General features: G+C 38.5%; 42 protein-coding genes, 1 tRNA gene and 1 pseudogene (1 of these 44 running past the window's edge). 26 read left to right on the forward strand and 18 right to left on the reverse strand.

The features are described from left to right. Positions 1-278, forward strand: a pseudogene (locus C1A06_RS04835) (MFS transporter); the annotation flags it as partial. A gap of 370 nt (positions 279-648) precedes the next feature. Next, positions 649-1,626, forward strand: coding sequence for a DUF4062 domain-containing protein (locus C1A06_RS04840; protein WP_101689117.1), 978 nt, complete (start codon positions 649-651; stop codon positions 1,624-1,626). 114 nt (positions 1,627-1,740) lie between these two features. Here C1A06_RS04840 and C1A06_RS04845 read toward each other — a convergent pair. From C1A06_RS04845 to tsaD, 3 genes are all read right to left on the reverse strand, one after another. After that, a tRNA-Cys gene (locus tag C1A06_RS04845) sits at positions 1,741-1,811 on the reverse strand. Between the two features lie 140 nt (positions 1,812-1,951). Continuing rightward, positions 1,952-3,172, reverse strand: a complete 1,221-nt coding sequence (locus tag C1A06_RS04850; RefSeq protein WP_306346013.1) for a M48 family metallopeptidase — start codon at positions 3,170-3,172, stop codon at positions 1,952-1,954. A gap of 9 nt (positions 3,173-3,181) precedes the next feature. Then, entirely contained in the window at positions 3,182-4,198 is a 1,017-nt protein-coding gene (gene tsaD, locus C1A06_RS04855; protein ID WP_101689119.1) for a tRNA (adenosine(37)-N6)-threonylcarbamoyltransferase complex transferase subunit TsaD, read from the reverse strand. A 207-nt stretch (positions 4,199-4,405) separates the two neighbouring features. Between tsaD and C1A06_RS04860 the strand changes: the two genes are divergently transcribed. Beyond that, positions 4,406-5,380 (forward strand): gliding motility protein GldB-related protein, encoded by a 975-nt coding sequence (locus tag C1A06_RS04860; RefSeq protein WP_101689120.1) that lies wholly within the window; start codon positions 4,406-4,408, stop codon positions 5,378-5,380. A 104-nt stretch (positions 5,381-5,484) separates the two neighbouring features. Beyond that, the gene (gene dnaB / locus C1A06_RS04865) at positions 5,485-7,011 is read left to right on the forward strand and encodes a replicative DNA helicase (RefSeq protein WP_101689121.1); all 1,527 of its coding nucleotides are present in this window, start codon (positions 5,485-5,487) and stop codon (positions 7,009-7,011) included. A gap of 168 nt (positions 7,012-7,179) precedes the next feature. Here dnaB and C1A06_RS04870 read toward each other — a convergent pair whose 3' ends face one another. Next, positions 7,180-8,676 carry a S41 family peptidase gene (locus C1A06_RS04870; RefSeq protein ID WP_101689122.1) on the reverse strand — a complete coding sequence of 499 codons (1,497 nt, stop codon included), beginning with the start codon at positions 8,674-8,676 and terminating at the stop codon, positions 7,180-7,182. Between the two features lie 210 nt (positions 8,677-8,886). On the opposite strand from C1A06_RS04870, the gene C1A06_RS04875 reads away from it, so the two are divergent. Further along, complete coding sequence (locus C1A06_RS04875; RefSeq protein ID WP_101689123.1) at positions 8,887-9,924, forward strand: AAA family ATPase; 1,038 nt, start codon at positions 8,887-8,889, stop codon at positions 9,922-9,924. 74 nt (positions 9,925-9,998) lie between these two features. On the opposite strand, the gene C1A06_RS04880 is transcribed toward C1A06_RS04875, so the two are convergent. From C1A06_RS04880 to C1A06_RS04895, 4 genes are all read right to left on the reverse strand, one after another. After that, positions 9,999-10,805: a hypothetical protein gene (locus C1A06_RS04880; RefSeq protein WP_145996340.1), complete on the reverse strand. Its 807-nt coding sequence runs from the start codon at positions 10,803-10,805 to the stop codon at positions 9,999-10,001. 155 nt (positions 10,806-10,960) lie between these two features. After that, positions 10,961-11,359 carry a hypothetical protein gene (locus tag C1A06_RS04885; protein ID WP_101689125.1) on the reverse strand — a complete coding sequence of 133 codons (399 nt, stop codon included), beginning with the start codon at positions 11,357-11,359 and terminating at the stop codon, positions 10,961-10,963. Positions 11,360-11,404: 45 nt separating this feature from the next. Beyond that, the gene (locus tag C1A06_RS04890; protein ID WP_101689126.1) at positions 11,405-12,259 is read right to left on the reverse strand and encodes a hypothetical protein; all 855 of its coding nucleotides are present in this window, start codon (positions 12,257-12,259) and stop codon (positions 11,405-11,407) included. A 198-nt stretch (positions 12,260-12,457) separates the two neighbouring features. Continuing rightward, positions 12,458-13,264, reverse strand: coding sequence for a hypothetical protein (locus C1A06_RS04895; RefSeq protein WP_101689127.1), 807 nt, complete (start codon positions 13,262-13,264; stop codon positions 12,458-12,460). 324 nt (positions 13,265-13,588) lie between these two features. Here C1A06_RS04895 and pnp point away from each other — a divergent pair, with 324 nt between their 5' ends. Then, complete coding sequence (gene pnp / locus C1A06_RS04900; protein WP_101689350.1) at positions 13,589-15,751, forward strand: polyribonucleotide nucleotidyltransferase; 2,163 nt, start codon at positions 13,589-13,591, stop codon at positions 15,749-15,751. Positions 15,752-15,844: 93 nt separating this feature from the next. Here the strand turns inward: pnp and C1A06_RS04905 are convergent, their stop codons facing one another. From C1A06_RS04905 to C1A06_RS04925, 5 genes are all read right to left on the reverse strand, one after another. Beyond that, positions 15,845-16,780 carry a hypothetical protein gene (locus tag C1A06_RS04905; protein ID WP_145996341.1) on the reverse strand — a complete coding sequence of 312 codons (936 nt, stop codon included), beginning with the start codon at positions 16,778-16,780 and terminating at the stop codon, positions 15,845-15,847. A gap of 189 nt (positions 16,781-16,969) precedes the next feature. Further along, the gene (locus C1A06_RS04910) at positions 16,970-17,404 is read right to left on the reverse strand and encodes a hypothetical protein (protein WP_101689129.1); all 435 of its coding nucleotides are present in this window, start codon (positions 17,402-17,404) and stop codon (positions 16,970-16,972) included. 45 nt (positions 17,405-17,449) lie between these two features. After that, positions 17,450-18,910 carry a hypothetical protein gene (locus C1A06_RS04915; protein WP_145996342.1) on the reverse strand — a complete coding sequence of 487 codons (1,461 nt, stop codon included), beginning with the start codon at positions 18,908-18,910 and terminating at the stop codon, positions 17,450-17,452. 215 nt (positions 18,911-19,125) lie between these two features. Continuing rightward, positions 19,126-20,871, reverse strand: coding sequence for a phospho-sugar mutase (locus C1A06_RS04920; RefSeq protein WP_101689131.1), 1,746 nt, complete (start codon positions 20,869-20,871; stop codon positions 19,126-19,128). An 82-nt stretch (positions 20,872-20,953) separates the two neighbouring features. Next, entirely contained in the window at positions 20,954-23,173 is a 2,220-nt protein-coding gene (locus C1A06_RS04925) for a tetratricopeptide repeat protein (protein ID WP_101689132.1), read from the reverse strand. 211 nt (positions 23,174-23,384) lie between these two features. Here C1A06_RS04925 and C1A06_RS04930 point away from each other — a divergent pair, with 211 nt between their 5' ends. The 5 genes from C1A06_RS04930 to msrC all read left to right on the forward strand — a co-directional run bounded on the left by C1A06_RS04930 (position 23,385) and on the right by msrC (position 29,257). Next, positions 23,385-24,536 carry an AAA family ATPase gene (locus C1A06_RS04930; RefSeq protein ID WP_101689133.1) on the forward strand — a complete coding sequence of 384 codons (1,152 nt, stop codon included), beginning with the start codon at positions 23,385-23,387 and terminating at the stop codon, positions 24,534-24,536. A 27-nt stretch (positions 24,537-24,563) separates the two neighbouring features. Next, a complete protein-coding gene (locus C1A06_RS04935; protein ID WP_101689134.1) occupies positions 24,564-25,286 on the forward strand; it encodes a DUF4276 family protein in 723 nt (240 codons plus the stop codon). Between the two features lie 12 nt (positions 25,287-25,298). After that, complete coding sequence (locus C1A06_RS04940; protein WP_101689135.1) at positions 25,299-28,262, forward strand: PEP/pyruvate-binding domain-containing protein; 2,964 nt, start codon at positions 25,299-25,301, stop codon at positions 28,260-28,262. Between the two features lie 96 nt (positions 28,263-28,358). Then, entirely contained in the window at positions 28,359-28,715 is a 357-nt protein-coding gene (locus tag C1A06_RS04945) for a hypothetical protein (protein ID WP_101689136.1), read from the forward strand. A gap of 68 nt (positions 28,716-28,783) precedes the next feature. Then, entirely contained in the window at positions 28,784-29,257 is a 474-nt protein-coding gene (gene msrC, locus C1A06_RS04950) for a free L-methionine (R)-S-oxide reductase MsrC (RefSeq protein WP_101689137.1), read from the forward strand. Positions 29,258-29,338: 81 nt separating this feature from the next. Here msrC and rbr read toward each other — a convergent pair whose 3' ends face one another. The 3 genes from rbr to C1A06_RS04965 all read right to left on the reverse strand — a co-directional run bounded on the left by rbr (position 29,339) and on the right by C1A06_RS04965 (position 33,050). Next, entirely contained in the window at positions 29,339-29,917 is a 579-nt protein-coding gene (gene rbr / locus C1A06_RS04955) for a rubrerythrin (RefSeq protein ID WP_101689138.1), read from the reverse strand. Positions 29,918-30,273: 356 nt separating this feature from the next. After that, positions 30,274-32,370: a M3 family metallopeptidase gene (locus tag C1A06_RS04960; RefSeq protein WP_185116814.1), complete on the reverse strand. Its 2,097-nt coding sequence runs from the start codon at positions 32,368-32,370 to the stop codon at positions 30,274-30,276. A 41-nt stretch (positions 32,371-32,411) separates the two neighbouring features. Continuing rightward, entirely contained in the window at positions 32,412-33,050 is a 639-nt protein-coding gene (locus C1A06_RS04965; protein ID WP_101689140.1) for a nitroreductase family protein, read from the reverse strand. 193 nt (positions 33,051-33,243) lie between these two features. Between C1A06_RS04965 and ruvA the strand changes: the two genes are divergently transcribed. From ruvA to gpmA, 12 genes are all read left to right on the forward strand, one after another. Beyond that, entirely contained in the window at positions 33,244-33,831 is a 588-nt protein-coding gene (ruvA, locus tag C1A06_RS04970; RefSeq protein ID WP_101689141.1) for a Holliday junction branch migration protein RuvA, read from the forward strand. Between the two features lie 27 nt (positions 33,832-33,858). Next, positions 33,859-41,484, forward strand: a complete 7,626-nt coding sequence (gene sov / locus C1A06_RS04975; RefSeq protein WP_245872004.1) for a T9SS outer membrane translocon Sov/SprA — start codon at positions 33,859-33,861, stop codon at positions 41,482-41,484. Positions 41,485-41,650: 166 nt separating this feature from the next. Further along, entirely contained in the window at positions 41,651-43,174 is a 1,524-nt protein-coding gene (locus tag C1A06_RS04980; RefSeq protein WP_101689142.1) for a sensor histidine kinase, read from the forward strand. Between the two features lie 28 nt (positions 43,175-43,202). Further along, on the forward strand, positions 43,203-43,913 hold the full coding sequence (gene rprY / locus C1A06_RS04985) for a response regulator transcription factor RprY (protein ID WP_101689143.1): 711 nt from the start codon (positions 43,203-43,205) through the stop codon (positions 43,911-43,913). Positions 43,914-44,024: 111 nt separating this feature from the next. Continuing rightward, complete coding sequence (locus C1A06_RS04990) at positions 44,025-44,819, forward strand: thymidylate synthase (RefSeq protein WP_101689144.1); 795 nt, start codon at positions 44,025-44,027, stop codon at positions 44,817-44,819. A 312-nt stretch (positions 44,820-45,131) separates the two neighbouring features. After that, a complete protein-coding gene (locus C1A06_RS04995) occupies positions 45,132-47,603 on the forward strand; it encodes a phage tail-like protein (protein WP_145996343.1) in 2,472 nt (823 codons plus the stop codon). 272 nt (positions 47,604-47,875) lie between these two features. After that, a complete protein-coding gene (gene rplM, locus C1A06_RS05000; RefSeq protein ID WP_101689146.1) occupies positions 47,876-48,331 on the forward strand; it encodes a 50S ribosomal protein L13 in 456 nt (151 codons plus the stop codon). A 9-nt stretch (positions 48,332-48,340) separates the two neighbouring features. Then, positions 48,341-48,727 carry a 30S ribosomal protein S9 gene (rpsI, locus tag C1A06_RS05005; RefSeq protein WP_101689147.1) on the forward strand — a complete coding sequence of 129 codons (387 nt, stop codon included), beginning with the start codon at positions 48,341-48,343 and terminating at the stop codon, positions 48,725-48,727. A 199-nt stretch (positions 48,728-48,926) separates the two neighbouring features. Beyond that, entirely contained in the window at positions 48,927-49,778 is an 852-nt protein-coding gene (rpsB, locus tag C1A06_RS05010; RefSeq protein WP_101689148.1) for a 30S ribosomal protein S2, read from the forward strand. Between the two features lie 114 nt (positions 49,779-49,892). Beyond that, a complete protein-coding gene (tsf, locus tag C1A06_RS05015) occupies positions 49,893-50,717 on the forward strand; it encodes a translation elongation factor Ts (protein ID WP_101689149.1) in 825 nt (274 codons plus the stop codon). 103 nt (positions 50,718-50,820) lie between these two features. Continuing rightward, positions 50,821-51,582, forward strand: a complete 762-nt coding sequence (gene yaaA / locus C1A06_RS05020) for a peroxide stress protein YaaA (protein ID WP_101689150.1) — start codon at positions 50,821-50,823, stop codon at positions 51,580-51,582. Positions 51,583-51,654: 72 nt separating this feature from the next. Then, entirely contained in the window at positions 51,655-52,401 is a 747-nt protein-coding gene (gene gpmA / locus C1A06_RS05025; RefSeq protein ID WP_101689151.1) for a 2,3-diphosphoglycerate-dependent phosphoglycerate mutase, read from the forward strand. Positions 52,402-52,469: 68 nt separating this feature from the next. Here the strand turns inward: gpmA and C1A06_RS05030 are convergent, their stop codons facing one another. Together C1A06_RS05030 and C1A06_RS05035 are read right to left on the reverse strand one after the other, a co-directional pair. Beyond that, positions 52,470-55,034 carry a heavy metal translocating P-type ATPase gene (locus C1A06_RS05030; RefSeq protein WP_101689152.1) on the reverse strand — a complete coding sequence of 855 codons (2,565 nt, stop codon included), beginning with the start codon at positions 55,032-55,034 and terminating at the stop codon, positions 52,470-52,472. Positions 55,035-55,183: 149 nt separating this feature from the next. Further along, positions 55,184-55,744, reverse strand: coding sequence for a helix-turn-helix domain-containing protein (locus C1A06_RS05035; RefSeq protein WP_101689153.1), 561 nt, complete (start codon positions 55,742-55,744; stop codon positions 55,184-55,186). Between the two features lie 220 nt (positions 55,745-55,964). Here C1A06_RS05035 and C1A06_RS05040 point away from each other — a divergent pair, with 220 nt between their 5' ends. The 3 genes from C1A06_RS05040 to C1A06_RS05050 all read left to right on the forward strand — a co-directional run. Next, the gene (locus C1A06_RS05040) at positions 55,965-56,537 is read left to right on the forward strand and encodes a YceD family protein (protein ID WP_101689154.1); all 573 of its coding nucleotides are present in this window, start codon (positions 55,965-55,967) and stop codon (positions 56,535-56,537) included. Positions 56,538-56,572: 35 nt separating this feature from the next. Next, a complete protein-coding gene (rpmF, locus tag C1A06_RS05045) occupies positions 56,573-56,758 on the forward strand; it encodes a 50S ribosomal protein L32 (RefSeq protein WP_101689155.1) in 186 nt (61 codons plus the stop codon). Between the two features lie 76 nt (positions 56,759-56,834). After that, positions 56,835-57,671, forward strand: partial view of a beta-ketoacyl-ACP synthase III gene (locus C1A06_RS05050; protein WP_101689156.1) — the 5' portion only. The gene runs 147 nt beyond the window's last position; the window shows 837 of its 984 coding nt (coding positions 1-837); it begins with the start codon at positions 56,835-56,837; its stop codon lies off the right edge, out of view.

A 57,671-nucleotide genomic window follows, 5' to 3' on the forward strand; every position in this document is an offset into this window, starting at 1 on the left:
TTGGAGTGCTTATCTGCTTTTTGGGAGGTTTGATGGCAACGGATATTGCACCTAAGAAGGCATCAGGAGCAGCCTTGGGTGTTGTCGGTATAGCCAGTTATATTGGAGCAGGTATTCAGGATATTCTTAGCGGTCATTTGATCGGGGACAGCAAGACGATAACCTCGGGTGTGGCAGCCTATGATTTTTCATCGATTCAATACTTCTGGATTGGTGCGGCAGCGCTATCAGTCTTATTTTGTGCGATGTTATGGACGGCAAAAAAAAATAAAGAGTAAGTTGAAAGTTTAATTTGTTGATTTGTAGTACTAAGACTTAATCTGACAATTATAGAAATTCTAGAACTGTCAGATTAAGTCTTAGCTATTACATGTTATATTAATAGCCCTATATCCTTTGGCTGAAAGATCCGCAATACTCCTAAATAAGAATAATAAAAAATCTTTGGGGCGAATTCCACTAATCTACTATCTTCCTTTTACGGCGATTTAGGAGCCTTGTATCGCGTGGAAGATGTTATTTTAAGAAAGTATAAGTTTGAAAATTTGAAGCTTGGAAAACGTCTTAGAATAATTGTAATGAAGTTTAGGCTGTTCGCTGGAATTGATTTGTTATTTTTGTAATACTATGAAATTAAAATAAAATATAATGAGCGGAGAAGATAAGAGATTTCAGGTTTTTATAAGTTCTACTTTTAATGATTTAATCGAAGAGCGTGCGGAAGTTACTCAGGCTATAATGGAGCTAAATCATATGCCCTATGGTATGGAAGCTTTCCCTGCTGCTAATGAAACTCAGTGGGAGTGGATAAAAAGAGCCATTAGAGAATCTGACTACTATATTGTAATTATTGGGGGAAAATATGGTAGTGTTAATCCTAAAACTGAAATAAGTTATACCGAAATGGAATACCGATATGCAGAGGAAGTGGGTGTTCCGACTATTGCCTTCCTTGTAGATAGTAGTGTTGATTTGCCTAAAAGTAAAATAGAAACTGACCCCATTAAAGCTGAAAAATTGCAAAAGTTTAAAGATTATATCGAAAATAATAAGCTTCGTAAGTCATATATATCTAAAGAGGATTTAAAATCTAAAGTTATCGTGAGCTTTATGCAGTTGATTAATAGTTGCCCTAGAACTGGTTGGATTCGTGCAAATTCCCTAAAGAACTATACTTCTAATGACGAAGTTATTCAGTTAATGAAAGAAAATGCGGAATTGAAAGCGAAGCTTGCTGAAAAGGGTGCTTATGGGATAGACATTAATTCAATGGCTAAAGGCAAGGATAAATATAAGTTGCAATATGAGACTTTTGACTATTCTTCGAATACTAAGAATGATTCTGAATTAGAGGTTACGTGGGACGAATTATTTCAAGCTATAGGAACAGATTTCTATATGGGAACGACTTCTAAAAAAACTAATGATATAAAATATATTATCTACTCTTATATTAAGTATACAAAAGAAAAGGATATATCTGAATTAAAAGATGAATGCTTAACTAAAGTATTAATACAATTCGAAACTTTAGGTTATTTGCAAAAAGATAAATTTGGATTTTGGAGTTTATCCAGTAAAGGCAAAGAATACTATCTTTCTTTAAATATAATAAAAAATAGATAAGATGCTCTTTTGTTGATAGTTGTAAAATATAGAACTTTCCGCCCCTATATGCGCCCCCTTAAAATAAAGAAGCTCCTAATTCGTTGATAATAAACGATTTCGGAGCTTTCTTTGAGGTTCCTGGCGGATTCGAACCGCCGTAAACGGTTTTGCAGACCGGCGCCTAGCCACTCGGCCAAGGAACCATTAGGCTTTTGCGATTGCAAAGATAAAACAAATTCTCAATTCTGCAAAGCTTTTGAGCCGATCTTGTCGATATTTTATTTCATTTTATCAGCATCTATCTTTAATACAAGAGATAGTTACACTGATAAACAAATACTTATTACTTGCTCATAGCCTCTATTCGTTGAAGAAGAGTAGGGTGCGAATAATAACAAAATACATTCAACGGATCAGGATTTAGATTACTGAGCGATTTTACCGACAATTTTTTGAGTCCGCCGATCAAGGCATCACCCAATCCGAACGAAGCAGCATAAGCATCCGCCTGATACTCGTTGCGCCGACTGAGCAGGTTCATCGTAATGCCCAATACCAACGAAATAGGAGTGAACAGCAGCGAGAAAACCATCAAGCCAATATGAAACGAAGGCTCGTCAGTTCCAAGCGCCATAGCAGCTTCCATATTTCCTAAGAATAAAGAAAGAAGGAACATCAGCACACCCGTATAGGCAATAGATATGAACATACTCATCAGCGTATGTCTATGTTTGTAATGACCTATTTCGTGAGCCAGAACGGCAACAATCTCGTCTGTCGAAAGATCATTGATCAAGGTATCGAACAGAACAATGCGTTTCTTCGAGCCGAATCCCGTGAAATAAGCATTCGCTTTCGACGATCGCTTCGAAGCATCCATCACGTAAATATTATTGATACCGAAGCCTGATTTTCGTCCGAAATCTTCGATCTTGTCACGCAATTCACCGGCTTCCAGCGGAGTCTGTTTGTTGAACAATGGTACAATCAGATTCGAGTAGAAAAGGCTCATAAACAACGTAAAGAATGTCATTATTCCCCATGCGCATAGCCAAGCCCATTCGCCCAAGCTATTATAGAACCAAGTGATGATAGTCAGAATAAGACCTCCCAAGATGATTGTAAGTAAGAGACCTTTCAGCTGATCGAGCCAAAATGTTTTCTTTGTCGATTTGTTGAAGCCGAATTTCTCTTCGATGACAAATGTCGCATAATAATCGAACGGCAACGAGATGATCGAAGATACTGCAAAAAGCACTCCGAAGAAATAGAGTGTCAACAACGTTTCGTTATCAGTATATTGACGCAAAACACCATCCAACCATCCGAATAAGCCACAAACCAGTGCAACAACAAGGAGAACAAAAGACAGAGCCGATGAATAGCGTCCGAAACGACTATTCGTTTTCTGATAAGCTTGCTGACGTGCATATTCTTCCTCGTTGTAGATGCCTTTAAGTTGAGACGGAATCTCGGACGACATCCGCTTGCGGTTGCGATACGATAAGTATTGCGACCAGCCGAAGTCAAGAACTACAATCAGCAGTATAATCGTTAAATACATAGGCATACTTTACACAACTACGCGCGAGAATGGAGCTGCATCCATCGGGCAGAACTCGCCATCCAGGTATTTGAAATACCCCGACATGGCAACCATCGCCGCATTGTCGGTCGTATAACCGAATTTAGGAATGTGAATTTTCCATCCGAAGCGTTTTGCATGATCTTCGAATGCTGCACGCAGACCCGAGTTTGCCGATACACCACCCGCAACAGCCACTTCGTTAATATTTAGGTCTTTTGCTGCTTTACGCAACTGAGCCATCAACACATCAACAACTGTTTTCTGTAGCGAAGCACACAAATCTTCTTTGTTCTTTTCTACAAAGTCAGGATCGTTTTTCAATTCGTCGCGAAGCAGATAAAGGAACGAAGTTTTCAATCCGCTGAAGCTGTAATCGTATCCTTGGATATGAGGTTTGTTGAATTTGAATCGGTCAGGATTTCCCAATTTAGCCAAGCGGTCAACAATCGGTCCGCCCGGATAACCCAATCCCATTACTTTGGCACATTTGTCGAAAGCTTCGCCCGCAGCATCGTCAATGGTTTGTCCTACGATCTGCATATCGTTGTGAGCCTTGATTAGGATTATCTGCGAGTTACCACCCGAAACCAAGAGGCATAGGAATGGATAATTCGGCTGATTCGTATCGTTTTCATCTTCTTTGATGAAGTGAGCCAATACGTGTGCCTGCAAGTGATTGACATCTACCATGGGTATATCGAGCGAAGTTGATAAACCTTTCGCAAACGAGGTTCCCACAAGTAACGAACCCATCAAACCCGGACCGCGTGTGAATGCGATAGCCGTTAGCTCGTCTTTGCTTACTCCGGCTTGTTTCAAAGCTTGATCTACCGTCGGAATAATATTTTGTTGATGCGCACGTGATGCAAGTTCGGGAACTACACCTCCATAGGCTTCGTGTACTTTTTGTGTCGAAATAACGTTCGACAATAGCACTCCGTCACGGATAACGGCTGCTGCTGTGTCATCGCACGATGACTCGATACCTAAAATGACTGTCATTTTATATTAAATATGTAAATTATCAAAAAAACGAAGCAAACATACATAAATCGCGACTAGCTCATACTGAGCTTATACTGTTTTAAAATAGACAAATTTCTTGCCAAGTTTTAAATATTATGATGTAAGTTTGTAATAAAGGAACAAAGTTAAGTAAAAAAAGTTTCTTTGAATCATCTTTTTTAATATCAACGGATTTAAGATTATATGAAATACATTATCCATCGGATTTTCCTGATTGTGCTGATTGCCTCCGCTTCCTCGGGAATAACTGCTCAAAATACGAATGTGCGAATAGCCCGTTTCGATAAAGATTTTTTTCAATATTTAGAGAAAGGCTCGAAGCAGGAAGAACAAAGTCTGAAAAAGAAGTACCCCGATCTGTTGCCTGCATTTTTTCAGATTGCGCAGAACAATAACAATCAGGCTGTCGATTTTGCGACCATGAAGCAATACTTTGCTCATCCCTTACTGAAAACTATTTATCGCGACGAGGTGCGTCTGCTGGCAGATCTAGCTGCGAGCGAAGAGTCGTTGACTGAAGCATCGAAATTGATATCAAGCTATTTTCCGACAAAGAAATTACCACGTTTGGCTATGCACGTATCGGGATTTAAAGAAAATATCATTTATCTGGATACGCTGATTTCTATCTCGGGCGACAAGTATTTGGGTAGCAACTACAAAAACTATCAGCAGTTTTTCTCGGCTAGGGAAAGATTCGGCATGGAGTCGAAAGCTATTGCTCGCGATTTGCTGAAAGCATGGATCATTGGTGGTCAGGTGGTGAAGAAAGATAAAGACGAAAATCTACTTTCGGCAATGATATATGAGGGGAAAATTCTGTTCCTGCTATCAAAATTATTGCCTCATTATAGCAGAGAAGATATCGGACTTTTCATGTCGGCTGATATCGAGCAGTTTGCGAATAACAAAAAACTGATTTGGGATAATATCGTTAAAAATCGTACACTATTCTCGACCGATCGCATGCTGATCTCGGAATTTATCGATGAAAATCCGCGATCGCTACCGATGGCTGGTAAAACTCCTCCGCAAACAGGTGCAATGATAGGGTGGGAGATCGTAGAGCAGTATGCAGCTCAGACGGGAATTACATTGCAGCAAGTTTTGAATGCCGATGCAACAACAATACTGAAAACAGTACGATACAATCCTTAAAAGATCGGATTTCGGCTAAAAGTTATTAACATCCTGTTCAAAACAAAAGTAGATTTTATGCGTTATTTCTTGTATCTTTGTTACCCCGAAACGAAATTTTGAAAATGGCAGACAATAATACCGGTAAAAGGAAATATAATTCGAAATCGAAAGAACAAAATGTCGCACTCAGCGAGATAGGTCGTATTCAGCCACAAGCACGTGAACTGGAATGTGCCGTATTGGGCGCATTGATGCTCGAAAAAGATGCATATTCGCAGATCAGCGATATCTTGAAACCCGAAAGTTTTTACGATCCCATTCATCAGACAATCTACACGGCAATCGTAAGTCTGGCACTACGTCAGGCTCCGATCGATATGTTGACGGTGGTTGAGGAGCTAAAGAAGAAAGGCGAATTGGAATCGGTGGGAGGTGCGGTTTATATTGCCGAACTGACCGAGAAAGTGGCTTCGGCAGCACATATCGATTTCCATGCACGTATCATTGCACAAAAATATCTGGCTCGCGAGCTGATTGGCTTTTCGTCAGATATCACCAATAAAGCTTTCGACGAAACTTCGGACGTTGACGACCTGATGCAGGAAGCCGAAAGTAAGTTGTTCGAGATTTCACAGCGAAACGTAAAGAAAGATGTAACGCAGATCAATCCGGTGATCAAAGAAGCATTGAACTTGCTGGAGATTGCAGCCAATCGTCCCGAAGGACTCAGCGGATTACAGACCGGATTTACCGATCTGGACAAGATCACATCAGGTTGGCAGAATTCCGACCTTATTATCATCGCGGCTCGTCCGGCGATGGGTAAGACAGCCTTCGTGCTTTCGATGGCCAAGAATATGGCTGTTACTTACAACTATCCCGTTGCATTGTTCTCGCTGGAGATGAGTAACGTGCAGTTGGTGAATCGTCTGATTGTGAATACTTGCGAGATACCAGGCGAAAAAATTAAAAATGGTCAGCTGGCATCCTACGAATGGGAACAGCTGGACTTCAAGATAAAAGAACTATACGATGCTCCGTTGTTTATCGACGATACGCCGAGTCTTTCGGTATTCGAACTCCGTACGAAAGCACGTCGTTTGGTTCGCGAACATGGTGTGAAGATGCTTATCATCGACTACCTTCAGCTGATGAATGCAAGCGGTATGCACTTCGGTAGCCGTGAGCAGGAGGTAAGTACCATCTCGCGATCGTTGAAAGGATTGGCCAAAGAATTGAACATTCCGATCATCGCACTGTCGCAGTTGAATCGTGGTGTAGAATCACGTACCGGAGCCGAGGGTAAACGACCTCAGTTGTCCGACCTCCGTGAGTCGGGAGCCATCGAGCAGGATGCCGATATGGTTTGCTTCATTCACCGACCTGAGTATTATAAAATATTCGAAGACGAAAAAGGAAACTCGCTGTTAGGTCTGGCCGAGATCATCATTGCAAAACACCGTAATGGTGCTACGGGCGATGTATTGCTTCGATTCAAAAACGAATTTGCACGTTTCCAGAACCGCGAAGACGACTTCGGTATGGAACGCAATTTCTCGTCGAGTATCAATAGCGCATCACAGCAACCGCAACCGAACGACAGTTTCAATATTGTTCCCGGTATGGATAGCAATGCAACACCATTCTAAAGAGAGAGTAGGGTAGACGCTTTCTTCCGAAAAATATCAGAGTGCGTAATTATTGCCGTGGGTGCGTAATTACGCATTTTTTTACGCACTAAAATAAAAATCGGTTTAATTCTAAGAAGATGAAATAAATAACCTTTGGCAACTGACACTCTTTGCTTCTAGATCCCGCTATTCGAGCAGTTCAAGATATTTTTGAACAAAATAAGCCCAGTCGTCCAGTCTATCATACAGCTGTTTGGCTGCAGGAAGTGGAATCCTGACATCCGGAGCTATACCGATATTGTCAATCGGATTTTTAGGTAAACGTCTGGATCTTGTCATTGGACACCATATTTCATATTTTCCCGAAGGAGTTTTTGTCGGAGTAACATTCGAATAGTCAAGTACTCCTGCTGTATTGTTTTTACCAAATAGTATTACTTTATCGCTTTGTTGTGCTGTCAGCAAGAACTGTTCGGCAGATGAGGCGTTCCCTTCATTTATGATAATTCCGATATTGCGAGGGTTAGGATAAATTGTATCTTTTTGAACTATCTCCTTTATTTTTTTGTGATTGGGATGAATGACATAATCTCCAATGTTTTCTTTCATTGCTTCGATTAAATCAGTAGTCCATTTCATCCATTCCTTCCCTTCTTTTATCTCTCCGTTTTTTATGGCATCTTCGAAATACTTTATGTTCCCTTCTGACGCAAGCCATTCAACTCCTTTAAAAATTATTGGCTTTGTATAGATTATTTTTGCCAGTTCTTGGTAATTAATATCTTGTCCACCTCCATTATTTCTTATATCAATAATTAAGTTAGGATGGTTTATTATCTGATTCCAATTTCTCAAAACAAACTGGTTGCTATAATCTGATCCGAAAGTTGGTATTCTGATATAAAACGTACTATCGCCTAGAGGTGCAGATACAAAATAGGTATTTGATCCATTGGGGTGTTCCGGAATATAGGTTGCTAAAGTAGCTCGATCCAAGATTGTGGAATCAGATGCTCTGACAAGTGCAAAATTGTTGTGTATTTCTAGTATTTTATTCTCTAAATGCAATGATGCTTTAGTTTTCTCCTTCTTCCGACCTTCGATATTCGTATGAATTATTACGTCAAATGTGGAGTCATTTATAGGCTGAAATTCGTACTTGACAAAGCCTTTTGCCATTTGGGCTCTGTTATCCCAGTCTTTGCCTTCGATGGCGACAGCTATAAATTTTTGCTCATCTCTGATAATTGCAAATTCAGCCAAAGCGCTTTCCCATAGACCTTCTAGCGCGGTAGAGTTTTCGAAATTTAACATGTCAGATGTCAATGATATATTTCTGCCATAGCTAGACGTATCTAATACCTTAGGCCTGTTTTGTCCTCGAGCCGATGTTGTGAATGATCTTCTTACATTTAGATGATAATCTTTGAAAAAATCAGTGTACTGTTTGAAATAATACACACAACTGTCGGGATGTTTCTCGATTTTATTTCTCAGTGTTTTTTCCAATTCCATCAACTTCGGAAGATTGTTTTTTGTTATCTTATCACTGTAGCCGGGATAATCTTCTCGAACCTTTTTTACGATATAGTCAAAATCAGTCAAACAGTCTGAACTATTGATTTGTGAAGATATGTGCACGAAAAATGTGGCAAAGAAGAAGATTGCGAATGCTTTTTTCATAGTTTTAAGACGTTTATAAATTCATAAGTACTTTGAGTCTATCTTTCCAATTATTAAGATTTAGGTCATTGAATGTTGTATGGTTTAAGTGGGTGCAATTTACGAAAAAATACAGTACTAAGTCCGATTGTGGAAGCGGATTTGCGACTGATGAAATAAACAGTTAATCTTTTTATTTTTCGTAGTCATCTTTATCAATAAGATAAAACGATGACCGAAACCACAAACACTGCTTTTCTGAAAGCAAAAGAACAACTTGAAAACGATTGCCTGATGGCACTGATGCAAGAACAATCGAAAGCTCTTGTGCAAACTTCTTCTTACGATATCGGTATGTTTCGCGTACGGACAGCCAATCAATGTCTGAGCGATGCCAATGATGCGCCCATTCCGCGCAATCTTTATCATTCACTGGTTTATGAAGGCGAAATAACGCTGATGTTTGCCGACACGGGAGTCGGAAAATCGCTTTTCGCCGTACAGATAGCCAACGAAATAAGCAAGACCGACAAGGTACTGTATATTGATCTGGAATTGTCGGAAAAACAATTCGAGAAACGCTATTCGCAGGAATATACGAATCATTTCCGTTTCAGCAACAATCTCTATCGTGTAGAATATCAACCTTATCTGAGTCTGGCTCTCGAAGCCATCGACTATGATAAGCTGTTCATTCTGTCGCTTCGTCAGATGATCGAAGAATTGGATATCAAGGTCATTATCATTGACAACATGACCAAGCTCATCACTTCGGATACCGACTCGGCAAAGTCGGCAAAGCCGATGATGGATAAGCTTTGCGAGCTGAAGTTCGAGTATGGGCTGACAATGCTCTTGCTGGAACATACACGCAAAAAAGAACTTTATACACCTCTGTCGATCAACGATCTGCAAGGATCGAAGATGAAGACCAATTTTGCCGATGCGGTCTTTTGCATCGGTCGCAGTGCCAAGGGTAAGAACCTGCGCTATGTGAAGCAGTTGAAATGCCGTAGTTCGGAGATTATTAACGACGAAGACAATGTAGCCGTTTTCGAGATTGTGAAAGACGGCTCATTCCTTCATTTCAATTATCTGGAAGACGGACGCGAGGCCGATCATCTCTTTGCGATGGATAGTGCCGAATCAGATCTGCACAATCAGCGTATTGCCGAACTGCGCGATAGGGGTATGTCTAATCGCGAGATAGCCCGACAGCTTGGTTGTTCGGAGGGTAAAGTTCGCCATCGGCTGAAGCGTATGGAGTAGGGGCTCGAAAAAGAAAAAGCCTGTTTGCTTAAGGATGAGCAGACAGGCTTCTTTTTTATTTTGGTTATATTTTATCATCTTTTGAATACTAAAATGTAAGATACATCTGTGATGTTTTCTGATGGATATTTCGTTTTATAAAATCCAGTCAGATCTTCTATGTATTTCTCATAAGGAGGAATTTCCATTATTGATGTTTTTGTTGTACTTCTTGTTTCGCGTATATGATTGTATCTGTGTTCGATATCGTTATATGTTAGATATAATGAAGTGATATTTTCTAAATGTTCGAAGCGAAAAGGTCCGCCGAAGCGTATATCTTCGCTGTCGGGAGTGCTACTAACAGCAAATAATCCTTTCCCTGATTCGGTATATTTCATTGTTATGAAATTGTTTGTGATAAGATTGGTTAGTTTGATGTCGGCCTCTATTTCTGCTTTTATCTCTTTGCTGACTTCATTGTTTATTATTAATTCGGATTCACTTATTTCATATTTATCAATAGCTGTATTGATAATGACATTTAGCTTAGCCATATTCCCTAATCCATCTGTAACAGTGATAACGCACTCACCTTCTTTTAGTACTATAAAATGCAGGTCTCGGTAATCGTACGATTCTATTGGCGAAACTTCTATTGATGAATCTTCAATTACTTCTTGATCGGATGAAGTAAACTTGTAATTGCCATTTCCACCTTTGATCGATACGAATAAGATTGATGTGCCAATTGATCTGGTATTTGTTGTAATCTCGTTTATCTTTTTAGGATCGAGATCAAATGTATAAAAACCAATAGAGTTGTTGTCGTCATTGTCGTCACAAGCTACGCCCACAAAAAGCATGGATAGGCAAAACAAGAATAATGTAAGATTTCTCATGAGTTTTAGATTTTGGTTATATAAGGTATGATGCTTGAAGTTCGAAGAATGTTGCATCGGCATGGTAATTTTTTTGAAAATTATATTCGATAAGCTTCAATGAAAAAAGCCTGCTATCCTTTAGAAGGGTAATAGGCTTTGATTTTATTCTGATGTTATTCACCAAATTTATATATTGTAACTTTCAATGTTGCTGTATTGCCTTCACTGTCAGATACGGTGATTGTTGTTTCACCTAATGCCAATGGTTTGAAGTAGAAAAAATAAGGATAATCAGGTGATTTAGTGGGTACTGCGCTTATTGATGAATTGTCTACAACACTCTGGTTGGATGATTTGAATGAAAATGTACCATCTCCGCCTTTAATGTATGCATAGGCTGTAAGATTACCAATGTCATAGTTGCCTATTGATACCTCAGTTGTCTGATCGGGATGTGCCGATATGCCTATTTCATAAAAAATAATTTTTTTCTTGTCATCATCATCGTTGCAAGCATTGAAGCTGATGAGTACAAATAGTATTGGAAGTAGAATTACTAAAATTTTTTTCATGATAAAAAAATGATAAGTTAAATTGTTTATCCGATAAAAGGAGCATCAGAAAAGACCTAAGGCGTAATATACTTCTGTGATGTTTTCAGCCGGATATTTTGCCTTGTAATGATCTGTCAGATCAATGCCATAATGTCTGCTGCTGATTTTCCAGTCCATGTTGCGTATTCTATCGTCGCAAAGGCTGTAAGAACGCGTTTGTCCGTCATAGATCAAACTCAGTGTTTCGAGGTAATCATATTCGTTCTTCTTTTCGAGAAATGTGCCTTTGAAGCGCAATGTAGATGGAGCATCATCTTCGATATAACCCTCGTTCATGATGTCAGAGCCGATATGTGCAACGAAATTACCCTCTAATTGGCCCGTATAGGTACGGCGCATCTGATTGTAAGGAGATAGATGATTTTCTGCTATGTCGGTTTCGATTTCCTTGCGAACCGATTGGCTGACTTCATCGTTCATTATTACTTTCGATTCTAAAATTACTGAGTTCGAGGTAGAAGTATTGACAGTCACTTGCAATTTTGCCGACAGACCTTTGCCATCCGTAACGGTTATGATTGTGCTCCCTTCTTTGAGTGGAGTGAAGAATATAAATTTGCGTTTGTCGGACTCGTAAAAGTCGACATAAATAGACGAATTATGAATGACTTCCTGATCAGAAGATTGGAACGTATAATTACCATCGCCACCTCTTATTTCGACAGAGGGCTTCTGTGTGTTGAAGTTACGACTGTATGCGATGAATCCGTTAGTCTCTCTAGGCTTTGGTTTGGTAAGTGGAGTGGTATCGTATTCGAGTGCCGTGTAGAAGCGAATAGTACCATCGTCTTTATCTTCGCATGAATTGAAACTAATGATAATGAGAAAAACAATAAGGGATACGAAATATTTTTTCATAGGTCTTGGATTTGATTGTATAAAATTATGATGCAATAGGGTCCGATATAGTTGCATCCATAGTGTTAAAAATATTAATTTCTAAAGTTATGAAAAAAGGAATAAACAGAAAACTATTTTTCTTATGAGTATGAATAAAAAAAGCCTACTATCCTTTAGAAGGGTAATAGGCTTTGATGTTTTGTAGGGATGCTAATTTTATTTTACAGAAGAAAGTAAAACACCGAAAGAAACTTCGGTAATATTTTCGGTCGGGTACTTTGCTTTGTAATATTCAGTCAGGTCTTCGCCAAACTGAAGTCCCGATGTACTAGTTGCTTTAGTGTCAGTTTCTTTTTTGTATGGCATCTTATATTTATGTGTCTGTCCGTTGTAGGTCAAAATCATTGTATGTCCGCTGGGACTTGCATCTTCGAGAAGAAATGTGCCATCGAAGCGTTTGTCTTTAGCTTCGGCGTTGTTGAATATTGCAAGATCGCCTTGACTTAGACCTCTATATGTAAGGTGTATGGAGTTGTTTGCTTGCAAATTATTCTCTTCCAGATCGGCTTCAATTTCAGATTTGATATCTTGGCTGACTTCGTCATTGATAATAAATTGAGTACTCAGTACGTTATATTTCTGCGAAAAAATGACGACTATAACTCTAAGAACAGCAGTGTTGCCAGCTTTGTCAGTAGCGGTAATTGTTGTTTCACCTTCGTTGAGTGCAGTGAAATAAATAATATTCTGCTTCGAAGGTTCGTATAGTTTCAATTCTATAGAAGCATCCTCAATCACTTCTTGATTCGAAGACTTGAACGTGTATTTTCCGTCACCTCCCTTGATATATGCCAGACCGAAACTCTGATCTATGTAACGGCTAGGTATACTGATCTCTGTGATCTTTGCTGGTTTTTCATCCAAAGAATAAAAATGGATAGACTTGTCGTCATCGTTGTCATCACATGCATTGAAGCAGGTAATTGCGATAAGGGATAACAATAATAATGTAAGTTTTCTCATAATAAGTAAAATGTTAATGTATTAGGTGTTTTGAATATTCGTTTCGTAAAAGTAAGACTATTCAGTAAATACTAGTTGTAAATTATGTTAACTATTTATTATATTAAGGTATTAGCTTAATAATTAATCTTTATTTGTAATCGTACGCCGTATACCCCAGTGCGTAAAAAATGCGTAATTACGCACTCACGACAATCGTTACGCAGTGGCAATAAGTTAATAAAATACTAATTTGCTAGCAGACCGAATATTAAGTGTGTTAAAACGATATGAAATAGTTTTTTTTGCCTACCTTTGTGCCCGAAATATAAGATGAAAAATAATATGATTAAACCGATTACAAAAAGTATCGATTTGGGTGATGGAAGGACTATTACCCTAGAGACGGGAAAATTGGCGAAACAAGCTGACGGATCAGTAATGTTACGCATGGGTAACACAATGATGTTGGCAACTGTTTGTGCCGCAAAAGATGCAAATCCCGGAGTTGATTTTATGCCACTACAAGTGGAATATAAAGAAAAATTTGCCGCTTACGGTCGTTTTCCGGGCGGATTCCAAAAACGTGAAGGTCGTGCTTCAGACTATGAAATCCTAATATGTCGTCTTGTTGACCGTGCATTGCGCCCGTTGTTCCCGGACGATTATCATGCTGAAGTATTCGTAAATATAATTCTATTCTCGGCAGATGGCGTTGATATGCCAGATGCATTGGCCGGATTGGCAGCATCAGCAGCATTGGCTGTTTCGGATATTCCTTTCCATGGCCCTATCTCGGAAGTACGTGTTGCACGTATCGACGGACAATTCGTTGTTAACCCAACATTCACACAGCTAGAACAAGCTGATATGGACATCATGGTTGGTGCTACAATGGACAACATCATGATGGTTGAAGGTGAAATGAAAGAAGTTTCGGAAGCAGAAATGCTTGAAGCTATCAAAGTGGCACACGAAGCTATCAAAGTTCAATGTCAGGCACAAATGGAATTGATGGAACTTTGCGGAACAACTAAAAAACGCGAATACTGCCACGAAACCAACGACGAAGAACTACGCAAAGATGTTTGGGCTAAATGTTACGACAAAGCATATGCTGTTGCAACATCTTGCAATACAAATAAACACGAACGTGGTGATAACTTCGCTGCTATCGTAGAAGAATATAAAGCAAATCTATCGGAAGAAGAACTTGCTGAAAAAGGCGCACTTATCAGCCGCTACTATCACGATGTAGAAAAAGAAGCAATGCGTCGTTCAATCCTTGACGAAGGTAAACGTCTTGATGGTCGTAAGACAACAGAAATCCGTCCTATCTGGTCTGAAGTTGACTACCTGCCTGGAGCTCACGGATCAGCAGTTTTCACACGTGGTGAAACACAATCATTGACTACAGTAACTTTAGGAACAAAACTTGACGAAAAAATCATCGACGATGTATTGAACAACGGTAAAGAACGTTTCCTACTTCACTATAACTTCCCTCCATTCTCGACAGGTGATGCTCGTCCACAACGTGGCGTAGGTCGTCGCGAAATTGGTCACGGAAACCTTGCACACCGCGCATTGAAACCAATGATTCCTGAAAATTATCCTTATGTTATCCGTGTGGTATCGGATATCCTTGAATCGAACGGATCGTCATCAATGGCTACAGTTTGTGCCGGAACATTGGCGCTAATGGATGCTGGGGTGAAAATCAAAAAACCGGTAACAGGTATCGCAATGGGATTGATCTCTGAGAACAAAGGACAGAACTATGCAGTTCTTTCGGATATCTTGGGAGACGAAGACCACTTGGGTGATATGGACTTCAAAGTGTGTGGAACACGTGACGGTATCACTGCAACTCAGATGGATATTAAAGTAGACGGATTGTCATACGAAATTCTTGAGACTGCTTTGAATCAAGCTCGTGCAGGACGCCTTCACATCATGGACAAAGTACAAGAAACATTGGCTGCTCCACGCGAAGACTTCAAAGATAACGCTCCACGTATCGAAGTTATTATCATTGCTAAAGACTTCATCGGTGCAGTTATCGGCCCTGGAGGTAAAATCATCCAAGGAATACAAGAAGAAACTGGTGCTACTATCACAATCGAAGAAATTGATGGTGCAGGTCGCGTAGAAATATCGGCTACAAACAAACAAGCTATCGACGCAGCTATGGCTCGTGTGAAAGGCATTGTTGCAGTTCCTGAAATCGGAGAAGTTTACCAAGCAAAAGTTCGCTCAATCATGCCTTATGGTGCGTTCTGCGAAATCATGCCAGGAAAAGATGGTTTGCTTCACATTTCTGAAATCTCATGGGAGCGTATCGACGATATAGCTAACGCAGGATTGAAAGAAGGAGATATCATCGAAGTGAAATTGGTTGATATCGATCAAAAGACTGGTAAATTGAAACTTTCTCGTAAAGTTCTTCTACCTCGTCCTCCACGTCCTGAAAGACCAACAAAGAAAGAAGAAGGTTCAGCTGAATAATTAGTTGTACTTATATAATAGAAAAGCCGATTCTCTGTAAAGAGAGTCGGCTTTTTCGTTCGTTTTAGGCAGAATGATATTTTATTAGACTGATTATTCCTCTGGTTCGTAGATAATAGTATGACTTATTAGAGGGTAGATTTGTGTCCAAATACCATCTACTTCAAATTGGTTACCTGTCCCATTATTCTCAACTGTCAAAGTATATTTGCAAATTCGTTTACAATAAGTAATTTCACCTTTCACACGTATTTCAGAATAGGGTTGTACCAATATGCTAATTCCTTTTTGAAGATCTTTAATATAAGGTGTTTTTACAGGGCTTTCACTATATAAAATACTGTTTCCCATCGAATGATTTTCGCCGTCAATTAGTATCGTAGGAGGAATTATGCTTATATTATCTCCTTCTGGGATCCAACTAAAAGCTCCGTAGTCATTGCTTTCGAAGTGCGAAAACTCGACAACATTTTTAAAAATATATCCCGTTGGTTTCGAAACAGGTTCTGATGTGTTATTTGTTAATATTATCTCAGAACAATCTTTGGCACTTGTATATATTTCTCTCTCTTCTTCTATTTCTTCAAATACACAATTAACTAGCCTATACTCAGAACCTCCCTTTTGAATAACGGTTATATAATCACGTTCCTTGTTGCTGTTTATACATATCATGACCCTACGTTCATTAATTGGATCGAAGTTTTCTTTTAAGCTCATTACGAACCCATCTTTACTATCGCGCTTCAGAGTTAGCCAACCTTCAGACGATGTAATTTCTCCATTTCCCTTTAAGGCAAGTGGGTTGTTGTTTTTGTCCAATACAGTTTCGCCAGATGGTAAATATTCTACCGATTCGATATTCCAATCATTGGCTAAAACGGGAATCTTGAGGTCGAATCCACTATAAAACTCGAGTGTTTTATAAGAAGAATCAATCAATTTAACATCATCGTTATTACATGATATAAATCCTAAAACACAAAGCGTCATTAGAGCTAGGTTGCTCAACAAAAGTCTAGTTTTCATGTATTATATTATTTTATTTTACCATGTTTGTATTTGAATATATCTGGTAATTGAGTCTTTATTAGTAATAAAGGTATTAAATATATTTGATATGATCCATATTATATTTTAAAATGCTTCGTCTTAATAGAAATAAAAAAAAAGACCGGGGAACTTGAATCCTCGATCTTCCTTTGTAATATGTTTGTATTACCAAGTTAAGAGTACATTGAAATATTCGGTATCGGGCGATTTCCAAGTATCGAAATCCGAATATGTAACTATGAATGTTACGTAACCTACTTCATATTCACAATCGTAGGTACTAGTCCAAAGCAACTCTTTGCCGCTAAATTCTTCTCCTTTATGAACAACGTAGGGGATTCCGACCTGAACACCATCGGCAGGCTCGATATATGCTAGTTTGATACCTTGCGACATTACATAAGGAGTCAATTCCGGAATAGCTACGGTCGCATAGTAATACGATCCCAATTGAAAAGGTTCTCCTTGTAATCTCCAGTCGGACTGATGGATAACAATTTGTCGTGTAACGATATTAGCTCCTACGCCATCTCTGCCATCTTCACCTTTACAGCTCACTAAGCCGATGATAAGTAATAAATAAAGTGCAATCTTTTTCATAATCCTTAAGTTTTTAGTTTCAATTATATTTTAGTTTGTGTTTGCTTATCTTCTGCTTGAACCTCTGGACGAACTTCTGCTCGATGAACTGGAGCTACTTGATGATGAACTGCTCGATGATGAAGAGCTGTTGTAACTAGAACTTGATGACGAACTCCTACTTGAGTTACGACTTTCGCTTTCCGCTCTTTCTCGTGCTTGGCGTTCTCTGCTTTCTCTTTCGGCTTGTTCTCTAGCTTCACGCTCTTGTCGTTCACGATTTTCTTGCTCAGCTCTTTCCCTAGCTCTGCGTTGTTCTCGTTCCTGAGCTTCACGTTCGGCTTGTTCTTTGGCTTCACGTTCTTGTCTTTCGCGACTTTCTTGTTCTGCTCGCTCCCTAGCTCTGCGTTGTTCTCGTTCCTGAGCTTCGCGTTCGGCTTGTTCTCTAGCTTCACGTTCTTGCCTTTCGCGACTTTCTTGTTCAGCTCTTTCTCTGGCTCTGCGCTGTTCTCGTTCCTGAGCTTCGCGTTCGGCTTTTTCTTTAGCTTCACGTTCGGCTTTTTCTTTAGCTTCACGTTCTTGTTTTTCGCGACTTTCTTGTTCTGCTCTCTCGCGTGCTCTGCGCTGTTCTCGTTCCTGAGCTTCACGTTCGGCTTGTTCTCTAGCTTCACGTTCTTGACGTTCACGACTTTCTTTCTCTGCTCTTTCCTGTGCTTCGCGTTGCTCTCTGTCTCTCAGATTGTTTGTTGTAGTTCTGTCGGTAGACGGAGTCCTATTGCTATCACGTACATTTTCTTTCTCTTCTCTCGAGCTTGTTCCGCGATCCGAAGTTCTGATATTAGAGCCAATACTAGGAGTTGTAGGTCTGGTTCCAGGATTAACTTCGCGATCTGATGTCCTTATATTATCATCGGGTTTACTTGGCCTGACAGTTGGCTTTTCAGGTCTGTTTGGCTCTTTAACCGGAGGTCTTACCGGTCTAGGTTTAGTCGTTCCATAATATGGATATTGAGGGTTATAATAGTAATAATCGTCGTAATATGAATAGTTGTCAAAATAATTATAGTAATAATTATCATAGAAATTGTCTAGATAATAGTTGTTGCTGTAAGGATATTCGGGATAGTGATAATTACTGTAATCGCCATTGTATCCGTCATATTCATAATACGTTTCGTTGTTATCGTAATTATAATCGTACTGATTTGTAATATTGCGATTATTTTCCAGATACTCTCTGTAGGTATCTACGCGATCCTGCGGAATATATTCATCAGTCGTTGCCGGTTCATAATCGTAATCAACAGCTTGATTCTGTTGTTGCGACTTTGAAGTTGTAATGGAAATTGAAGGATTTAGATTCTCAACTACTGTATCTTGCTGAATAATTGTTGCCAACGAGTCAGTAGGTTTGTGCTGTGCTTCAGTAGTCTTTTCTTCATTTGCTTTTGTTCCCTTTTTGTCAATGCAACTGTAGTTGAGTAACATTGCCAAAAATACGAATAGGGGTAGGATTTCTCTTCTCATGGCAATCTATGTGTTAAAGCGATATTGACTGAGTGAAGTTTCATTCGAGTCTTCTATGCCTGGTTAATATTCTCAGACTTTTACTACTCTCTTTGTAGTTCCTTTAGCCTTATGACTGCACCGAATTGAAAAGGTTTAATCGAGTTGAAACAAAAAAGATGACCGATATTTTCGATCATCTTTTACTATTCTGAATATGAAACTGATAAGACAGTTTAGATATTTAGTTCTTTTCTGATTTGCTCTATTTTTTGTTGAGCAGCTTTTTCAACAGCTTCGTATTGCTCGCGAGAAGCTAGTTTGCTGTGTACTTCCAAGTAGAATTTAATCTTAGGCTCAGTTCCCGATGGACGGATCGAAACCTTCGTATTATCTTCTGTAAAGTATTGAAGCACATTCGATGTAGTAGGCATCTTCAAAGTATAAGTCTCGTTGATAGCCAGATCTTTAGCTTCAAGTTTAGCGAAGTCTTTGATCAGCACAACTTTTGATCCTGCTATTTCCTTAACCGGATTTTCGCGGAAGTTTTTCATCATAGCTTCAATTTCTTCAGCACCGGTACGGCCTTCGCGAACTACTGAAATACCTTCTTCTTTCGAATATCCGTATTCAACATAGATGTCTATCAATAGATCGTATAGCGATTTACCTTGATCTTTAGCCCAAGCAGTCATTTCTCCGAACAACATTGCTGCAGATACCGAGTCTTTGTCGCGAACGAAATCTTCGGCCAAGAAGCCGTAGCTTTCTTCACCTCCACCAATGTATTGGCGTTTGCCTTCAAGTTGGCGCATTACAGATGCAATCCATTTGAATCCGGTATAGCATTCGAACATTTCAACTCCGTTTTTCTTCGAAATTGTTTCTGTCAATACACTCGAAACGATTGTACGAACTGTATAATCGGTTGGTTTAAGTATTCCAAGCTCTTTACGGCGAATTATCAGATAATAAATAAGCATCAGCATTATCTGGTTACCATTCAATAGGATAAGTTCTCCTTTGTCGTTGCGGATACCTGCACCGAAGCGGTCAGCATCCGGGTCGGTTGCAAATACCAATTCGGCATTTGTTTCCATACCTTTAGCAAGTGCCATTGCCATAGCTGCCGGCTCTTCAGGGTTTGGAGATTTGACAGTTGGGAAATCACCGCTGATAACAGCTTGTTCAGGAACCAGAATTACGTTTGTAAATCCAGTTACTTCCAAAGCTTTAGGTATGATTGTGATACCTGTTCCGTGAAGCGGAGTATAAACAATCGGAATATTGTGATGTCTCTTGATGCTGTCTTTCGACAATAGAACTGTTTGTAGTTGCTCGATGAATGCATTGTCAATTTCTTCGCCGATCGATTCAATCAACGATTTGTTTGCTTCGAATTTGATCTTGTCAACCGATACGCGATTTACTTCGGCAATGATATTTTTATCGTGCGGAGGAGTTACCTGCGCACCGTCTTCCCAATATACTTTATATCCGTTATATTTCGGAGGGTTGTGAGATGCTGTGATCATTACACCACTTTGACATCCTAATTTGCGGATTGCAAAAGAAATTTCAGGAGTAGGGCGTAGTGCTTCGAAAACATAAGCTTTGATGCCGTTTGCCGAGAAAATGCCAGCTACTATTTGAGAAAATTCTTGGCTGAAATGACGACAGTCGTAGCCAATAACAACTTTTATTTGATCCAGATGCGAAAATTCTTGCAGAAGATAATTTGCTAATCCTTGAGTTGCAGCTCCAACAGTATATTTGTTCATACGATTGCATCCTGCTCCCATCACACCTCTCAGACCACCAGTTCCGAATTCGAGGTCTTTGTAGAATGCGTCGATAAGTGGATTCTTATCTTCGTCGTTTAACAAGGCACGCACTGCATTTTGCGTTTCAGAATCGTATTGATCCGATAGCCAAGTGTTTGCTTTCTCTGTTACCTGAAGCAACAAATCTTTATTTTCCATGCTGTTATTTTTTACTTTTATATATGTGATTTATACTAGCAAATATAATAAAATATATCCTTTTATGTCCTACTGAAAGATATTAATTGCTTGTAAGAGCATATTGTATCTGATCGGGTAAGAATTTGAAGATCGATTCGTCGACTCCTAATTCTATCAAAGTGCCTTTGTCGGCCATTAGTATCTCGATAAACTGATCGAATTCAGTTTCTTCGTTTATCGCTTTTTTGTAGTATTCTACTGCTTGTTTTTTGTTACCGATGCATAGCTCGGTATGTCCGGCATTCAGATAATCGTGGATAGAAGGTTTGTCTGCCAGAATGATCTGATAGTATTTCTGCGATAGCTCGAATTTATGCTGCAATAAAGCTGTCCAGGCAATTGGTCGCCATGCTTTTTTTGCATTCTTACTGTCAGTTAGCTCTACTTTGAAATAGCTGTTCAGAGCTTTATCGTAATCTTTCAATTCCAGATAGCAGTGCCCGATATTAAGTTCGAGGCTCATATTGTCGGGTGTGATATTCAGTGCTTTCTGATAAAAATCGATCGCTTTCTGTGGTTGTTTCATCGTGCGATATATATTGGCTATACGACGGAGTATCCACGAATTGTTTGGTGTCAGAAGATCGGCATGCAGATAAGCTTCCAATGCTCCGTCCATATCTTCGAGCATTTGTTTACAATAACCTATCTTTTGCCAGATATTGTCTTCGCCAATATGTTTTATCTCTTCGAAAATAGATAGAGCTTCGGTCAAATAATTCTTGTCGAAACAATATAAAGCAATCTGTCTCAGACTTTCATAATCTGAAATAAGTGGTTTCAACGATTCTTTTTCGTGGAAATTAAGTTTCAACCCGAAAATATCCACAAAACTACTACGATAGCTATTCAGTTTGAAAAAACGGTACAAGTCCTGAATGTAAAGGTTGCTTGCAACTTCTTCGTTCAATTTAGCATTCAATTCGGCTGCTTCGCGTTGCAATTGTTTGAAATCTTCCGATTCGGCGTGCATTTTACCGAGCAGCGATTCGCGATGACTGGCCGGTACTTGTAACAGACTCAAACAGAATGAATATTTGTCCGAATTACACATCTGGTTCGAATCTACTATAGCTGTCTTAAGCAGCGATGCGTTTGCCGTATCGCCAAAGATAGGAGCTAGTTGCGAATACTGAGGATCGAATGGTAAGAACCAGTTCGCCATTTCGGAGAAGAAGGGAAAACTTTTCAGACTTGCGAATGTGGAGTGAAACACATCGGCTCCTTCGAGTTGTAGGTTCGAATATTCTTGCAGCTTGTTTGCCAGTCCCGATTCTTCGAGTTCTTTTTTCCATTCCGGATTTTTATCCGACAGATCGCCATCGCCCATCAACTCGTCCAGATTCAGTTTTTTTCCGGCCAAATTGTTGATCCGCATAATTTCGGGGATAATTTCTTCAGTCATCTTTCGGCTGATCTTTTCGGTTTCGCGCGATCTGATTAGCTGAAGGATGATTTTTAGTATATGTGTCTTGAAATCGGGATCTTCGGAAAGTATAGCTAATTGACTTTGCAATTCGGTATAAAATTGCCATCTGTTGTCATACATCTGCATAGTGATGACCAACCCAACCAACGCACGCGATTTGATCTGTATATTCTCAACACTGGCTGCATGCATCAGAAGCTGTACTTTGCGCGAGTCAAAACGATGTATCAGGCTGAGTGTCGCTGCTGATATTAACAAGCATTTCTCGCGAAGAGGAACATCTTCCGAGTCGATAAACTCTTTATATTCATTCAGTACACTTTCGCTGGTGCGTGGCGATATGAAGATAGTATTGAACATCTCGGTTGCTATACGCTCGCGTTTGATAGCTATTTCGTTTATTTTAGTCTGTTTGTTTTCGCCTTCTTCCAGCAGATCGACTAAAGCGCGTGATTCGCTCAGGTTTTTGAATTGTGCTTGAAAGTCGCTGATTGATATAGGAGTGCGTAATTCGCCTATGCGAACACGTTCGTAATATATATTCGATGATTCTTGTTTCAGCAACTCATCGCTTACATCGTCTGTGATTTCGTATAAAGAACGTAGCAGATTGCTATAAACCATATCGCGTTGGCTATCTTCAACACCTTCGAACATATAATGGAGCATCAGTTTGTAATTTGTCTCCAGTTCGTTTAGTGTTTCCAGAGTTTTCCAGTTTTGCAATGCTGTAGCCAACTTGTTCAGGTTTTTGAATGCCTCGCTTAGCTGCCTTTTTGACAGACAGAGCAATACTGTACGTTTCTTTGTGATTATATCTTTACTATTCATCAATTGTAATTCTTGGTACTTTGTTTATCTGATAGTGCATCAATAAATGTGCCAATCACATATTCCGATTGCAAATCGAGAATAAATGGTCTTTAACAAAGATATAATAATATATAAAAAAATGTACGATTATGATTATGTTTAGCAACCGATCTGTGTGAAAATTAGGTTAAATGCAGTATATTTGATAATAGAATAAAATGAAAACGATATGATACTAACCTCATTGAAATATAGCCGATTTGAAGGCGAACCACGCGAATGGCGGATTGTTGAGAATGGAAATCCAGAAAAAGCGGGACGTATGTTTAGCAATATCAACCTGTTGGTGGGCAAGAATGCTGCAGGGAAAAGCCGCACACTGTCGGCTATCCGCGATATTGCACGATTGCTGTCAGGGCGACTTCTTATAGAGGATACTATCTATCCGACCGAAAGGTACGAGATTACGTTTAAGAATACTAATATACAAGGGCGATACATTCTAGCTTACAAGAAACGCGTAATTACCGAAGAAATATATGAACTGAACGGCGAAGTAATGTTTTGCCGGTCGGAAGGTCATTTTTTCGACAAGGCAGCTCTGGAAGAACAGACCGGTCTGTTGGCAAGATATAAGGTCGATGATGGAGTCTATTTCAGTCAGGCCCTTATTGATTGGGCTGATAATCTGCGCGATTTCCAATTTACTAATCAACGTGAGAAAGATACTTTGGTCAAAGACTGCAATCATCTGGAGAGAGATGCAAAAAATCAGAATAGTCTGAACTCGATTATCTATTATTTCAATAGAGGCTTGGCTCAATTTGGAGACGCGTTTACCGAGGAAATTCTCAAATGCATGAAGCAGATTGGTTACTCGGTGACAGATATACAAATGAATCTGCACAAAAATGGATACGGACTGGATATCGAAGAATACGGCAAGTATAGAATCGATCAGCGCGAGATGTCGCAAGGTATGTTTCGTGCCTTGTCATACTTCATTCAGCTGGTATATGCTTGTATGGAAAATGATTCGATATGTGTTTTGCTTGACGATATAGGCGAAGGTTTGGATTCGGACCGTGCAAAAGATATGTTGGGAATTACAATGCATAAAATAAACGATACGAATATACAGTTCTTTGTGACGACGAATGATCGCGATATAATGAATAAAATTCCGTTGAAATTCTGGACAGTAATCGATCGCAATAATGGAAATGAGTCAATCGTATATAATTATTCGAACTCGAAAGATATATACGAAGATTTTAGATATACAGGATTATGCAACTTCGATTTCTTAGCTTCCGACTTCTATAAGAAGGGATTTTCGGAAGATATAGATGACGAGGAAGAAGACGAAGATTTTGTATAATAATATTCTTACTTATACTAACTATTTATGAGAAGAATAGCATTTTTTGTAGAAGGACAGACCGAGCAAATATTTCTGAATCGTTTGGTTCAGGAAGTACTGGGAGTCGATAATACAAATGTAATACTGAAGCAGTATCGCGGAGGAGCAAACGTTCCGAAACGGGAAATAAATATAACACGCTCGATATCGCTCGATCCTCGTTACGAGGTGCTTATATCGGATTGTGGGTCGGATAATCGTGTCAAATCGGAAATGATGGATCAAACACGATCTCTGAGATCCAGAGGTTATGAAATGCTGGTTGGCTTGCGAGACTTGTATCCCATGTCGCTTGATGAATTGCCACGCTTGGAAAAAGGATTGAAGTTTTTCCCGAAAACATACGAGAAAGATTCAGGGCATCTGGATATGATTGTAGCTATTCGCGAGATAGAAACTTGGTTCATAGCTGAATATACTCACTTCGAGAAAATGGATAAACGTTTGACAAATCAGTTGATACAACGTCGTTTGGGCTTCAATCCATCGACAATCAATCCTGAGATCATAGAGCATCCGGCAAAAACGTTGGATGACATCTACCGCTTGGTGGGTAAAACCTACATCAAAAGAAGATGGCAGGTACAGCGCATTGTACGGAAATTGGATGTCGATTTTTTAGAACGTGAAGTAACTCGTGACTCTAAGTCGTTGAATCGGCTGATAAGTATATTGGAGGACTTTAAAAATCCTGATAAACGTAAATAAGGAAAATAGCTGATGAAAGAAAAGAAAATTGATATATCAGACTTGCGATTCAAAGACACTTCGTTTGCCAGCCTGATGAATCGTCGTATCTATAATGTATTGCTGATTGCAACAAAATACGATTCGTTTATGCTGGAAGAAGACGGACGTATTGACGAACAGATATTTGATGAATATATGTCTCTCAATCTGCGATTTCCTCCACGATTTACGCAGGTGACATCCGAAGAAGAAGCTTTGAAAGAGCTAGCCGAAAATCATTATGGATTGATCATTCAGATGCCAAATATGGATGATGTAAATATATTCGGTTTGGCGAAAAAGACAAAAGCACTTTATCCCAATATCCCCTTTGTTGTACTTACTCCTTTCTCGCGTGAGGTGTCGAAACGCCTTGAGCATGAAGACTTGTCATCTGTAGATTATGTATTCAGTTGGTTGGGCAATTCCGAACTTTTATTGGCAATCATCAAGCTCATCGAAGATTCGATGAATATCGATCAGGATACCCAGAGCGTTGGTGTTCAGGTTATTCTGTTGATTGAAGATTCGGTGCGGTTTTATTCATCGGCATTGCCTACTTTGTATAAAATTGTATTGGAAGAATCGAAAGAATTCAGTAAAGAAGCTTTGAATGAGCACTATCGGATGTTGCGAATGCGTGGCCGACCAAAGATACTACTAGCTCGTAGCTACGAGGAAGCAACAGAAATGTACTCGAAATATGCCAAAAATATTCTGGGTGTGATAACCGATATGAGCTATAAGCAAGAGGGAGTAAAAGAAAAGCTTGCCGGCTATAACTTATCGAAATGGATTAAGAAACAAGATCCTTTCATGCCGATTGTATTCACTTCGTCCGAAGCCGAAAACAGAAAGTATGCCGAAGATTTGGCATGCTGCTTTATCGATAAAAACTCGAAAAGCTTTCCTCTCGATTTGCGTAATCAGATAAAGAATAACTTCGGGTTTGGAGACTTTTCTATTATTGATCCCCATACGGGAGATGAAATATTCAGAATCAGAAGTCTGAAAGATATGCAAAGACGCATCAATGATATTCCGCCCGAATCGCTGGTCTATCATATGCATTATCATCATTTCTCGCGGTTCTTCTATTCGCGTGCTATTTTTCCGATAGCCGAATTATTGCGCAAGATCAACGTTTCGGATTTCAGTAATATCGAAGATGCTCGTCAGGTTATTTACGATGCCATAATCAAGTATCGCAGAATGAAGAATACTGGTGTGGTTGCTGTTTTTCAGAAAGACCGCTTCGACGAATATTCCAACTTTGCACGTATAGGCGAAGGATCGATAGGAGGTAAGGGCAGGAGTCTGGCTTTCATCGATAATCTGGTAAAAATACATGACGAGTTTGAGGATTATGAGAAAATGACAGTCAAAATTCCTCGCACAGTAGTACTTTGTACAGACTTGTTCGACGAGTTTATGGAGTCGAACGATTTGTATAAAATAGCATTGTCCGATTTGTCGGACGATGAAATTCTCGAAGCTTTCCTACGAGGTATCTTACCTGACGATCTGTTGGAAAATCTGCTTGCATTTCTCGAGACAATTAATGCGCCAATTGCTGTCCGATCATCCAGTTTGCTTGAAGATTCGCATTATCAACCTTTTGCCGGAGTGTATTCTACTTATATGATCCCAAATCTGGAGAGTAAATACGATACTTTGCACATGCTGATCGATGCCATAAAGGCTGTTTATGCATCGGTATTTTTTCGCGACAGTAAAACCTATATGATTGCTACGCAGAACCTGATCGATCAGGAAAAAATGGCTATTGTACTGCAAGAAGCTGTAGGTACAGCTTATGGAAGCCATTTCTATCCTACATTTTCGGGTGTTGCACGTTCGTTGAACTTCTATCCGGTTGGTAACGAAAAGCCCGAAGAGGGAGTTGTAAATATGGTTCTTGGCTTGGGGAAATACATTGTAGATGGTGGAATCAGTTTGGCTTTTTCTCCATACCATCCTCAGAATATTATACAGCTTAGTTCGGTGGATTATGCATTGCGCGATACACAACGTTATTTCTATGCTCTGAATTTGAGTAGCTCGTACAATAAGATAACAAAAGACGATGCTTTTAATTTGTTGCAGCTTTCGGTAAAAGATGCCGAAGCCGATGATTCGATCCGTTACATCTCATCAACTTTCATGCCTCAAGATCAGACGATATACGATGGTTATTACGAAGGAGGACGAAAAATAATTTCGTTTGCAAATATTCTTCAGCACGAAATTTTCCCGTTGACCGATATACTGAAAGATATAATGCGTATCACTCAGCAAGAAATGGGACGTGCCGTCGAAATTGAATTTGCTGTAGATATCAAAAGTCGTGAAGAAGCCCATTTCTACCTGCTTCAGGTACGACCAATTGTTCAGAACAAAGAGCTGATGAACGAGGATTTGTCAACTGTCGATCGGACAAATACATTCCTGCATACAAATAATGTATTAGGACATGGAATAGTAGACGATGTGGAAGATATTGTGTATGTCAAATCGGAAACGTTCAATGCTGCAAATAATATCAAACTGGCCGAAGAAATTGATAAACTGAACAGAACATATCTCAACGAAGATAAAGGTTATATCTTGGTCGGTCCTGGCCGATGGGGTAGTAGCGATCATTGGTTAGGTGTTCCGGTACGTTGGTCGCAGATATCGAATGCACGCTTGCTTGTCGAGACGGCTTTGAATAACTATCGGATCGATCCAAGTCAGGGTACACATTTCTTTCAAAACTTGACATCATTTGGGGTAGGATATTTCTTCATCAATCCGTTTGTATCGGATGGTGGTTTCTTCGACGAAGAATATTTGAATTCGCTACCGGCTAGCTACGAGTCAGAGGCTATTCGTGTAGTTAAATTCAATAAACCATCGGTTATCAAGATAAATGGAAAAAGATCCATTGGTCTTGTTCTGAAACCAGTTGATTGATTTATAGGACGTAAATATTGCTTAAAAAATAATAACGGGAAATTTGGCTTTTTGATATTTTATATAGCTTTGCGGCTCAAAATAAAAAAAGAATATATGAAAAGACCCGTTTTATTATTGATTTCAGTAATTATGTTTTCATCAGCAATGTTTTTCTCGTCGTGCGATGATGAAAAAGAAGATAAAGAAAAGCATGATAATGTAGTTGTAAGCCACAATTATAGAGTAGAAGGTCATACACTGAAAGTATCATTGCATAACAAGAATGATGAAGGAGTGACCGTTGAACTTTTCGTCCGTTATAATCGAGGAACAATGAGTGGTGGAGCTTCTCCGCAACTCGGAGAGGTTCACGATAAGTTCAAGATGGACGCCGGGGAGAAAAAGACGAAAGATTATCAGTTGGTAGGAGATATGCCTTCTGGTGTTGTTGTCCAATATCTGGTTAAATAGCTTCGTGAGGAGATGAAAAAAATAGTATTTTTGAAATTCATTACAAACGAATATAAGTACATCTAATTATGTCACATTCATTGCATGTCTCTCAGACCTCGAAAGAGGAAAAGTATACTGAGTTGTTACCTCAAATTGAAAGCTTGCTCTCAGGAGAAACTGATCTTATAGCCAATTTGGCAAATGTTGCAGCTGCATTGAAACAGGTTTTCGGATTTTTCTGGGCGGGTTTCTATCTAGTTAAAGAGGACGAACTTGTATTAGGACCTTTTCAGGGGACGATTGCATGTACCCGTATCAAATTTGGGCGAGGTGTATGTGGTACAGCATGGAAAGAAGCAAAAACAATAGTTGTAGAAGATGTAAATCAATTTCCCGGACATATTGCCTGCGATGCTGCATCGCAATCCGAAATAGTTGTGCCAATCATGAAAGACGGAGCAGTTGTAGCTGTTCTGGATGTTGATAGCGACGAACTAGCTCAATTTGATGATACAGATGCACGTTATCTTGAGAGGATTGTTAAACTTCTCAAGTTCTAAACAGATTTACTTCTATGTGATACAAAAGAAAAGAGATCGATATTAATCGATCTCTTTTTTATTCTTCCATTTCTAATCTGATTAGAAATTCCATTTTTTAGGTTCGAAATAAGATTGTGGGTGAAGACATGCAGGACAAGTCTTAGGAGCTGTTTTACCTGTATGTACGTATCCACAGTTGCGGCATTGCCAGTCGATAGCTTCTTCGCGTCCGAATACTTGGCTGTTTTGAATACGAGCAAGTAATGCTTTGTAGCGATTTTCGTGCATTTCTTCAACTTTAGCAATCAGACGATACATAGTAGCGATTTCTTTGAAACCTTCTGATTCTGCGATTTCTGCGAATTTAGGGTAGTCGATAGCCCACTCTTCGTGTTCGCCAGCTGCAGCAGCGATCAAGTTTTCTTCAGTAGTACCGATCATACCAGCAGGATAAGAAGCAGTGATTTCAACCATACCACCTTCTAAGAATTTGAACATACGTTTTGCGTGTTCTTTTTCTTGATCAGCAGTTTCAAGGAAGATAGCTGCGATTTGTTCGTAACCTTCTTTTTTAGCAACGCTAGCAAAGAATGTATAACGTGTTCTTGCTTGTGATTCACCAGCAAACGAAGTCAATAGACATTTTTCAGTCTGTGTACCTTTAATACTTTTTCCCATGATGATAATTTTATTTGATTTTTTAGTTTGTATCAAAGTTATACAATTTGCTGACAACTTGAAAGTTTTTAGGCTACGATTTCAACGCATCGAAGTGAAAATTTGTTTAATAAAGTGACTGATTATCAGAACTTGATTAGATCATTTCTAAATAAGGACACTTTTTGAATTGTAATAGATTGTATCTCAATGATTGCTAATTGTATCCATTTGTAATCATTATTAAAATCTATTAATAATAGATTTTGTTTATCAGAATGAGTCAGTCTGAGGTAATATTTATTTAGCGTGTTGTAAAAAGAAAATGCCCTACAGCTATTCTGCAGGGCATTGTTCATTATTCCGAGTATGAAATATTATCTTTTTATTCCTTCTCTTTCCAATAATGCGTCTACCGAAGGTTTATGACCTCTGAATTGTATATACAATTTCATCGGATCTTCTGTATCTCCTTTTTCAAGGATATTCTGACGGAAAGATTTTGCTGTTTCCTTGTTGAATATTCCCGTTTCTTTGAAAAGAGAGAATGCATCAGCATCCAATACTTCAGCCCATTTGTAGCCGTAATATCCTGCTGAATAGCCACCCGAGAAGATGTGACCAAATGAAGTTGACATACAAGCTTCGGGAACTATAGGTAATAGAGCTGTACTGCTCATTGCTTTTTGTTCGAATTCTTTCACGTCACCAGTATAAGCACTAGTTATTGTATGCCAAGCCATATCAAGATATCCGAATGAAAGCTGGCGATAGCATAGATATCCTGCATTGAAGTTAGAAGCATCAATTAGTTTCTGTACCAATTCGGCAGGAATAGGCTCGCCCGTTTTGTAGTGAACAGCAAAGCTGTCTAGATATTCTCTTTCTGTTAGCCAGTTTTCCATGATCTGAGATGGTAATTCTACAAAATCGCGAGTTACACTAGTCCCTGATAGAGATTCGTATGTGGCTTTAGCTAACATTCCATGAAGTGCATGTCCAAATTCGTGAAGGAACGTGTTTACTTCGTCGAAAGTAAGCAATGCCGGTTTGTCAGCAGTTGGACGCGTAAAGTTCATTACGATAGTGATGTGCGGACGCGAATCTTTTCCATCTTTGTCGATGTATTGACTTTTGAAGCTGCTCATCCAAGCTCCTTGGCGTTTACCTTCGCGTGGGTGAAAATCAGTGTATAGAATAGATACAAAGTTGTTGTTGTCGTCGTAAACTTCGAAAGCTTCTACTTCAGGGTGATATACTTGGATATCTTTATTCTTGCGGAAAGTAAGCCCATACAATTTAGTTGCCAAGCCGAAGACTCCTTTCTTAGCATTTTCTAGTTCGAAGTATGGACGTACCATTTCGTCGTTTACATTGTATTTCGCACTTTTTAGCTTTTCTGAGTAGTAAGACCAGTCCCAAGGTTGAATCTCGATAGCTTCATTTTCCATACCGATAGCGAAACCTTGAACTTCTTTTACATTTTCGCGAGCAGCCACCGAGTATGCTTTCAGAAGTTCATCAAGTAGTCCGTAAACACCTTCAGCATTCTGAGCCATTTTGTTTTTCAACTGATAGCTAGCGAAATCTTTATAACCTAAAAGATTCGCAATCTCCATACGTGTTTTTGCAATCTCTCTAACAATATCCTGATTGTCGAATTCTCCACCGGCTACACCTTTGGTATTATAGGCACGATAAAGTTTTTCACGTAAGTCGCGACGTGACGAGTGTTGCATAAACGCAATGTAGCTAGGAGCCGAAAGATCGAACATCCAGCCGGTTTTATTCTTCGAAGCAGCTTTTGCTTTAGCAGCATCTATTGCGCTTTGAGGAAGGCCGGCTAAGTCAGCTTCATCAGTAAGCAGCATCTCGAATTTATTGCTTTCTTGCAATGCATTCTGTCCGAAGTCCAAAGTCAATTTGCTTAACTTAGTAGATAACTCTTTGTACTTCTCTTTGTCTTCATTCGAAAGGTTTGCCCCACTGCGTTCGAATCCACTGTATATTTTCTCAACCAAACGAATCTGTTCTGTATTAAGACCAGCATTCAAGCGATTGTCATATACAGTCTTAATTTTTTGGAAAAGCAATTCATTCAGATTGATATCATTGCTGTGTGCTGTAAGAAGCGGTTGAACGCGTTTTGCAATCTCACGCATTTCTTCGTTCGATTCTGCACCATTCAGATTGTAGAAAACTGAAGATACACGGGAAAGCATTTCGCCCGATCTTTCGTATGGCAGAATTGTATTCTCGAAAGTAGGGACTGCTCTGATCATAACGATCTTGTTGATTTCTGCTTTGTGCTTTTCGATAGCTTTTGCAAAAGCCGGTTCGAAATGCTCGTTTTTTATTTTATTGAATGGGTGTGTTCCATGCGGAGTCTTATAGTCCGAAAAGAACGGATTTTGAGCTGTTGCCATTGTCATTGCTACAAAAAATGTAAAAATACTAATTAATGTTTTTCTCATAAATGAAATTATAAATGTATAACTATATAACTATGGTAATATTATATCCATTTCGTGACTTCGTCTACCGAAAGACGTGACGAGTCGTGCCCTTCCTGATTAGCTTTGCCAATTGATAGAATAAGTACAGGCTTATATCTGTTGGTATCCATACCCAATACTTTCGAGATGTTTTCGCGGTCGAAACCTCCGATTGCATTCGTATCGTAACCATATGCTTTAGCCGAGAGCATCAATTGCATGATGACAAAGCCGCAGTCCAAGACTTGCGATTCGGCAAGCCTTTCAGGCGAATATCTTGCACGATAGTCTTTTATCATTGTTGCCATCTTTTCCATATTATCTTCTTCGCGTAGGCCTAACTTCACGTCCGTAGCTAAAATGCTGTCAATCATATCTTGATTTTGCATATCTGCATAGATAACTATCAGTGCTGATGATGTATCGTTTTGTCTCTGATTGAACATCATATAAGGTTTTGTCTTTGCTTTGCCTTCGGGTGTATCAACCACTACGAAACGCCATGGTTGCATGTTGAACGATGAAGGTGCTGTCATAGCATCCTGAATGATGTTGCGCATCTTGTCGCGCTCTATTTTGACAGATGTGTCGTATTCGCGAATTGATCTGCGATCATTCATTACTGCATTTGCCTTATTATGTACTTTTTTTAAATCCATTATTGTTATGTTCCTTATGTTTTGTTTAGAATGTGCAAAGATAGCAAAATATGCATCAAAAGTGATATCTTTGCGCTTCCGAAAACAGATCGAAGATCATTAAAATCAGATATTTTAAAGAATAAAAATACTAGAATGCGAAAATATACGTTTTCTATATTGCAGACGTTATTAACGATAAAGATAAATAGCTATGATAGATTATATTAAAGGCGAAATTGCTGAACTGAATCCAACAGCCGTAACGATAGAAACGAATGGTATTGGTTATTATGTCAATATTTCGTTGAATACATATACAAAACTAACAGGACAAAAGAATACAAAACTGTTCATATACGAAGCCATCAGAGAAGATGCATACATCTTATTCGGGTTTTATGATAAGTCGGAGCGTGAAATATTCATTCAGCTGATTGGTGTGTCGGGTATTGGAGCTAATACTGCTCGTATGATTCTTTCGTCGCTCAATCCTCAAGAACTGGCTTCGGTTATAGCAACTGACAATGTGAATGCTCTGAAATCGGTAAAAGGTATTGGTCTGAAAACAGCGCAGCGTATCATTATCGATCTGAAAGACAAGATAAAACTGGATGGTGTAGATGCTAGCTCGGTGTTGTTAGCTTCAGCTTCTAATCCATGTTCCGAAGAAGCTGTTGCAGCATTGGTAATGTTGGGTTTTGTGCAAAGTGCTTCGCAGAAAGTTGTTGCCAAAATTCTGAAAGAAAGTCCGCAAAGTACAGTTGAAGAAGTCATTAAGATGGCTCTGAAAATGTTATAAGAAAAGTCTAACTGGAGGTAATCGGATTTGAAACAGTATACACGATTTTTATTAATTGCACTGTTTTCGATTTTTTCGATCGCAATATTCTCTCGAATTACCGAGAGGTACATTGTTGTTTTCGAAGAATCGGATATCAATCCGTTTGTACAGGCCGAAGATACGTTTCCTCGTTTTCCAGTCAAGAAAACTCAACCCCAATCTTACGAAGAGCTGACAAGAAAACAGCCTATAGATCTGAAAGATCCCGAAAACCTGAAAACCGAAATCGAATACGATATCAATACGGGGATGTACATTTTCAAGACTAAACTTGGCGATCAGGTCATTTCTACTCCTATCAGTCTGAATTATGATGAGTACATGGATTACAAAGAAAAGGAGTCTATGTCAAAGTATTTCCAGAAAAAGAACGCGATAGCTCGTACGACGGGAACACATAAAAGCAATGATTTCATGCTTAAGAATGTGACCGTTTACACAAGCGATCTTGATCGGGTATTTGGTCCAGGAGGTTTAGACTTGAAGTTATCGGGTTATGCCGAATCTACTTTGGGCATTAAAAATACTAAAACACAAAATCCGTCTTTATCTCAGCGAAACCGCAATCGCACGATGTTCGATTTCGATCAGGATATTCAGATGAATGTGGATGCTACTGTAGGAGATAAGATCAATTTTGGTCTGAATTACGATACGAAGGCGGCTTTCGATTTTGATTCGAAAAAGATAAAGCTGGCATACGAGGGGAAAGAAGATGAAATTCTGAAGCGTATAGAAGCCGGTAATGTGAGTATGTCTACGACAAACTCGCTGATCAATGGAGGAGCAGCTTTATTTGGTATCAATACTGAACTTCAATTTGGACGCTTGAAGGTAAATGCGATCGCTTCGCAGCAAGAAGCCGAATCGCGTACAATACAGACTCAAGGTAGTGTTCAAAACAACGAATACGAGTTCAAAGCGAGTGATTATGACGAAAATCGTCACTTCTTCTTGGCTCGCTATTTCAGAGACCATTACGATCATGCAAACGAACTTCTACCTGCTGTAAGAACGGGTATCGTGATCAATAGGATGGAAGTTTGGGTTACTAATAAACGAGGAGGAGATGATGCCCGAAATATTGTAGCTTTTGCTGATTTGGGCGAAGCACAATGGCGTGGAGTAGGTGATCCGGATGATAAATTACCTGATGTGACGAACACATTGCCAAGTAATAAGGCAAATACCTTATACAATGAACTAGTCGGAAGTTATCCGGCTGCGCGAGATATATCAAAAGTGACAGCGACGTTAAGCTCGGTACTCGAAAGTGGTCAGGCTTACGAAAAATTGGAACGGGCACGATTATTATCGTCGTCGGAATATACATATAACGAGCAACTAGGGTATATCTCATTGACCTCTGCTTTGCAAAGCGATGAGGTGTTGGGTGTGGCTTTCGAATATACATACAAAGGAAAGACTTATCAGGTAGGGGAGTTTGGTGCTGATGTAGCTGATTCATCTACTGATGGGACTACCAGTACCAGTTCGGGTGCTTTGTTTGTGAAAATGCTGAAGCCTGCATCGTTTTCGCCAATCTCATATACATGGGATTTGATGATGAAAAATATTTACAGCCTTGGAGCAAACAACATTCAGCAAGAAGGCTTCAGATTGCAAATTTCTTATCAGGCCGATACAATCGGAGCTTATATCAGTTATTTACCAGAGGGCAATATGAAGAATAAGCCTTGGTTGCAAGTGATGAACTTGGATAGACTGAATAGTCAGAATAAGGCTGTTGAGACAGCCGACCAAAGCAAGAGAGGTGATGGCGTTTTCGACTTTGTAGAGGGATTTACTGTTAAATCTGAAACCGGACGAATTATTTTTCCAGTTGTTGAGCCTTTCGGTTCGCATCTGAAAGAGCAGATAGGAGCTGCATATGCCGATAAATATATTTATCCAGAATTGTATAATGATACAAAAACGGCCGCTGAGCAAGTAGCCGAAAAGAACAAATTTAAAATCTACGGCTCGTATAGAGGGAATGTATCATCGGGAGCCGAAATCAATCTGAATGCGACAAACGTTCCACCGGGATCGGTTAAGGTTACGGCAGCAGGAGTAACATTGCAAGAAGGGGTCGATTATATTGTCGATTACATGTCGGGATCGGTAACCTTAATCAATCAAAATCTGATAGATTCAAGTACTCCGGTACAAGTATCTTTGGAAGACCAGACTTTCAGCATGCAAAAGAAAACAATGCTTGGGTTGAACTTGAGTTACGACTTTTCGAAGAATTTCAATGTAGGTGCTACCATTATGCATCTCTATGAAAAACCTCTGATGAACAAAACCGTTTTTGGTGAGGAGTCGGTGAAAAACACCTTGTGGGGATTCAATTTTTCATACAATACGCAGTCGCAGTGGTTGACTAATGTGATTGATAAGCTTCCATTTGTAGAGGCTACCCAACCATCTATGATATCGTTGAACGGGGAGTTTGCTCAATTGATAGGTGGTCATTATCAGGATGGCGAAGCTGGTAAATATTCTTATCTGGATGACTTCGAATCGTCCGAGTCGCGCATTGATCTGAAGAGCCCGTATGCATGGACCTTAGCTTCTACACCATCGGGGAAATTCAGCGAAGCAGAATTGTCGAATAATATTGAGTACGGGAAAAATCGTGCACACATGTCGTGGTTTATGATCGACAATATTTTTACCCGTCAGGGAATGAGTGGAACTCCACAACATATAAAGAATGATAAAGCTCAGCTATCGAATCACTATGTACGTGAAATTTTACTGAGAGAATTATATCCAGATAGAGATGTGTCTTTCAACGATGTAGGTACTATTTCTGCTTTAAACTTGTCATATTATCCGAACGAGCGAGGTCCTTATAACTTAGTAGCGAATGATATTGGTACTGATGGACAATTTATGCACCCAAGAGATAAATGGGGTGGAATTATGCGCCGTATGGATGTCCGCGATTTCGAGGCTTCGAATGTCGAATATATTGAATTTTGGTTGTTAGATCCTTTTGTCTATAAAGGTTCGAGCGAATATCCCGAGAACGGAGAAGGTGATTTGTATTTCAATCTTGGAAACATTTCTGAAGATATTTTGAAGGATGGACGTAAATTTTTCGAGAATGGATTGCCAATTGATGGTAATATGAATGATGTTGAAACAACCGAATGGGGTAAAGTTCCGAAGCGTCAGGCAACGGTATATGCATTTGATAATAATGTTGGAGCAGAAGGTCGAAAGAAACAAGATGTTGGTTTGAACGGATTGAGTACCGAAGAGGAAAAGGAGTTCCCTACTTACAAGACGTATCTAGAACAATTAAGGACTAAACTATCAGGTACAACCTACGATGAATTTAGCCGTAATCCATTCTCTCCAATAAATGATCCTGCTGGCGATAATTATCATTATTTCAGAGGTGTGTATTATGACGAAAACGAGGCTAGTATTCTTGATCGTTACAAGTATTATAATGGGACAGAAGGCAATTCTCCGACGGCTGATGGTTCGAACGAACGTTATTCGACAGCGGCCCGCACTGTGCCCGATGTAGAAGATATAGATCAGGATTATACAATGAACGAAACCGAGTCCTACTACCAATATAAAATTTCGTTGCGCGAGAACGATATGAAAGTGGGATCGAACTTCATTACCGAGAAAAGAGACGTTGAAGTATCATTGCGCAACGGAAAGAAAGAAACCGTAACATGGTATCAATTCAAAATTCCTATTAAAGATTATGATCCCGACACTAAAATGAGAAACTTTAAAAATATTCGTTTTATGCGAATGTTCTTAACTGGTTTCGATAAGCCTACATTTCTTCGTTTTGGTACATTGCAGTTGGTTCGTGGTGATTGGCGTACTTATACTCGTTCGTTGAATCAAAATGAAGTGTCTACGGGATCGGGTAAAATTGAAGTTACTCGTGTTAATATTGAAGAAAACGGAAAGAAAGAGCCAGTAAACTACGTGTTGCCTCCGGGGCTAGATCGCTCGTTAGAAGCTAATCAAGTACAACTATTGCAAAACAATGAGCAAGCATTATCTGTCAAAATTACCGATTTGGATCCACGTGATGCGAGAGCAGTATATAAGAATACAAATTTTGATTTACGCAGATTCAAACGCATGCAGATGTTTGCCCATTTAGAGGAGTTGATAGATGATAAGTCGTTAGAATACGGAGATTTTACAGTGTTTATTCGTCTGGGTAGTGATTATCATAATAACTACTACGAGTACGAAATACCGATGAGGGTAACTCCTCCGGGTAAATACAACTCGAATAGCACGACTGACCGCTATATTGTATGGCCTAAAGATAATATGTTCGATTTTTCGTTAGATGAACTGAAAAATGTAAAACTGGAACGCAATAAGGAAAAACGTAAGGTTGACTCTAAAGTTTCGTATACAAAACTGTACTGGAGATACGATAAAGAGCATCCAGCAAACAGAGTAAGTGTGATGGGTAATCCTACGCTTGCCGAAGTAAATGTTATCATGTTGGGAGTACGTAATAATTCGCGCGAATCGAAATCGGGTGAAATCTGGTTCAATGAACTTCGTCTGACCGATTTTGATGAAAAAGGAGGCTGGGCAGCACAAGGAAATATGAGTATTGCGCTTTCGGATATCGGGACAATATACGTGTCGGGTAGGAAAGAAACTGCTGGATTTGGTGCTTTGGATCAAAGTTTATTAGAAAGACGTTCGGATGATTATATGTTGTATAATATAGCTCTGAATATGGACTTGGGACGTTTCTTGCCAGAGAAAGCGAAGGTGAGTATTCCGTTCTATTATTCGTATTCGAATGAGAAAATAACACCAGAATATGATCCTTTCGATACGGATGTGAAACTGAAAGAATCGTTACAAACAGTCAATACAAAAGCCGAAAGGGACTCGATTCGGAGCTTAGCAGAAGAGATACATACGACTAAGAGTATAAACTTTACGAATGTGAAAGTTAATATTCAGAGTAAAACGCCAATGCCTTATGATCCGGCAAACTTTAGTTTTGGATATTCGTACAACGAAACAGAAATAAATAATCCGACTACAGTTTATGACGTAAATAAAGATTTCCAGGCAAATATTGGTTATTCGTATTCTCCGATAGTAAAAACCTGGGAACCATTCAGCAATTTGAAAGGTAATAGCGGAGCTAAGAAATTTTTGAAGAGTTTAGGATTCAATTATCTGCCTAATAATATAACGGCAAACTCGGTGATGACTCGTTTCTATAACGAGACATTGACGCGCGATATCGAAAATTACAAGGTAGGAGAAATAAATACAAAGAATGAATTCCTATCGTGGAGTCAAGCTTTTTATTGGGATCGCGATTTGTCTATCAACTGGGATTTTACGAAGAATCTGAAAGCAAGTTTTCAATCAGGAACAAGAGCCGAAATTGAAGAACCATATCTACAAGTCAATAAAAAACAAAACAGAGACGATTACGAAATATGGAAAGACTCGGTATGGCGAAGTATACGCAATCTGGGAGATCCGTTATCGTATAAACAAATTACTAAAGTAACTTATCAATTGCCTACACGTAGTATACCTGCTTTGGACTGGATCAACTCGCAGGCAGAATATACCAGCGGATATCAGTGGGATAGGGGAGCATCGGTAGGTGTCGACACTTTGGAAGTTGGTAACTCTATTAGCAATAGCTTAACGCTAGAGACGAGAAATAGATTCGATCTGACGGCATTGTATCGTAAAAATGCTTTCTTGAGACGTGTTAACGAACGTTTTGATGGAAGACGAAATACACGTGTGGTACGCTCTAATCGTCAGAGAGGTCAAAGCACATCGCGTGCGAGACGATTTACAACCGAGATCGAACTTAAAGCTGATTCGACTTATGTGTTAAAACATGGATTAAATACCAAGAAACTGGATATAGTGGCTAAAGTGGATGGTAAGCCATACAAATTGAAATATAAACGAATTGACGAGAATACAATCCAGATTAAAAATAAGGATGCTGGACGCTTGCAGTTAAGTGTAATGGCGAAAGCTGATAATGATGAGGGCTCTAAATTCTGGAAAGATGTTGCCGAATACTCAGCTAGAGGATTGATGTCTGTACGAACAGTAAACTTTAAATATTCGTCGCGTAAAGAGACGTATATCAACGGTTTTAAACCTAAGATTGGGGATATGCTGGGACAGCGCAATACTTCCGATTATGGGATGGTTCCGGGTTTAGGCTTTGCTTTCGGATTCGATGGCGGAGAAGATTATTTGAATAAATCTTTGGATAGAGAATGGTTGTTGACTAAGTCGATCAGTGTTACACCGGCAATTTATAATTCGGCTCAGAAAATAGAAATATCGGCTGTGTTGGAGCCAATCAAAAGTTTGAAGATTGACTTAACTGCCGGACGTGAGCATAATAGACGTAGCGAAATAAATTTCTATGACAACAGAGAAAATCCGGTTGGGAGTTCTCCTATGTCTATAATGCGTGGAGGTAGTTTTTCGATGACGACTATTGCCATATCCTCGGCATTCGAATCGAGCAAAGCGAAAAATGGTTATAAGTCCAAGGCATTCGAAAAATTCCTTGAGAATAGAACAATTATACGCGATCGAATTCAAGCACAATACAATGCTGGTGCAAAGATTCCTCAGAGTGGTTTCATTGCAGATGATGAACTTGGAATCGGTGGGGCGGCATACCATACTCATATGCAGTCCGGTGCTGCAAATAAGGTAAATGAAAATTCGAGCGATGTGATGATACCTGCATTCTTGGCTGCATATACCGGCGGAAATGCCAAGAGCATTTCATTGAGTTTGATTCCTAAATTATGGGCATTGCTTCCTAACTGGAATATGACTTATGACGGACTGAGCAATATTCCATTTATAAAGGAATATGCTAAATCGGTACGTTTGAGTCATCGTTATAGCTGTGTTTATCAAATTGGCTCATACACATCGTACAGCACTTGGGTTGATGCAGGCGATGGTTTTGGTTTCATTCGCGATGCAGTATCTGGTAAGCCTACACCTTCATCACCATACAATATGTCTTCGGTAAGTATTATTGAGGCGTTTAATCCATTGTTTGGTGCCGAAACAGTATTGAACAACAGTTTGCTATTTAATTTGAGGTATAATACTGCGCGTACTCTGAATCTGAATTCTTCATCATTACAGATCGTAGAATCGATGGATAAAGAATGGGTAGTTGGCTGTGGTTATCGTATTAACGATTTTAATCGTTTATTGGGTATTCGTACCAAAGATTCGCGTCAACGCGAACGCAATAGAAAAAAGAATGCAGATGCAGAGAATGTTACCCCTGCTGCGAATGAGATAAACAATGACTTGAACCTTAAGTTCGATTTATCACATCGCACTCAACAAGCCTTGATCCGAAAAATAAACGATAACTATACACAAGCTACAAGCGGAACTACTATTTTTACAATCAAGTTTTCGGCCGATTATACCCTAAGTCGCTCACTTACATTGCGTGCATTTTACGATAGAGTGTTAAATAAACCTTTAATAACTTCTGTAGGATATACTACAACAAACTCTAGCTTTGGTCTAAGTTTAAAATATACATTACAACAATAAAAAATATTAACGCGCTTGGTTTTAACGAAAAAAAAGTTTAGTTTTAACATCTGATATGTTAAACAAAAGGATTAGACTGATTGTTAAATAATAAAGTTAAAAGATAAAGGTTTAAATACTTTGCGTTGATTTTCTTGGATTTATCAATTTTGATAATATTAGACGAATGAAAAAGTCTGTAATTTGGATTCTGGTATGTGTTATGGCTATTGCTTTCTTTGGCTTGCTTTCGATGCAGCTGAAGTACTTCAGTATTTTTATCAAAGAACGTAGTACTCAGTTTGACGAATCAATCCGACGCAGTCTTTATCAGGTATCTGTAAATCTGGAGTTGGATGCAACGAAGAAGTATTTAGATAAATCGTATCAGGAATTTCAGAAAAAACAAAACGTAGTTTCTGGTGATGAAATGACTTATCAGCAGAATTATATTACGGTGACTCCTGACGGTAATTTTGCATTACAAACTACAACTACCGTGAGGTCGAAAAGCTCGTTTGGAGGAACGTCAAGCGGATCGAATGGAATTTCAAGATCGTTTATGTCAATGCAAGAAGAACAGACAAAAAACTTTTTGCACAATCAAGATAATGTATACGCAGTAATCAGCCAGTTGACGCGCGTGCCAAATACATTGCCAATAGAAGAGCGTGTTGACTTTAGGGCATTGGAAGGTATGATCCGTAGTGAGCTGAAATCGTCGGGTATCGAACAACCATTCTTTTACGAAGTGGTTGATAAGAATGACAAAGCATTGTATCAGCAGACGGGTTTCGAAAATCATGGAAGTGATTCAGCTTATCCGCAAGTGTTATTTCCGAACGACCCGCCTAATAAGTTTGTATATCTGAAAGTATATTTTCCATCGAAAGATGATTATTTGTATAGCGAGATTACATTCTTGATACCGGCCTTATTGTTTACTTTTATTTTGTTGGTGACATTCATTATAATGATTATTATGGTTGTTCGTCAAAAACGTTTGTCGGAGATGAAGAGCGATTTCATGAATAATATGACACACGAGCTGAAAACTCCGGTTTCGACTATATCTCTTGCTGCGCAGATGCTGAAAGATACGAACGTATCGAAATCGCCCGATGTGTTTAAGCACATATCAAGTGTGATAGGTGACGAGACTGAACGATTGAGTTTTCAGGTAGAAAAAGTGTTGCAGATGTCGTTGTTCGAAAAACAACAAGCTACATTGAAAATAAAAGAATTGGATGCTAATGATATCATAGTTCATGTGGCAAGTACTTTCCAATTGAAAGTTGAAAAATTCGGTGGGCATATTGATATTGATTTGCAAGCGACAGAATCGACAATTAAAGCAGATAAAATGCACTTTACAAATGTATTGTTCAATTTGCTTGACAATGCAGTGAAATATCGTCGCGAAGATGTAGATCTTGAGTTGATGATTCGTTCGTGGAACTCGGGAAATAAAATATACATATCGGTGGAAGATAATGGTATAGGTATAAAGAAAGAAGCTGTAAAACGAATATTCGACAGATTCTATCGTGTGTCAACCGGCAATCTGCACGATGTGAAAGGTTTTGGACTTGGATTGGCCTATGTGCATAAAATAGTAACAGATCACAAAGGTACGATCAAAGCAGAAAGTGAATTAGGTAAGGGAACTAAATTTATCATTTGTTTACCTTATGTTACAGAAAGAAATTAGAATGTGAAATATGTAAATTTGTAGGGATATGGAAGAAAAATTGAAATTATTTTTATGTGAAGATGACGAAAATCTTGGAATGTTGCTAAGAGAATATCTTCAAGCTAAAGGGTATGAAACTGATCTATACACTGATGGAGAAGCAGGATATAAAGGCTTTGTAAAAGAAAACTACGACCTTTGTATATTGGATGTTATGATGCCTAAAAAAGACGGAATAACATTGGTAAAAGATATCCGTGCCATCAATACCGAAATTCCTATTATATTCCTGACTGCTAAGAATATGAAAGATGATATTCTGGAAGGATTCAAAGCAGGTGCGGATGATTATATTACTAAACCATTCAGTATGGAAGAACTTGTACTGCGTATCGAAGCAATCTTCCGTCGAGTGAAAGGTAAAAAAACAGTAGAACAACAAGTATATCACTTTGGTGATATGGAATTTGATACTCAAAAGCAAATTCTTACGATCAAAGGACAAAGCACAAAATTGACAACTAAAGAATCTGAATTGCTGTCATTGCTATGTGCTCATGCAAATGATATTCTTGAGCGTAATCATGCATTACGTCAAATATGGGTTGATGACAACTATTTCAATGCTCGTAGTATGGACGTTTATATCACTAAACTACGTAAGTTATTGAAGGCTGATCCATCTATTGAGATTATCAATATACACGGTAAGGGATACAAACTAATTGTTCCTACTGAAGATGATCATGCAGAATAATCATTAGTTGATATTCAAATAATACTTAATCGAAAGCTATATTCTTAGACAAAGGATATAGCTTTTGTTTTTTTATTAACTTTGTCGATAAAATAAACTGAATCGAAAAAGATGAAACAATATCATGACCTTTTGAAAAGGGTGCTGACTGAAGGCGTAGAAAAGAGTGATCGTACAGGTACAGGAACTATTAGCGTTTTTGGGCATCAAAGCCGCTACAATCTTGAAGATGGTTTTCCGATGCTCACAACGAAAAAATTGCATCTAAAATCAATTGTCCATGAATTACTTTGGTTTTTGGCCGGAGATACGAATGTGAAATATTTACAAGAGAATGGTGTACGTATCTGGAATGAGTGGGCAGACGAAAATGGCGATCTAGGCCATATTTATGGCTATCAGTGGCGTTCGTGGCCCGATTATAATGGAGGTAGTATTGATCAGATAAAAGAGGTTGTTGAAACTATAAAAAATAACCCTGATTCGCGTCGTATGATTGTTAGTGCATGGAATGTTGGCGACTTGTCGAATATGAACTTGCCACCTTGTCATGCATTCTTTCAGTTCTATGTTGCCGATGGACGTTTAAGTCTGCAATTGTATCAACGAAGTGCCGATATATTTTTGGGAGTGCCATTCAATATTGCGTCATACGCCTTATTACTGATGATGGTTGCTCAGGTAACCGGATTGAAACCGGGAGAGTTTGTCCATACATTGGGAGATGCTCATATCTATACCAATCATCTCGATCAGGTCAAATTGCAGTTGACTCGTGATTTTAGAAAATTGCCAACGATGAAAATAAATCCAGAGGTGAAAAGCATATTCGATTTCAAATACGAAGATTTCGAACTCGAAGGGTATGACCCGCATCCTCATATAAAAGGTGAAGTGGCAGTTTAAGATATAGCTAATATTATAGAGGAGGTACTTAGAATTAAGTACCTCTTTTTTATGCTATAAACTGCACTATGACTAGTTTGTAAAATATTATATATATAATTGATTTTTGCAGTACTTTATATATTAGATCTATTGTATAAATTATATCTTTGCATCATAAATTTCTTTAGAACACATACTAAAAAACTTTTTTAACTTAATCATTGTTCTTAAAATAAGGCTAGAACCAAACTGTAACTGTATACAAATTAATTAACTAAGACTGATTCAGAATCGAATAGAGATTACTTGAATTAGAATAGCGTAGAATTTATGAGAAAAATTTTAAAAATGAGCTCAATACAATTGACTAAAATTGCATTGATGGTTGCGATGGTGTTTGGGACATCAACGCTTGGAGCACAAGTAACCATTGGGGCTGGAACAGAACCTAAAGCAACACTTGATGTTGTAGGTGATACTAATGTTGATACGCCGATAGGGGTTATAGCTCCTCGTGTGACATTGAGTTTTTTGAATTCAAGAATGCATACATATACTGAAGATCAAAAAGGAGCTATTGTATATGTGGTTGAAACTGATGATGACGGAATTAATGCGACTGCATATATTGACAGTCCTGGTTATTATTACTTTGATGGAGCAATGTGGCTCCGCTTTGTGGTTCCAGATGCAGTAGAGATACCTACTGAGCCGTGGCGTGTATCTGGGTCAGGAAATGAAGCAACTCAGAATACAGAAAATATATATCAAAACGGACAAGTTACGATAGGTAAAAAACTGAATAATGTTACTCCTGAACCAACAGCTCAACTAGAAGTGTTTTCAAGTGATAAAGGTTTTTTAGTACCTAGGCTTGACAAACTTCAAATTTCAAGAATAACCAATCCGGCTGAAGCTTTACTTGTCTGGAATACAGATGAGGGTTGCTTTAATTTTTGGAAAGGAAATAAGTGGAAGTCTATGTGTGGTGATGCCGGAGAGGCTGTAATTAATATAGGACCTTTTAATTGTAGTAATTCAAAAATAATAGGAGAGTATCAGGTCGGAGTGCCAACAACTGGAGGTAACTATTTGGAAGTATCCTTGGATGTTGTCGAAGCTGGGACTTATCTTATAGAGTTGCAAACAGGTAAAGGTGTATTTTTTCAGAAAAGCGGAACGTTCTCAGCTCCTGGACCGTATACTATCCAATTACCAGCTACAGGAACGCCTAATGAAGCGGGCGTATTTGCATTTCCTTTGACATTGAATGGTGAAGAGTTCGATCCTTCATGTTTGAAAGAGATGACTATTAAGCCAGCAGAATCAAGATTCCAATTCGTGTCAAGTTCATGTGGTCTTACTGCTACTGATAAGCTTGTTCGAGGTGAGGCGTCAACAGGGAAAACAATAACAGTTAAGGTAGAAGTATTGTCGGCAGGAACATTCAGTTTCTATACAGATAATGTTGCTGGTGTTAAATATTCTGTCAATAATGTAACATTAGCAGAGGGAGTTCATGATGTTATCCTTTATTCGAATGGTAATGCTCCATCTGAGGCGGGACATCTGGCATTTACAGTTTCGGGAACAGGTAAGTCAGATGGTACATCAGACTGTATAGTGTATGTAGACGTTGAAGAAAATGATGCTACAATTACGCCAAACTGGAGTAAAATTACTGTAAATGGAGCATATAGATTAGATATTGAGACTTCAGAAGGTGGAAGTAATTATATAGAAATAGAGTTGACTGTCGGGTCGATAGGTAACTGGGTAGGAGTTGCAACTAATGACGAAGCTGGCTTTTCATTCTCTGGTAATGGTACTTTCTCGGCTGGAGATGTAGGCTCAACACCTAAGACGATAAGGCTTTATGCTAGTGGTGTTCCATTGGTAGCTGGAACTTTAACGTTTGATCTTGATATCAATGGAAATAGAACTACGGTAGACGTGCGTGTGATGTTGCCAGAGAAAAATGTATTGATAGTAGGAAGCCCTTCTGGTACCCTTTCTAGTGCGATTAAAAATGTGGCGAATTTTGGACCTTCAGGGGTGTCTCTAGTAGAAAAGGTAAATGTATATACTACTGGCGGTAATCCTGATGCAGCAACATTGGCTAAAGCAATTAATGATAACAAAATTGATGTAATTATATCTGGATGGTACTTTGATCGTACGGATGATGCAACAAGTGTTATAGCTGACTTTATGAAGAATAAAAAAGGATATTTTATATATGCGCAAGGTCAGTCTCAAGATGCGAACTTGAAATCAATTTTGGATAAGACATATGGTACTAATGTTTCGATTACAAGTATTTACTATAATAGTATCTTGGCTGCGAAATTACCAATGGAAGATAATAATCCATTATTGCAAGGTGCGTTTGGAGATATTCGTGGCAAGTATGTTAGATCAGATGATACTGGTTCATGGGGTGGTATAGCTATTGGGACTCAAGGACCAATTAAGGCTCTGATTGAAACGACTGGAACTGGCACTGGTACAGATCAAGCACGATACATATTTAATTATACTGATAATTTCTTCTATTTCCCAGATTGGGGAACTCTGAACTATACTGGTTCTTCATATGGGTCTAATTCGCCTATCGGTTTATCGATTAGTGATGTTTCCCTTAGAGCATGGGATGGATCTACAGTAGTTGGAAGCCAATCAATTCCAGCTGGACAATCAGCGGGTTGGGTATTGTTCGGAAATATTGTAGATAATGCATTTAATTATACTCAAAAGAACATTGTTAAAGATTATGTAGTAGATACTAACTATAGTAACTAATATATTGTAATCAGACAGAAAAGTAAATGGGCTGCATCTAAAAGGATGCAGCCCATTTTTTTTGTATATTCAATAAAGTTCGTGTGAGAAATACTGTCTATTTCTTTGTTAATTCATTGATAATTTGTAATTTTGCAAGCCGATTATTACGAAAATAAACGTAAAAATTTGATAAACAATATGTTGGAGGTTTTCCTTATCCTTAGTTCGGAAGGCTGAAAGCGTGGAGTGAATCGATAAAAAAGTCATTAACCAATTAAAAAATTAAGTAAGTGGATACTTTAAGTTATAAGACCATTTCAGCGAACAAAGCAACAGTAAACAAAGAGTGGGTTATTGTTGACGCGCAAGGGCAAACTTTGGGACGTCTTGCATCGAAAGTTGCAAAACTTTTAAGAGGTAAGTACAAACCAAACTATACGCCGCACGTAGACTGTGGAGATAATGTGATTATTATCAATGCAGACAAAGTAGTATTAACAGGAAACAAGTGGACTTCTCGTGTATATCTAAGCTATACAGGCTATCCGGGAGGACAAAAAGAAATGACTCCTGCTAGATTGATGGAGAAAGGTGCTGACCGCCTACTTACTAAAGTAGTTAAAGGTATGTTACCTAAAAACCGTCTTGGAGCTCAATTGTTATCTAACCTATATGTATATGCAGGTTCAGAACACAAACATGAAGCTCAAAGTCCAAAAGTATTAGATATTAACGCTATTAAATAATAAGTATTGATGGATGTAGTAAATGCAGTAGGAAGACGTAAAGCAGCAATCGCTCGCGTTTTCGTTAGCGAAGGAACAGGAAAGATTGTTATCAACAAACGTGAATTAGAAAATTATTTCCCTTCATCTATCCTTCAGTATGTTGTGAAACAACCTCTAAACACTTTGAATGTTGTTGAAAAATATGACATCAGAATCAACCTAACAGGAGGTGGTTACAAAGGTCAAGCAGAAGCTGCTCGTTTAGGAATAGCTCGTGCATTGGTTAAGATCAACGCTGAAGATAAACCAGCTTTGAAAGCAGAAGGATTTATGACTCGTGACCCTCGTATCGTTGAGCGTAAAAAACCTGGACAACCAAAAGCAAGAAAAAGATTCCAGTTCTCAAAACGTTAATTTGGTTATTCTATCCAATCATCCATTTTATATTGCATACACTGCTTGAGAATCGGAAATTGGTGCGAAATAATGATGAATCGGTTCATCTCAAAAATTACCGTTTAGTATCTAAATTATCAGGATCCTGAACTAAGCAGGCTACCGGGTAATTCGAACAAAAAAGACAAAGAAAGTAAACGATTAAAAAAGCAATTCAATGGCTCAAAAATTAGAATTCGATCAACTGCTTGAAGCAGGAGTGCACTTCGGTCACTTGAAAAGAAAATGGAATCCGGCTATGGCTCCTTATATTTTTATGGAGCGTAACGGTATTCACATTATCGACCTACATAAAACAATCGCTAAAGCAGAAGAAGCTGCTGCAGCATTGAAACAAATCGCAAGATCAGGACGTAAAGTAATGTTTGTTGCAACAAAAAAACAAGCAAAACAAATCGTAGGTGATCTAGCACAATCAGTAAACATGCCATATGTTACTGAACGTTGGCCAGGAGGTATGTTAACAAACTTCCCAACTATCCGTAAAGCTATCAAAAAAATGGCTACTATCGACAAAATGAAGAAAGACGGAACTTTCGAAACATTGTCAAAAAGAGAAAAACTTCAAATCGACCGTCAACGTGCTAAACTTGAAAAGAACTTAGGTTCAGTTCAAGATATGACACGCCTTCCATCTGCATTGTTCGTAGTTGATATAATGAAAGAACACATTGCAATCCGCGAAGCTAACCGTCTTGGTATACCTGTATTCGGAATGGTAGATACAAACTCAAATCCTAACGATATTGACTTTGTTATCCCAGCTAATGATGACGCAGGAAAATCAATCGAAGTTATCCTAGGATATCTTTGCGAGGCTATGAAAGAAGGTCTTGAAGAAAGAAAAGTTGAAAAAGCTGACGCTGCTGCTGCAGATGCTCAAGATGATGAGGATGCACCAAAAAAAGATCGCAAACCTCGTGCTGGAGCTAAAAAAACTGTAGCTAAAGAAGACAAAGACGCAATGAATGCTGCTGTAGTTGGCAAATTTGCGAAAGAAGAAGAATAAAAAATAAGGATATTGGCTAAAAATCGGTATCTCAAGAATTTTATTCTATGAGCCCGATTTTTAGCTTTTATATTTTAAGTCAGAAATATTATAAACAATATAAAAATATAAGATATGGCAGTTACAATGGCAGATATCCAACACTTGCGCAAGCTAACAGGCGCTGGTATGATGGATTGTAAAAGTGCGCTGACAGAAGCAGAAGGAGACTTCGATAAAGCGATTGAAATTATTCGTAAAAAAGGACAAGCTTTCGCAGCAAAACGTGAAGATCGTGATGCTTCAGAAGGATGTGTTCTTGCAAAAGTAGAAAACGGATTTGGTGCAATCGTAGCATTGAAATGTGAAACTGACTTCGTTGCTATCAACGCAGATTTCGTTGCTTTGACTACTACAATTCTTGATGCAGCTGTAGCTAACAAGCCTGCTGATCTTGATGCTTTGAATGCAGTTGTTATCGATGGACGTACAATTGCTGAGTTGGTTACAGATCGTATGGGTATCACTGGCGAAAAAATGGAACTTGGTGTTTACGAAACAGTAACAGCTCCAACTGTTGTAGCTTACATTCACCCAGGAAACAGACTTGCTTCAATCGTAGGTTTCAATAAAGAAAATGTTGATGCTGAAGTAGCAAGAGACGTTGCTATGCAAGTAGCAGCAATGAATCCGGTTTCTATCCTTCCAGAAGAAGTATCAGAAGAAATCAAAGAACGCGAACTTAATCTTGCAAAAGAAAAAGCTCGTGAAGCTGGTAAACCAGAAAACTTGATCGATAGAATCGCTGAAGGCGCTCTTCAAAAATTCTATAAAGAATATACTCTACTTCAACAAGAATTCGTTAAAAATCCTAAGCAAACTGTTGCTCAATATCTAGCTTCTGCTGATAAAGAACTTGCAGTTGTAGGATTCAAACGTTTCACTTTGAATGCAGAATAATTGATTTAGAAATAGTTTATTTCAATCATACATAGAGAGTGCAACCTTTTATGGGGTTGCACTTTTTTTATATATTTGAATAAATTCAAATCTAAGATAAAATATGATTATAACACTTTCGCCTGCAAAGATGCAGGATTTTGAGACTCCATTGAGCGTAACAAAAAGCACTGATCCTTTATTTGAAAAAGAGGCAAATGAACTTTATCGTTCGATGGAAGGAGTGACTCCTCAGGAAATAAGTCAACTGATGAAGATCAATCCGAAGATGGGACACGATGTATATCAATATATTCATGGCTTCTCACTTCCTCGTACTCCTAAACGTCAAGCTATTTTTGCTTATAACGGAATTGCTTATCAGGGTCTGGATGCTTGGACAATGTCGGATGAAGATCTTGATTTTGCTCAAGAGCACTTAGTGCATATAACGGGATTGTATGGCGTATTACGGCCTTTGGACCTGATTAAGCCATATAGACTTGAGATGGTCATTCCTTTAGTAAACGAGAGAGGAAAAAATCTTTATGATTTTTGGACAGAAACGATCAGTCGATATATGGCAGATCGTATGAAGAAAGATGATAATACTTGGATTAATCTGTCATCTAAAGAATATTCGAAGGCTATCAATAAGAAACTTTTGCCAAAAGACGCAAAAATCATTACTCCAATATTCATGCAAGAAACTGCAAAAGGACCAAAACAAATTGTAGTTTATGCAAAGAAAGCTCGTGGAATGATGTCTCGTTATATAATTCAGAACCGACTGACAGATGTTGAAGATCTGAAAGGTTTCGATACAGAAGGATACCACTTTGCTCCACAATTATCATCGGATTCGGAGTGGATATTTATTCGCTAAAAATATGCTTAAATTCAACTGTTTTAGCTAACTTTGTGCCACGCAATAAAATTAAAACCAAATAATATTTAGATGAAAAGAGTAGTATTGATACGCCACGGAGAAAGCGTATGGAACAAAGAAAACCGTTTCACAGGATGGACAAATGTTGATCTATCGGAAAAAGGATTGCAAGAAGCAATTGATGCAGGTCAATTATTGAAAAAAGAAGGCTTCAAATTTACTTTGGCTTATACTTCATACTTGAAACGTGCAATCAAAACATTGAACAATATTCTTGATCAAATGGATCTTGACTGGATTCCGGTTCAAAAATCTTGGAGATTGAACGAAAAACATTATGGTATGCTTCAAGGCTTAAATAAAGCTGAGACTGCAGAAAAATATGGCGATGAGCAAGTATTGGTTTGGCGTCGTAGCTATGATGTTCCACCTACACCACTTGATCCATCTGATGAGCGTTCGGCTTCTCAAGATGTTCGTTATGCAGATGTTCCTAAAGCATATATTCCTGAAACAGAGGCACTAGTGCATACAGTAGAACGTATTCTTCCATACTGGGAAGAACAAATCTACCCATCTTTGATGCACCACGATGATATTATTGTAGCTGCTCATGGTAACAGTTTGCGTGGTATTATCAAATATCTAAAAGGAATTTCAGACGAAGATATCGTAAGCTTGAACTTGCCTACAGCAGTTCCTTATGTATTTGAGTTTGATGATGACTTGAACCTTGTTAAAGATTATTTCCTAGGCGATCCTGAAGAAATCAAAAAATTGATGGATGCAGTTGCTAATCAAGGAAAGAAAAAATAATAAGATAATTCTTATAAAGGAAAAAAGCCTGAGTTTATACAACTCGGGCTTTTCTTTTAGTGTTTGTTCTATATTCTTCTAGCTTTCAATAACAAACTATTCGTTACTACGCAGATCGAACTTAAAGCCATAGCCGCGCCAGCAATCATCGGGTTTAACAGGAATCCATTGATGGGGTAGAGGATACCTGCAGCAAGAGGGATTCCTATAATATTGTAGATAAACGCCCAGAACAGATTCTGATGGATGGTTCTGACTGTTGCCTTTGATAAATTGATCGCTTTAGCTAAAAGATTCAGATCAGATGACATGATGGTAATTTGTGCTACATCGATAGCAATATCACTGCCACGCCCTATTGCTATACTTAGATCGGCCGTTGCTAGAGCAGCACTATCATTAATACCATCTCCAAACATAGCAACAACTTCACCTTTATCTTGCAATGATTTTATAAAGTTAGCTTTTTCTGTAGGAAGGACACTTGCAGCTATGTGTTCGATTCCAACTTCAGATGCTACTTTTTCTGCTGCGTTTTGATTGTCTCCAGTCAGCATGTATACATTCAATCCCATTGATTTAAGTTTCCCAATAGCAGATCTTGATGTTGATCTGACCATGTCTGAAATTGCCAACGAAGCTATGATGCGGCTATCGTCAGCAAAGTAGACAGTGGTATTGGCATTATTTGCTTTTGAAGATAGCCATGTTTGTGTTTCGGCTGAAAAGTCAATGCCATTGTTTTTGATAAGCTTAATACTTCCTACAAAATATTTTCTTGATTTGTATTCAGCTTCAAGACCTAATCCCGGAAGATTAGATACTTTTATGTCGGTTAGAAGTTTGGAGCTATTACCAATAATGTCGATAATCGCTTGAGCCAAAGGATGATCGGAATACGATTCGATACTGTATAATATGTCTTTGTCTATTTGATTGTGATTATACCATTGGATATTATTGACTTGCGGTCTACCTTCTGTTATTGTTCCGGTTTTGTCAAGAACTATACTAGTAACCTTTAATGCGGATTCTAAGGCTTCTGCATCTTTGATGAGAATACCTTGCGTTGCACCACGTCCAATTCCTACCATGATGGCTGTTGGTGTAGCTAGTCCCAAAGCACAAGGACAAGCAATAATTAATACTGTAACTGCTGAAAGTAAACCTTGCGAAATGTTGTTATCTTGTCCAAAGATACTCCATGCTGCGAATGTGAGGATGGATAAAATAACAATGGTAGGAACGAATATTGATGCAATTTTATCTACCATATTCTGTATTGGAGCGCGACTACCTTGCGCTTCTTCTACTGTTTTTATTATTTGTGCCAAAAGAGTATCCTTTCCTACTTTTTCCGCACGAAAATGTAGATTCCCTGATTGGTTGATAGTTCCACTGTAAAGTTTATCCCCCGCTGTTTTTTCTACCGCAAGTGGTTCACCGCTAATCATGCTTTCATCAACGAAAGAGTGTCCGTCGGTAATTGTTCCATCGATTGCAATCTTTTCTCCTGCTTTGACTAGAATAATGTCTCCGACTGCGATTTCACTTATCAGAATATCCTTTGGTTTGCCGTCTCTGATCACTGTCGCAGTTTTAGGTTGTATACCTATAAGGCTTTCGATTGCATTCGAGGTACTATGTTTAGCTTTAGCTTCTAAGAAGCGTCCTAAAAGCACAAATGCAATAACGATGCCTGATACTTCGAAATAGACGTGCGCATCTAAGCCCCGATCGGTCCATACTTCGGGGAAGAGAGTGCTGAAGACACTGAACAGATATGCTATTCCAGTGCTGAGAGCAACCAGCGTATCCATATTTGAAGTGTGATGCTTCAGCTGTTTCCATGCATTTACGAAAAATGGTGCTCCGAAAATGAAAACGATTGGTGTCGCTAATGCCCACATTATATAGTTGGCATAGGGCATCGTATGAAAAAACATTGCAATGATACTAAGAGGTAGACCCAAAGCAAGGGCCGAAAAGCAATTTATTTTTAATCTTTTATATTCTTTCGACCTGATATCTTGTATTTTATCTTTATCCTCAGTTTCTATTACAAGATCGTATCCTGCATCCTCTACGGCTTTCTTTAGTTGTTCTGGAGAAGTTTCATCAGTATTGTACTCAATGTATGCAGTATTGTTTGCGAGATTGACAGAGGAGTTTTGTACACCTTTTTGGGCAGATAATGCTTTTTGAACGTGAGCTGAACAAGAAGCGCAAGTCATTCCCAAAACTGGAAATTGAACCTTAGTTGCCTTTTTATCAGAGCTTGTTTCCGTATCTTCTATTTGTTTCTCAACCTCTGTATTCTTGTTATGCTCCTTTTCACCAATAATCATATTATAGCCAGCTTCGTCGACAGCAAGTTTCAATGTTAGAGGTGAAGTAAGATCCGATAAATATTCAATCGAAACTAAACCTTCGTTTAAATTAACTTTTGCATCGATAACACCTTTTTGGGCTATCAATGCTTTCTGTACGTGAGCAGAACAATTACCACAAGTCATACCCTCTACACGATAAATAACCGTTGTAGTTTTATCTTTTCCTGCAAACGACAAATTTTTAGCAGAAAATGCTGGTTTATTTTTCTGATTTGAATTTGAAATGTATGATTTTGCCATATTGTGTTTATTTCATATATGCAAAGATCATACCTAAGTAGGGAAAAATGATTATATAATTATGGTTATGATTTATATGATTCGGCTCGCGACTATTTAGTTTGGCATAATTAATAATAAAGGGGCGATATATCACCCCTTGTATCATTTTATAAACTATCTATTGGCTTTCGTAGAGAATGACTTTGACTTTTGAATTGAGATGGTGTCATACCAGTTATCTTTTTGAACTGTGATGAGATATGTGCCACGCTACTATATCCCATCTCAAATGCAATTTCGCTTAACGTCATCTGGTTATAACTCAAAAGTTCTTTTATACGCTCTACTTTTTGTAAAATAACATATTGTTCAATCGTAATACCTTCGGTTGCCGAAAACAATTTGCTAAGAGTCGAATAATCTTTGTTTAGTTTTTCAGAAAGTAATTCGGAGAAGACGATACTTTGATCAGAATTCGAATGTTGAATACTTTCAATAATTGTTTTCTTTATCTGTTCTACAGTTTGCTGTTGTGTACTATTGAGAAGTTCGAACCCAATATTATCCAATCTGTCAGAGAATGTTTTAGTTTCTTCGTCGTTCAAATCATGATCAGTAACAACTAGTCCCAACTGAATGTGGCTGATACTTATATCAAGGTCTTTTAAAATCTGCTGCACAGCCATGATACAGCGTGGACAGACCATGTTTTTTATATAAAAATTCATAACTATATTAATCTATGATTCTAAGATAAATCATTTTTGTTACAAAAGCTTATTTAGAATGATTATATTTGTAAAATATTATTCTTAGTCAAACAATAGATTCTTAGAACGAATAAAGGAGATGTAAAGGATAACTAGCAAATTTTTAGACTTTACAATTGTTTGTATGTGAAAAAAAAGATATATCTTTGCAGCCGTTCTTTGTTATGTAAAAAGCGAAGTGGGAAGATTTAGCGAATTTAAAATAGTATTACGGTCACTGTCAGAAGGTAAACATACATTCGATTACAAATTGGATGATAGTTTCTTTACATTGCTCAATGACGAGGATAATGACCTGAAAAAAGGGAAATTGGATGTTGTAGTCGATTTGAAACGCAGTTCTACGACATTTGATTTGAATTTTGCTATTAAAGGGAAAGTAAATGTTCCTTGCGATCGTTGTCTTGATGATGTGACTATGGAGGTTGATACTAAAAATCATCTGGTTATTAAATTCGGACAAGAGTATGCAGAAGAGAGCGAAGAAATAATGACTATTCCGGAAGAAGAAGGAGAGGTTAATATAGCTTGGTTCTTATACGAGTTCATCGTTTTGAGTTTGCCGATGAAACGAGTGCATCCAGCAGGCGAGTGTAACAAAACAATGGCCGCTAAGCTGAAAAGACATAAAGTAACCGACACTAAAGATGAAGATTCGGATGATGATATTGAAATAGATATTGATGATTCGGACGAAACAGATTCAAGATGGGATGCTTTGAAGAACCTGAGCTTTGAAGACGATAAATAATATATTTGAATATAACTAAATAAAATAGAAATAAAATGGCGCATCCAAAACGTAGACAATCAAAGTCTAGAACAAGAAAAAGAAGAACTCATGATACTGCAGTAGCTCCTACATTAGCTGTATGCTCAAATTGCGGTTCATGGCATGTTTTCCATACAGTATGTCCAGAATGTGGATATTACAGAGGTAAAATTGCAATCGAAAAAGGAGTTTCTCTATAAGAAATAGAAGAAACTTTCAAAGGCCCTAAGATCAAAATTAGGGCATTTTTATTAACGATAAACTCTAAAACTACAGATGGTACATGCTGCAATAACTGGTATTAGTGCCTCGATTCCTGAAGCAATCTTGACAAACGAAGAGTTGTCAAAGATAGTTGATACAAATGACGAATGGATCATGTCGCGTGTTGGTATCAAAGAACGTCACGTTCTGAAAGGAGAAGGACAAGGTATTTCTGTTCTTGGAATTGATGCTGTTAAGAAATTATTGGAAAAGACCAATACAAAACCTGAAGAAGTAGATGTCATTATATTTGCAACAACTACTCCCGATTATAGTTTCCCATCTTCAGCATCTTTAGTGGCTGAAGGTTGTGGCATAGCAAATGCCCTAGGATTCGATATTCAGGCTGCTTGCTCAGGCTTTATATACGCACTAGAAATCGGTTCGAATTTCATAAAATCAGGCAATTATAAAAAAGTTGTTATAATTGGAGGAGATAAAATGACTTCAATTACTAATTACGAAGATCGTACAACTTGTCCATTGTTTGGTGATGCTGCAGGAGCTGTTATGCTAGAACCTACAACAGAAAATGTAGGAGTAATAGATAGCTTGCTACATATCGATGGTAAAGGTGTAAGTCATTTGCATATGTATGGTGGTGGCTCTGCTTATCCTTCGTCGAAAGAAACGGTAGAGAAGAAAATGCACTATGTATATCAAGAAGGACAAGCTGTATATAAGAATGCAGTAACTAGAATGTCCGATGCTTCTGTAGAGATTATGGAGCGCAACAATCTGACAAATAGTGATGTGAATTGGTTTGTTGCTCATCAGGCAAATATTCGTATTATCGAAGCTGTTGGCCGTAGAATGGGGCTTTCTGATGATCAAGTACTTGTGAATATC

Origin of the sequence: Dysgonomonas massiliensis, assembly GCF_900240225.1 — a bacterium.
Lineage (GTDB): Bacteria > Bacteroidota > Bacteroidia > Bacteroidales > Dysgonomonadaceae > Dysgonomonas > Dysgonomonas massiliensis.

Excerpts from the sequence above, each read along its gene's own strand:
- C1A06_RS04840 (WP_101689117.1), top strand. The coding sequence starts at position 649 with ATGAGCGGAGAAGATAAGAGATTTCAGGTTTTTATAAGTTCTACTTTT.
- C1A06_RS04850 (WP_306346013.1), bottom strand. The coding sequence starts at position 3,172 with ATGTATTTAACGATTATACTGCTGATTGTAGTTCTTGACTTCGGCTGG.
- tsaD (WP_101689119.1), bottom strand. The coding sequence starts at position 4,198 with ATGACAGTCATTTTAGGTATCGAGTCATCGTGCGATGACACAGCAGCA.
- C1A06_RS04860 (WP_101689120.1), top strand. The coding sequence starts at position 4,406 with ATGAAATACATTATCCATCGGATTTTCCTGATTGTGCTGATTGCCTCC.
- dnaB (WP_101689121.1), top strand. The coding sequence starts at position 5,485 with ATGGCAGACAATAATACCGGTAAAAGGAAATATAATTCGAAATCGAAA.
- C1A06_RS04870 (WP_101689122.1), bottom strand. The coding sequence starts at position 8,676 with ATGAAAAAAGCATTCGCAATCTTCTTCTTTGCCACATTTTTCGTGCAC.
- C1A06_RS04875 (WP_101689123.1), top strand. The coding sequence starts at position 8,887 with ATGACCGAAACCACAAACACTGCTTTTCTGAAAGCAAAAGAACAACTT.
- C1A06_RS04880 (WP_145996340.1), bottom strand. The coding sequence starts at position 10,805 with ATGAGAAATCTTACATTATTCTTGTTTTGCCTATCCATGCTTTTTGTG.
- C1A06_RS04885 (WP_101689125.1), bottom strand. The coding sequence starts at position 11,359 with ATGAAAAAAATTTTAGTAATTCTACTTCCAATACTATTTGTACTCATC.
- C1A06_RS04890 (WP_101689126.1), bottom strand. The coding sequence starts at position 12,259 with ATGAAAAAATATTTCGTATCCCTTATTGTTTTTCTCATTATCATTAGT.
- C1A06_RS04895 (WP_101689127.1), bottom strand. The coding sequence starts at position 13,264 with ATGAGAAAACTTACATTATTATTGTTATCCCTTATCGCAATTACCTGC.
- pnp (WP_101689350.1), top strand. The coding sequence starts at position 13,589 with ATGATTAAACCGATTACAAAAAGTATCGATTTGGGTGATGGAAGGACT.
- C1A06_RS04905 (WP_145996341.1), bottom strand. The coding sequence starts at position 16,780 with ATGAAAACTAGACTTTTGTTGAGCAACCTAGCTCTAATGACGCTTTGT.
- C1A06_RS04910 (WP_101689129.1), bottom strand. The coding sequence starts at position 17,404 with ATGAAAAAGATTGCACTTTATTTATTACTTATCATCGGCTTAGTGAGC.
- C1A06_RS04915 (WP_145996342.1), bottom strand. The coding sequence starts at position 18,910 with ATGAGAAGAGAAATCCTACCCCTATTCGTATTTTTGGCAATGTTACTC.
- C1A06_RS04920 (WP_101689131.1), bottom strand. The coding sequence starts at position 20,871 with ATGGAAAATAAAGATTTGTTGCTTCAGGTAACAGAGAAAGCAAACACT.
- C1A06_RS04925 (WP_101689132.1), bottom strand. The coding sequence starts at position 23,173 with ATGAATAGTAAAGATATAATCACAAAGAAACGTACAGTATTGCTCTGT.
- C1A06_RS04930 (WP_101689133.1), top strand. The coding sequence starts at position 23,385 with ATGATACTAACCTCATTGAAATATAGCCGATTTGAAGGCGAACCACGC.
- C1A06_RS04935 (WP_101689134.1), top strand. The coding sequence starts at position 24,564 with ATGAGAAGAATAGCATTTTTTGTAGAAGGACAGACCGAGCAAATATTT.
- C1A06_RS04940 (WP_101689135.1), top strand. The coding sequence starts at position 25,299 with ATGAAAGAAAAGAAAATTGATATATCAGACTTGCGATTCAAAGACACT.
- C1A06_RS04945 (WP_101689136.1), top strand. The coding sequence starts at position 28,359 with ATGAAAAGACCCGTTTTATTATTGATTTCAGTAATTATGTTTTCATCA.
- msrC (WP_101689137.1), top strand. The coding sequence starts at position 28,784 with ATGTCACATTCATTGCATGTCTCTCAGACCTCGAAAGAGGAAAAGTAT.
- rbr (WP_101689138.1), bottom strand. The coding sequence starts at position 29,917 with ATGGGAAAAAGTATTAAAGGTACACAGACTGAAAAATGTCTATTGACT.
- C1A06_RS04960 (WP_185116814.1), bottom strand. The coding sequence starts at position 32,370 with ATGAGAAAAACATTAATTAGTATTTTTACATTTTTTGTAGCAATGACA.
- C1A06_RS04965 (WP_101689140.1), bottom strand. The coding sequence starts at position 33,050 with ATGGATTTAAAAAAAGTACATAATAAGGCAAATGCAGTAATGAATGAT.
- ruvA (WP_101689141.1), top strand. The coding sequence starts at position 33,244 with ATGATAGATTATATTAAAGGCGAAATTGCTGAACTGAATCCAACAGCC.
- C1A06_RS04980 (WP_101689142.1), top strand. The coding sequence starts at position 41,651 with ATGAAAAAGTCTGTAATTTGGATTCTGGTATGTGTTATGGCTATTGCT.
- rprY (WP_101689143.1), top strand. The coding sequence starts at position 43,203 with ATGGAAGAAAAATTGAAATTATTTTTATGTGAAGATGACGAAAATCTT.
- C1A06_RS04990 (WP_101689144.1), top strand. The coding sequence starts at position 44,025 with ATGAAACAATATCATGACCTTTTGAAAAGGGTGCTGACTGAAGGCGTA.
- C1A06_RS04995 (WP_145996343.1), top strand. The coding sequence starts at position 45,132 with ATGAGAAAAATTTTAAAAATGAGCTCAATACAATTGACTAAAATTGCA.
- rpsI (WP_101689147.1), top strand. The coding sequence starts at position 48,341 with ATGGATGTAGTAAATGCAGTAGGAAGACGTAAAGCAGCAATCGCTCGC.
- rpsB (WP_101689148.1), top strand. The coding sequence starts at position 48,927 with ATGGCTCAAAAATTAGAATTCGATCAACTGCTTGAAGCAGGAGTGCAC.
- tsf (WP_101689149.1), top strand. The coding sequence starts at position 49,893 with ATGGCAGTTACAATGGCAGATATCCAACACTTGCGCAAGCTAACAGGC.
- yaaA (WP_101689150.1), top strand. The coding sequence starts at position 50,821 with ATGATTATAACACTTTCGCCTGCAAAGATGCAGGATTTTGAGACTCCA.
- gpmA (WP_101689151.1), top strand. The coding sequence starts at position 51,655 with ATGAAAAGAGTAGTATTGATACGCCACGGAGAAAGCGTATGGAACAAA.
- C1A06_RS05030 (WP_101689152.1), bottom strand. The coding sequence starts at position 55,034 with ATGGCAAAATCATACATTTCAAATTCAAATCAGAAAAATAAACCAGCA.
- C1A06_RS05035 (WP_101689153.1), bottom strand. The coding sequence starts at position 55,744 with ATGAATTTTTATATAAAAAACATGGTCTGTCCACGCTGTATCATGGCT.
- rpmF (WP_101689155.1), top strand. The coding sequence starts at position 56,573 with ATGGCGCATCCAAAACGTAGACAATCAAAGTCTAGAACAAGAAAAAGA.